This window comes from Pseudomonas sp. BN606, assembly GCF_029873115.1.
GTDB lineage: Bacteria > Pseudomonadota > Gammaproteobacteria > Pseudomonadales > Pseudomonadaceae > Metapseudomonas.
This window is the reverse complement of the sequence record NZ_SSOF01000079.1, coordinates 278,445-325,007: the sequence shown is the minus strand read 5'-3', so window position 1 is coordinate 325,007 and position 46,563 is coordinate 278,445. Positions and strand designations below refer to the sequence as shown.

At 63.0% G+C, this 46,563-nt stretch carries 43 protein-coding genes (1 of these 43 cut by a window edge); 20 read left to right on the top strand and 23 right to left on the bottom strand.

What is annotated here, in order from left to right; genetic code table 11:
- The coding region (locus E8E75_RS22685) for a retention module-containing protein (protein ID WP_280359807.1) at positions 1–3,005 on the bottom strand (3,005 nt) is incomplete at its 3' end.
- Between the two features lie 337 nt (positions 3,006–3,342).
- Between E8E75_RS22685 and E8E75_RS22680 the strand changes: the two genes are divergently transcribed.
- The 3 genes from E8E75_RS22680 (at position 3,343) to E8E75_RS22670 (ending at position 8,310) form a co-directional block, all read left to right on the top strand.
- Positions 3,343–4,695 carry a TolC family outer membrane protein gene (locus E8E75_RS22680; RefSeq protein ID WP_153922041.1) on the top strand — a complete coding sequence of 451 codons (1,353 nt, stop codon included), beginning with the start codon at positions 3,343–3,345 and terminating at the stop codon, positions 4,693–4,695.
- 110 nt (positions 4,696–4,805) lie between these two features.
- Positions 4,806–6,962 carry a type I secretion system permease/ATPase gene (locus tag E8E75_RS22675; RefSeq protein ID WP_280359806.1) on the top strand — a complete coding sequence of 719 codons (2,157 nt, stop codon included), beginning with the start codon at positions 4,806–4,808 and terminating at the stop codon, positions 6,960–6,962.
- Positions 6,952–8,310 carry an HlyD family type I secretion periplasmic adaptor subunit gene (locus E8E75_RS22670; RefSeq protein ID WP_280359805.1) on the top strand — a complete coding sequence of 453 codons (1,359 nt, stop codon included), beginning with the start codon at positions 6,952–6,954 and terminating at the stop codon, positions 8,308–8,310. Before E8E75_RS22675 ends, E8E75_RS22670 begins: the two co-directional genes overlap by 11 nt.
- Positions 8,311–8,373: 63 nt before the next feature.
- On the opposite strand, the gene mmsB is transcribed toward E8E75_RS22670, so the two are convergent.
- The 5 genes from mmsB to E8E75_RS22645 all read right to left on the bottom strand — a co-directional run bounded on the left by mmsB (position 8,374) and on the right by E8E75_RS22645 (position 13,978).
- Positions 8,374–9,258 carry a 3-hydroxyisobutyrate dehydrogenase gene (gene mmsB, locus E8E75_RS22665; protein ID WP_153922047.1) on the bottom strand — a complete coding sequence of 295 codons (885 nt, stop codon included), beginning with the start codon at positions 9,256–9,258 and terminating at the stop codon, positions 8,374–8,376.
- Positions 9,259–9,301: 43 nt separating this feature from the next.
- A complete protein-coding gene (locus E8E75_RS22660) occupies positions 9,302–10,405 on the bottom strand; it encodes an enoyl-CoA hydratase/isomerase family protein (RefSeq protein WP_153922050.1) in 1,104 nt (367 codons plus the stop codon).
- 23 nt (positions 10,406–10,428) lie between these two features.
- Positions 10,429–11,247 carry an enoyl-CoA hydratase gene (locus tag E8E75_RS22655; protein WP_153922053.1) on the bottom strand — a complete coding sequence of 273 codons (819 nt, stop codon included), beginning with the start codon at positions 11,245–11,247 and terminating at the stop codon, positions 10,429–10,431.
- Positions 11,248–11,257: 10 nt separating this feature from the next.
- A complete protein-coding gene (locus tag E8E75_RS22650) occupies positions 11,258–12,421 on the bottom strand; it encodes an isobutyryl-CoA dehydrogenase (protein WP_153922056.1) in 1,164 nt (387 codons plus the stop codon).
- Between the two features lie 63 nt (positions 12,422–12,484).
- On the bottom strand, positions 12,485–13,978 hold the full coding sequence (locus E8E75_RS22645) for a CoA-acylating methylmalonate-semialdehyde dehydrogenase (RefSeq protein WP_120652518.1): 1,494 nt from the start codon (positions 13,976–13,978) through the stop codon (positions 12,485–12,487).
- Between the two features lie 131 nt (positions 13,979–14,109).
- Here E8E75_RS22645 and E8E75_RS22640 point away from each other — a divergent pair, with 131 nt between their 5' ends.
- On the top strand, positions 14,110–14,991 hold the full coding sequence (locus tag E8E75_RS22640; RefSeq protein ID WP_120652517.1) for an AraC family transcriptional regulator: 882 nt from the start codon (positions 14,110–14,112) through the stop codon (positions 14,989–14,991).
- A gap of 144 nt (positions 14,992–15,135) precedes the next feature.
- Here the strand turns inward: E8E75_RS22640 and E8E75_RS22635 are convergent, their stop codons facing one another.
- Positions 15,136–15,978, bottom strand: coding sequence for an HDOD domain-containing protein (locus tag E8E75_RS22635; RefSeq protein ID WP_120652516.1), 843 nt, complete (start codon positions 15,976–15,978; stop codon positions 15,136–15,138).
- A 109-nt stretch (positions 15,979–16,087) separates the two neighbouring features.
- On the opposite strand from E8E75_RS22635, the gene ung reads away from it, so the two are divergent.
- Positions 16,088–16,783, top strand: coding sequence for a uracil-DNA glycosylase (ung, locus tag E8E75_RS22630; RefSeq protein ID WP_120652515.1), 696 nt, complete (start codon positions 16,088–16,090; stop codon positions 16,781–16,783).
- A 10-nt stretch (positions 16,784–16,793) separates the two neighbouring features.
- On the opposite strand, the gene E8E75_RS22625 is transcribed toward ung, so the two are convergent.
- The 6 genes from E8E75_RS22625 to E8E75_RS22600 form a co-directional block, all read right to left on the bottom strand.
- Positions 16,794–17,657: a DUF6279 family lipoprotein gene (locus E8E75_RS22625; RefSeq protein ID WP_120652514.1), complete on the bottom strand. Its 864-nt coding sequence runs from the start codon at positions 17,655–17,657 to the stop codon at positions 16,794–16,796.
- A 120-nt stretch (positions 17,658–17,777) separates the two neighbouring features.
- Positions 17,778–18,800: an AbrB family transcriptional regulator gene (locus tag E8E75_RS22620; RefSeq protein ID WP_120652513.1), complete on the bottom strand. Its 1,023-nt coding sequence runs from the start codon at positions 18,798–18,800 to the stop codon at positions 17,778–17,780.
- On the bottom strand, positions 18,793–20,304 hold the full coding sequence (locus E8E75_RS22615; RefSeq protein WP_120652512.1) for a tripartite tricarboxylate transporter permease: 1,512 nt from the start codon (positions 20,302–20,304) through the stop codon (positions 18,793–18,795). The genes E8E75_RS22620 and E8E75_RS22615 overlap by 8 nt, the downstream gene beginning before the upstream one ends.
- A 1-nt stretch (position 20,305) precedes the next feature.
- The gene (locus E8E75_RS22610) at positions 20,306–20,749 is read right to left on the bottom strand and encodes a tripartite tricarboxylate transporter TctB family protein (protein ID WP_120652511.1); all 444 of its coding nucleotides are present in this window, start codon (positions 20,747–20,749) and stop codon (positions 20,306–20,308) included.
- Positions 20,750–20,845: 96 nt separating this feature from the next.
- Positions 20,846–21,820 (bottom strand): tripartite tricarboxylate transporter substrate binding protein, encoded by a 975-nt coding sequence (locus tag E8E75_RS22605; protein WP_120652510.1) that lies wholly within the window; start codon positions 21,818–21,820, stop codon positions 20,846–20,848.
- Positions 21,821–21,851: 31 nt separating this feature from the next.
- Complete coding sequence (locus E8E75_RS22600) at positions 21,852–23,117, bottom strand: OprD family porin (protein WP_120652509.1); 1,266 nt, start codon at positions 23,115–23,117, stop codon at positions 21,852–21,854.
- A gap of 201 nt (positions 23,118–23,318) precedes the next feature.
- Here E8E75_RS22600 and E8E75_RS22595 point away from each other — a divergent pair, with 201 nt between their 5' ends.
- Both E8E75_RS22595 and E8E75_RS22590 read left to right on the top strand, forming a co-directional pair.
- Positions 23,319–23,990, top strand: coding sequence for a response regulator (locus tag E8E75_RS22595; protein WP_120652508.1), 672 nt, complete (start codon positions 23,319–23,321; stop codon positions 23,988–23,990).
- A complete protein-coding gene (locus E8E75_RS22590; RefSeq protein WP_120652507.1) occupies positions 23,983–25,368 on the top strand; it encodes a sensor histidine kinase in 1,386 nt (461 codons plus the stop codon). The genes E8E75_RS22595 and E8E75_RS22590 overlap by 8 nt, the downstream gene beginning before the upstream one ends.
- 121 nt (positions 25,369–25,489) lie before the next feature.
- Here the strand turns inward: E8E75_RS22590 and E8E75_RS22585 are convergent, their stop codons facing one another.
- The 3 genes from E8E75_RS22585 to E8E75_RS22575 all read right to left on the bottom strand — a co-directional run bounded on the left by E8E75_RS22585 (position 25,490) and on the right by E8E75_RS22575 (position 28,259).
- Positions 25,490–26,245, bottom strand: a complete 756-nt coding sequence (locus E8E75_RS22585; RefSeq protein ID WP_120652506.1) for a transporter substrate-binding domain-containing protein — start codon at positions 26,243–26,245, stop codon at positions 25,490–25,492.
- Between the two features lie 68 nt (positions 26,246–26,313).
- Positions 26,314–27,150: an HDOD domain-containing protein gene (locus E8E75_RS22580; protein WP_120652505.1), complete on the bottom strand. Its 837-nt coding sequence runs from the start codon at positions 27,148–27,150 to the stop codon at positions 26,314–26,316.
- Between the two features lie 167 nt (positions 27,151–27,317).
- Positions 27,318–28,259, bottom strand: coding sequence for a folate-binding protein YgfZ (locus tag E8E75_RS22575; RefSeq protein WP_153917036.1), 942 nt, complete (start codon positions 28,257–28,259; stop codon positions 27,318–27,320).
- Between the two features lie 119 nt (positions 28,260–28,378).
- On the opposite strand from E8E75_RS22575, the gene E8E75_RS22570 reads away from it, so the two are divergent.
- Together E8E75_RS22570 and E8E75_RS22565 are read left to right on the top strand one after the other, a co-directional pair.
- On the top strand, positions 28,379–28,633 hold the full coding sequence (locus E8E75_RS22570; protein ID WP_028626345.1) for a succinate dehydrogenase assembly factor 2: 255 nt from the start codon (positions 28,379–28,381) through the stop codon (positions 28,631–28,633).
- The gene (locus tag E8E75_RS22565; RefSeq protein ID WP_120652503.1) at positions 28,617–29,069 is read left to right on the top strand and encodes a protein YgfX; all 453 of its coding nucleotides are present in this window, start codon (positions 28,617–28,619) and stop codon (positions 29,067–29,069) included. Before E8E75_RS22570 ends, E8E75_RS22565 begins: the two co-directional genes overlap by 17 nt.
- Here the strand turns inward: E8E75_RS22565 and nadB are convergent.
- Positions 29,038–30,654 (bottom strand): L-aspartate oxidase, encoded by a 1,617-nt coding sequence (nadB, locus tag E8E75_RS22560; protein WP_120652502.1) that lies wholly within the window; start codon positions 30,652–30,654, stop codon positions 29,038–29,040. The genes E8E75_RS22565 and nadB overlap by 32 nt on opposite strands.
- Before the next feature lie 381 nt (positions 30,655–31,035).
- Here nadB and rpoE point away from each other — a divergent pair, with 381 nt between their 5' ends.
- From rpoE to pdxJ, 11 genes are all read left to right on the top strand, one after another.
- Positions 31,036–31,617 carry an RNA polymerase sigma factor RpoE gene (rpoE, locus tag E8E75_RS22555; protein WP_077527424.1) on the top strand — a complete coding sequence of 194 codons (582 nt, stop codon included), beginning with the start codon at positions 31,036–31,038 and terminating at the stop codon, positions 31,615–31,617.
- Positions 31,618–31,648: 31 nt separating this feature from the next.
- Positions 31,649–32,242, top strand: coding sequence for an RseA family anti-sigma factor (locus E8E75_RS22550; RefSeq protein WP_120652501.1), 594 nt, complete (start codon positions 31,649–31,651; stop codon positions 32,240–32,242).
- Positions 32,243–32,250: 8 nt separating this feature from the next.
- Positions 32,251–33,201 (top strand): MucB/RseB C-terminal domain-containing protein, encoded by a 951-nt coding sequence (locus tag E8E75_RS22545; protein WP_120652500.1) that lies wholly within the window; start codon positions 32,251–32,253, stop codon positions 33,199–33,201.
- A gap of 192 nt (positions 33,202–33,393) precedes the next feature.
- Entirely contained in the window at positions 33,394–34,818 is a 1,425-nt protein-coding gene (locus E8E75_RS22540) for a DegQ family serine endoprotease (protein WP_120652499.1), read from the top strand.
- A 152-nt stretch (positions 34,819–34,970) separates the two neighbouring features.
- Positions 34,971–36,770, top strand: a complete 1,800-nt coding sequence (lepA, locus tag E8E75_RS22535; RefSeq protein ID WP_120652498.1) for a translation elongation factor 4 — start codon at positions 34,971–34,973, stop codon at positions 36,768–36,770.
- A 5-nt stretch (positions 36,771–36,775) separates the two neighbouring features.
- Entirely contained in the window at positions 36,776–37,630 is an 855-nt protein-coding gene (lepB, locus tag E8E75_RS22530; RefSeq protein WP_120652497.1) for a signal peptidase I, read from the top strand.
- 116 nt (positions 37,631–37,746) lie between these two features.
- Positions 37,747–38,124, top strand: coding sequence for a DUF4845 domain-containing protein (locus E8E75_RS22525; RefSeq protein ID WP_120652496.1), 378 nt, complete (start codon positions 37,747–37,749; stop codon positions 38,122–38,124).
- A complete protein-coding gene (rnc, locus tag E8E75_RS22520; RefSeq protein WP_077527417.1) occupies positions 38,121–38,810 on the top strand; it encodes a ribonuclease III in 690 nt (229 codons plus the stop codon). The genes E8E75_RS22525 and rnc overlap by 4 nt, the downstream gene beginning before the upstream one ends.
- On the top strand, positions 38,803–39,705 hold the full coding sequence (gene era / locus E8E75_RS22515; RefSeq protein ID WP_153917032.1) for a GTPase Era: 903 nt from the start codon (positions 38,803–38,805) through the stop codon (positions 39,703–39,705). The genes rnc and era overlap by 8 nt, the downstream gene beginning before the upstream one ends.
- Before the next feature lie 8 nt (positions 39,706–39,713).
- Positions 39,714–40,412 (top strand): DNA repair protein RecO, encoded by a 699-nt coding sequence (gene recO, locus E8E75_RS22510; RefSeq protein WP_120652494.1) that lies wholly within the window; start codon positions 39,714–39,716, stop codon positions 40,410–40,412.
- Complete coding sequence (gene pdxJ / locus E8E75_RS22505; protein WP_120652493.1) at positions 40,405–41,151, top strand: pyridoxine 5'-phosphate synthase; 747 nt, start codon at positions 40,405–40,407, stop codon at positions 41,149–41,151. Before recO ends, pdxJ begins: the two co-directional genes overlap by 8 nt.
- A 149-nt stretch (positions 41,152–41,300) precedes the next feature.
- Here pdxJ and cmoB read toward each other — a convergent pair whose 3' ends face one another.
- From cmoB to lon, 6 genes are all read right to left on the bottom strand, one after another.
- On the bottom strand, positions 41,301–42,269 hold the full coding sequence (gene cmoB / locus E8E75_RS22500; protein ID WP_120652492.1) for a tRNA 5-methoxyuridine(34)/uridine 5-oxyacetic acid(34) synthase CmoB: 969 nt from the start codon (positions 42,267–42,269) through the stop codon (positions 41,301–41,303).
- On the bottom strand, positions 42,266–43,009 hold the full coding sequence (gene cmoA, locus E8E75_RS22495; protein WP_120652490.1) for a carboxy-S-adenosyl-L-methionine synthase CmoA: 744 nt from the start codon (positions 43,007–43,009) through the stop codon (positions 42,266–42,268). Before cmoA ends, cmoB begins: the two co-directional genes overlap by 4 nt.
- Before the next feature lie 65 nt (positions 43,010–43,074).
- Positions 43,075–43,647 (bottom strand): hypothetical protein, encoded by a 573-nt coding sequence (locus E8E75_RS22490; RefSeq protein ID WP_120652489.1) that lies wholly within the window; start codon positions 43,645–43,647, stop codon positions 43,075–43,077.
- Between the two features lie 26 nt (positions 43,648–43,673).
- Entirely contained in the window at positions 43,674–44,363 is a 690-nt protein-coding gene (locus E8E75_RS22485; RefSeq protein ID WP_120652487.1) for a lysoplasmalogenase, read from the bottom strand.
- Positions 44,364–44,454: 91 nt separating this feature from the next.
- Positions 44,455–44,859, bottom strand: a complete 405-nt coding sequence (locus E8E75_RS22480) for a protease inhibitor I42 family protein (protein WP_120652485.1) — start codon at positions 44,857–44,859, stop codon at positions 44,455–44,457.
- Between the two features lie 170 nt (positions 44,860–45,029).
- Positions 45,030–46,563, bottom strand: partial view of an endopeptidase La gene (lon, locus tag E8E75_RS22475; protein WP_153917030.1) — the 3' portion only. The gene runs 866 nt beyond the window's last position; the window shows 1,534 of its 2,400 coding nt (coding positions 867–2,400); the start codon falls outside the window, past its right edge; the stop codon is at positions 45,030–45,032.

Below are 46,563 nucleotides of genomic sequence, written 5' to 3'. Positions count from 1 at the left end.
TACTGGAAGGTGGTGGTGCCGTTCCAGTTGGCGTTGGGCACGAAGGTGACACTGGCGCCATTGGCGTTGGCTGGCACGACCGAACCGATCACCAACGGCACGCCGTCGAACATCAGGGTGCCGTCGGTGGGCAGGGTCTTGATGACGAAGTGGTCGACACTGCCATCGATATCCGAGCCGCTGAGGTTGACGGTGATCGGGCTGTCTTCATTGCCCGAGCCGCTGGCGGCGTTGGTTTCCGGCGCGTCGTTCACAGGCGTGACGCTGATGTTCAGCGTCGAGCTGCTGCCGGTATTGGTGGTGTAGCTGACTTCCGGCACCGCACCGTTCCAGTTCTGCACCGGGGTGAAGGTGTAGTTGCCGCTAGCGGCGATGGTCAGGGTGCCGACACCGGCGATGACGGCGCTGGAGCCTGCGGTGAAGGTGCCGGGCACGCCATTGATGCTGAAGGTGGCGACGGTGAGGGTGTTATCCACATCGCTGTCGTTACCCAGAACGTTGCCAGTAGCCGGGTTGTCTTCGGCCACGGTGTTGCTGTCGGCGACCAGGACCGACGCGTCGTCGACCGGGATGACGTTGCCGAAGCTCAGCTCGGCGGTATCGGTGGCAGTGCCGTCGGTGACGGTATAGGTCGCGGTCGGCACCGGGCCGTTGTAGTTCGGCGCCGGGGTGAAGGTGAAGCTGCCGTTGGCGTTGATCACCAGGGTGCCGACGCCCGCGAGGGTGGCAGTCTGGCCGGCCAGATACGTGCTGCCGCTCACTTCGAACTGAGTGACGGTCAGGGTGTCGTTGTCGACGTCGCTGTCGTTGGTCAGGACATTGCCAACCGCCGCGAGGTCCTCGATGACCGGGACCGGGCCGTCGTTGCTGGCGAGCGGTGCGTTGTTCACCGGGCTGACGTTGCCGAAGCTCAGCTCGGCGGTATCAGTGGCCGTGCCGTCGGTGACGGTATAGGTCGCGGTCGGCACCGGGCCGTTGTAGTTCTGCGACGGAGTAAAGGTGAAGCTGCCGTTGGCATTGATGACCAGGGTGCCGACGCCATTGATGGTCGCGGTCTGGCCGGCCAGGTAACTGGCACCGCCGAAGCTGAAGCCGGTAACTGTCAGGGTATCGCCGTCGGCGTCGCTGTCATTGGTCAGCACGTTGCCGGTGGCCGGGGTGTCTTCGGTCACGGCAATCGGGCCGTCATTGCTGGCGACCGGTGCGTCATTGACCGGGCTGACGTTGCCGAAGCTCAGCTCAGCGGTATCGGTGGCGGTACCGTCGGTGACGGTATAGGTCGCGGTCGGCACCGGGCCGTTGTAGTTCGGTGTCGGAGTGAAGGTGAAGCTGCCGTCACTGTTGATCACCAGGGTGCCAGCGCCGCTGAGGGTGGCGGTCTGGCCGGCGGTGTAGGTGGTCCCGCCCACGGTGAATTGGGTGACGGTGAGGGTATCGCCTTCCACATCGCTGTCGTTGGTCAGCACATTGCCGATGGCCGGGGTGTCCTCGGTGACCGGGACGGGGCCATCGTTAGCGGCGACCGGAGCATCGTTCACCGGCGTGACGCTGATGTTCAGTGTCGAGCTGCTGCCGGTGTTGGTGGTGTAGCTGACCTGCGGTACCGCGCCGTTCCAGTTGGCATTCGGCGTGAAGGTGTAGGTGCCGTCGGCATTGATCACCAGGCTGCCGATGCCATTGATAGTGGCGGTGGTGCCGGCGGTGAAGGTGCCATTGACGCCGGCCACGCTGAAGCTGGCGACGGTGAGGGTGTTATCCACATCGCTGTCGTTGCCCAGCACGTTGCCGGTGGCCGGGTTGTCCTCGGCCACGGTGTTGCTGTCGGCGACCAGGGCGGAGGCATCGTCTACCGGGCTCACGTTGCCGAAGCTCAGTTCGCCGGTATCGGTGGCGGTACCGTCGGTGACGGTGTAGGTCGCGGTCGGCACCGGGCCGTTGTAGTTCGGTGCCGGGGTGAAGGTGTAGGAGCCATTGGCATTGATGACCAGGGTGCCAACGCCGGTGAGGGTGGCAGTCTGGCCGGCGGTGTAGGTGGTTCCGCCAACGGTGAACTGGGTGACGGTCAGGCTATCGCCGTCGGCGTCGCTGTCGTTGGTCAGGACATTGCCGGTGGCAGGAGTGTCCTCGGTCACTGCAGCCGGGCCGTCGTTGGCCGCAACGGGAGCGTCGTTCACCGGATTCACGCCGATAGTGACGACGATTGTGTCGGTGCCGCCTTTGCCGTCATCGACAATTACGGTGAAGGTATCGGTGCCGTTGAAGTTCGGGTTGGGTGTGTAGGTGTAGGAACCGTCCGGGTTGATCACAACGGTGCCGTTGCGCGGAACGTCGCCGGGCGTGTAGGTGAGCGGGTCGCCGTCGGGGTCGGTGGCGCCCAGTTGCCCCTTCACTGGGGTGTCTTCGTCGGTGGTCAGGCTGGCGTCCTGGCCTTGCGGGGACGCGTTGGGGCTGTCCGGCAGTTCAGGGGTGGGCTGTTGGCCGTCATTCGACGGAAGCGTGGCATCTACAGTCGGTGTGTTGTCTTCTTCCGCCAGCACTTCTCCGGCCAGTGGCTCGATTCCCGTGGAGAATCCAATGGTCGGGTCGACGCGGTCGGCCGTCGCATCCAGCATCACGAAACTGTGGCCGCCACCAGCGGCACCACCGCCAGCGCCACCAGCGCCCGGGCCTGCCGCAGTGGCTTCGAGTTCCTTGGTCGGGTCGACGCCTGCCTCGATGGCCTTCTGCAGTTGAGCAACGTCATCGGCGGGCGTCGGGGAAGCAGCCTGGGCAGGCAGTGTTTCGACGCTGGCGACGGCGTCGGACTCGCTCCATTGCGTGTCGCGGCCCAGATCGACGGTGCGGCCGTCAGTGAGCTCGAGAGTCACCATCCCCTCGATGCCCGTCTGTAACTGGTCACCCTTGAATAGGCGGTCACCTTCTACGAGCAGGCGCTGGAACCCTTCCGGGGACATTGCGAAAACCTGGCCAACAATGCTTTTGACGATCGCAATAACACTGCTCATGGGGTGACTCTCCTGAATTGGCTTTCAGCTGGCTTGTCGTCACTGGAGTCGAATAACGAGGACTTTGCGCAGGACTGACATTCCCTATCTATATTTAATGCATGGCGAAAAGGTGGCGCCAATATATTGGCTTATTACAATTGGCTATTGCATATATGCCAAAGTATTGACCAATTGACTTCCATCCTAAACAATCAATTCCATGCTGTCACTTTGATATTTGCTTCCTCATCTGGCAGCTTCTGATGTGATGTGATTCACGAAACCTGGCCTGGGCAGGAAGCAAGCTCCGGTGAAGTTTCAGGACCTCCAATTCAACGAAAAGGATGCCAAGAACATGCGTCTGAGACTCTCCACCTTCCTCCCATTTGCCCTGGCGGCGAGCCTTCCCGTACAAGCACAGAGCCTTTCTGAAGCCATGCAGCGTGCCATGGATGTGCATCCGGAAATCCAGGCAGGGGTCAACAGTCGTCTTTCGGCTGACAAACAACTGAAGGCGGCCAAGGGCGGCTACCTACCGTCCGTCGACCTGCTGGGCGGTTATGGCCGTGAAAGCACCGACAACACCACCACCCGTGCCACGGGCAATGACCACTGGAAGACCATGACCCGTGGTGAGTCCAGCCTGCGCCTGCAACAAATGGTGTTCGACGGCTTTGCCACGCAGAACGAAGTCGGCCGCCAGCAGGCCACCGTGAATTCCCGTGCCTACTCGCTGCTCGGGACCTCCGAGCGCACCGCGCTGGACGTGGCCCAGGTCTACATAGATGTGCTGCGCCGTGAAGAAATGGTGCGACTGGCCCAGGCCAACCTGCGCAGCCACGAGAGAATCTTCGATCAGATCAGCCTGCGCAGCGAGCGCGGGGTAGGGCGTCTGGCCGACCAGGACCAGGCGGAAGCACGTCTGGCCCAAGCCCGTAACAACCTGATCACAGAGCAGACCAACCTCAGCGACGCCCGCACCAACTACTACAGCGTCGTGGGCATGGACCCGGTGGACCTGAGCGAGCCGGCCGGCCTGCCGGGGCAATTGCCGGAATCCCTCGAGGGCGCCCGCCAGACCCTGCTGGCCAATAGCCCGATCCTGCGTTCCGCCGAGTCCGACGTCGCTGCTGCCGAGAAACAGTACGATGCCGCCAAGTCCTTCTTCTACCCGCGCTTCGACGCGGAATTGTCCCGCGGAGCGGACAATGATCTGGACGGTGAGAACGGCCACGTCAACGAGTGGCAGGCGATGTTGCGCATGCGTTACAACCTGTTCGCTGGCGGTAGCAACAAAGCGGACCTGGAGTCCAAGGCCTACCAGGTCAACGAAGCGCTGGATATCCGCAACAACGCCCTGCGCGTGTTGAACGAAGAGCTGGGCCTGTCCTGGAACGCTCTCGGCAATGCTCGCGAGCAACTGCCGATCGCCCAGCAATACGTCGACTACAGCACCCGTGTGCGTGAGTCCTACCAGCAGCAATTCAGCATCGGCGAACGTACCCTGCTCGACCTCCTGGACAGCGAAAACGAGCTGTTCACCGCCTCGCGTCGCCTGGTGGACCTGCGTTACACCGAGCTGTTTACTCAGTACCGCATCAAGGCGACCATAGGCGAGTTGCTGAAGAGCCAGGGAGTGGTGGCACCTATGGCCACGGTCGTGCAGACCGAACTCAAGCCAGAAGCAACACTCCCCGGCCTGAACTAGGTACCTGATTCGGATCCGCATGGCGCAGCGGGGAGTTCACCTCCCTCCTGCGCCGCCGGCATCCGGCCTGGGACCTGATACCCGTAGAACCCAGAGCAGAGAATCCAGGCGTGGATCCAGAAGTCAGTCGAGTTCACATCAATACCGATCCCCGCGGTCAGCATGACGATCCTTTGCTCGACTCGTTGCTGTCCCTTTGTGTCCTGCACAGAAAACCTGCCAATCGGGCCATGCTCACCAGTGGCCTGCCGCTGCCCAAGCAACGCCTGACCGCCGAACTGCTGCCTCGCGCCGCAGCCCGCGTCGGCCTGCAGGGCCGCTTGCTGCAGCGTCGTCTGGAGCAGATTCCGAAGATCGCCATGCCGGCCTTGCTGCTGCTCAAGGAAGGCCGTTGCGCGGTGATGCTCGGTTGGGACGACGACGGCAGTGCACGCCTGCTGCTCAGCGAGAGCGACGGTGGCGAGGTGAAGGTCACTCGCGAGCTGCTGCAGGAGGACTACAGCGGCCAGGTGTTCTTTGCCCAGCCGCAGCACAAGTACGACCTCAACCAGGGCAGCCTCATCCCGCGCACCAAATCCTGGTTCCGCGACACTCTCAAGCGCTCGCGCTGGCTCTACACCGATGCGGTTGCCGCCAGCCTGCTGATCAACCTGATCGGCCTTGGCGCTCCGCTCTTCGTGATGAACGTCTATGACCGCGTGGTGCCCAACCAGGCCGTCGCCACTCTTTGGGTGCTGGCCATCGGTATCTCCGGCGCCTACCTGTTCGACCTTTTGCTCAAGACCATGCGCGGCCTGTGCCTGGATCTGGCCGGGAAGAAGACCGACCTGATCATTTCCGCGACCCTGTTCGAGCGCATCGTCGGTATGGCGATGAAGTACCGACCGGCGCGGGTCGGCAGCTTCGCCCAGAACATCCACGAGTTCCAGACGCTTCGGGACTTCCTGGCCTCACTGACGATGACCAGTGTCATCGACCTGCCGTTTACCCTGTTGATCCTGCTGGTGATCGGCTTGCTCGGCGGTCACCTGGTGTGGGTGCCGATCCTGGCGTTCCCGCTCGCCATGGCTATCAGCTGGCTGTTGCAGAAGCCGCTGGTGGCGACCATGGATCGCACCATGGCGCTGGCCGCCGAGCGCCAGTCGAGCCTGATCGAAACCCTCGCCGGCCTCGATGCGGTGAAGGTCAACAACGCTGAAAGCGACCGCCAGTACCTCTGGGAACAGACCATCGGCACCCTGGGCCGCCTCGAGCTACGGGTAAAGATGCTCTCCAGCCTGGCAATGAACCTGACGCTGATGATCCAGCAGCTGGCGGGCGTGGTGATGATCGTCGCCGGCGTCTACCTGATCATGGCCGGCGACCTCAGCATGGGCGGCCTGATCGCGTGCTACATGCTCAACGGTCGTGCCCTCGGTCCGCTGACCCAGCTTTCCGGCCTGCTGACCCGCTACCAGCAGGCACGCCTGACCATGAAGTCCGTGGACCAGATGATGGACCTGCCCCAGGAACGCCAGGAAAGCGAACAGCCCCTGGTACGTTCAAAGCTGCAGGGCAGCCTCGAACTGCGGCAGATCAACTTCACCTACCCGCATCAGCAGACGCCTGCGCTCAGCGAGGTCAACCTGATCATCCGCCCGGGGGAGAAGATCGGCATCATTGGCCGCAGCGGCTCGGGCAAGAGTTCCCTGGCCAAGTTGATCGTAGGCCTCTACCAGGCCGACTCGGGCAGCCTGCTGGTGGACGGCACCGACATCCGCCAGCTGGACGTCAGCGAGCTGCGCCACAACGTCGGCTATGTACCCCAGGACATCCAGCTGTTCAGCGGCACCCTGCGCGACAACCTCATGTCCGGCGCCCGCTATGTGGAAGACGAGCTGGTATTGCAGGCAGCCGAGTTGTCCGGCGTGCACGAGTTCGCCCGGATGCACCCGCAGGGCTATGAGTTGCAGGTCGGCGAGCGTGGTCAGAACCTCTCCGGCGGCCAGCGGCAGAACGTCGCCCTGTCCCGCGCACTGCTGCTGGATCCGCCAATCCTGCTGCTCGACGAACCAACCAGCTCCATGGACAACCCTGGCGAAGAACGTCTCAAGGAACGTCTATCCGCGGTAATCGCCAACAAGACCCTGCTGCTGGTCACGCACCGTGCCTCGATGCTTTCGCTGGTGGACCGTCTGTTGATCATCGACCGTGGCCGGGTCATCGCCGACGGTCCGAAGGAAGCGGTCATGGAAGCACTGAAGAAGGGGCAGATCAGTGTCGCATAAGGGTTTCGGTGCACTGCGCCAGTACTTCAAGGGTGGCGATTCGCTTTCCGATCAGCCGCTGCCGGAGGTCAACAAAGCCCTGGTGGAGGATGCGCCGCGCGTGGTGCGCCTGACCATCTGGACGCTCATCGGCTTCACCCTGTTCATGCTGCTCTGGGCGCACTTCGCCCAGGTGGACGAGGTCACTCGTGGCGAAGGCAAGGCGATTCCATCTTCCAAGTTGCAGAAGGTGCAGAACCTGGAAGGCGGCATCGTTTCCGAACTGTTCATTCACGAGGGCCAGGTGGTGGAGGTTGGTGACCCGCTGCTGCGTCTGGACCCGACCCGCTTCGAGTCCAACGTCGGTGAAACCGAAGCTGACCGCAACGCCATGCAGCTGCGGGTGGAGCGCCTGAGCGCCGAGGTGGACGACCGCCCGCTGCAGATTTCCGAAGAGCTGCGTAAGCTCGCGCCCGAGCAGGCGAACAGTGAAGACGCCCTTTACCGCAGCCGCCAGCAGCAACTGCAGGAGGAGGTGGCCGGACTCGAAGAGCAACTGGTGCAGCGCTGCCAGGAGCTGCAGGAGTTCATCTCCAAGCAGGGCCAGTACCGCAACAGCTTGCAGCTCCTGCGTCAGGAAATCGCCATTTCCGAGCCACTCGTGGCCCAGGGGGCGATTTCCAAGGTGGAGGTCCTGCGCCTGCGCCGCGCCGAAGTGGAGAATCGCGGCGAGCTGGAAGCTACCAGCCTGGCCATTCCCCGTGCGGAATCGGCGATCAAGGAAGCCGAGCGCAAGATCGCCGAGACCCGCTCGCGCTTCCGCAGCGAGGCGCTGGCCCAGCTCAACGAGGCACGCACCGAGCTGAACAAGGCCAATGCCACCGGCAAGGCCCTGGAGGACCGTGTCAAGCGCACGCTGGTCACGTCGCCAGTGCGGGGTATCGTCAAGCAGTTGCTGGTCAACACCATCGGTGGTGTGATCCAGCCGGGCAGCGACCTTGTGGAAATCGTCCCGCTGGACGACACGCTGCTGGTGGAAGCGCGCATCCGCCCGCAGGACATCGCCTTCCTGCACCCCGGGCAGAGCGCCATGGTCAAGTTCACCGCCTATGACTTCACCATCTACGGTGGGTTGACTGCGGACCTCGAGCAGATCGGCGCGGACACCATTACCGACGATGAAGGCAACAGCTTCTACCTGATCAAGTTGCGCACCCAGAAAAGCCATCTGGGAAGCGAACAGAACCCGCTGTTGATCATCCCTGGCATGGTGGCCTCGGTCGACATCATGACCGGTAAGAAGAGCATCCTGAGTTATCTGCTCAAGCCCATCATCAAGGCCCGCGCCGAAGCGTTGCGGGAGCGGTGATCGACCTGTAGGAGCGAATTTGTTCGCGAATGAATTCGCTCCTACAAGGAAGGTATCGCTGACTCACTCCGCGAACAGCTTCTGCACCACCGAGAAGTCCTTCTTGCCCTTGCCCTGCTTGAGCAGCAGGCGATAGAGCTGCAGCGCCAGAGCGCCCATCGGAGTGCTGGAGAGGCTGACCTGTGCCGTCTCCTGGGCCAGCCCAAGGTCCTTGGCCATCAGTTCGGCCATGAAGCCGCCATCGTAGTCCTTGCTCGCCGGCGCGTTGGGCATCACCCCCGGCCAGGGGTTGTAGCGTTCAAGCACCCAGTTGCCGCCCGAACTCTGGCGCATGATCTCGGCCAGCACGGCCGGGTCCAGGCCATTGGCCACGCCCAGGGCCATGGACTCCGCAGTGCCGATCATCTGCACTGCCAGCAGCTGGTTGTTGCAGACTTTGGCCACCTGGCCGGCGCCGTCGGGACCCGCGTGAAAAATGTTCTTGCCCATGGCCTGGAACACCGGTCGTGCTTTCTCCAGCGTTGCCGCCTCGCCGCCCACCATGAACGTCAGGGTGCCAGCGGCGGCGCCTGCGGTGCCTCCTGACACCGGAGCATCCAGCAGTTCGATACCCTTGGCCTTGGCGGCTGCGTGTACCTTGCGTGCGGATTCCGGGGCAATGGTCGAGCATTCCAGCACTACGCTGCCGGGGGCAATGGACTCCAGCAACCCCCCGCTACCCAGCAGCAGACCTTCCACATGTTTGCTCGCCGGCAACATCGTGATGACGACTTGGGCGTCGCTGACCGCGTCACGAGCGTCTCGGGCCGACTTGGCGCCCTCGGCCGCCAGCTCGTCGACGGCGGCCTGAACCAGGTCGTAGACGCTTAGCTCGTGTCCAGCCTTGAGCAGGTTGCGGGCCATGGGCAGGCCCATGTGGCCAAGTCCGATAAAGGCGATCTTGCTCATCGTGTTTCTCCTTGGCCCGACGCGTGTGGCGTCGGGCGAGTTGTCAGAGATCGTCCAGCGGATGCCGGCCTTCCCACACCGGCTCGAAATGGGCCTCGATCACGGCACGGGGAATGGCCGTCACATCCGGCCAGTGCCAGCGCGGGGCGTTGTCCTTGTCGATGAGTCGGGCACGCACCCCCTCGGGAAACTCCGGATGACGGCAGCAATTCAGGCTCATGGCGTATTCCATGCGGAACACTTCAGCCAGGGAGAGGTGCTTCGCCCGGCGTATCTGTTCCCACACCAGGTGTGCGGTGAGCGGGCAGCCGCCAACAAGGGTCTTGGCGGCACGTGCCAGTGGCACGTCGCTGTCATGCTGTAGAGCGGCAATGGCCTTCCAGGCAGCAGGCAGGTCGGGCACATCCAGCAGCTCGTCGATACGCTGGCGCCGTGGCAGCCACTGGGCCTCCGGCAGGTGGCCGCGGGCTTCGTGCTCCAGCGCCTTGAGCAGGCTGTTGAGCTGGGCTTCGGGGTGGTCGCGCCAATTGAGCTGGATCAGCCCTGCAACCAGGGCATCCTGCTGATCTTCCAGCAGGAAGCGGTCGGCAAGGTCGAGGTCCAGGGCATCGCGGGCGTTGATTGTGCCGGCACCGAGGCCGAGGAACAGGCCGAGCTTGCCCGGCAGGCGGGCGAGGAACCAACTGCCGCCCACATCGGGATAGAGACCGATGTTGATCTCCGGCATGCCCAGGCGACTGGAGGGCGTGACGATGCGGATGGATGCACCCTGCATCAGCCCCATGCCACCGCCCAGCACATGGCCGTGTGCCCAGCAGATCAGCGGTTTGGGGTAGGTGTGGATGCGATGGTCGAGCCGGTATTCATCAGAGAAGAAGCGGCCCGCCAGTGGCGGCACCACGCCGGGATGCTCGCGGCACGCATCCACCAGCTTACGGACATCGCCACCAGCGCAGAACGCCTTGGGGCCGTTGCCGCGTAGCAGTACGCAGACGATTTCCGGGTCATCGGCCCAGGCGCGCAGTTTCGCGTCCAGAGCCTCGATCATCGGCAGGGAAAGGGCGTTGAGGCTGGTTTCGGCGTCCAGGCTGGCGATGCCGATGCGCGCACCGTGGAGGCCGCTGCGTTCTTCGAAACTCACATTCATGATCGTTCTCGTCGGGCTCGAGGTCATTTATTGCGCCAGTGCGGGTCGCGCTTTTCCAGGAAGGCGTTGACGCCTTCGCGGGTGTCCTCGGCATCGAACAGGTCGACGAAGCGCTCGCGTTCTTCCGACAGCCAGCTGTTCGGCCCACGCTCCCGCGCGCCCTGGATCAGCGGCTTGATGGTGCGTACCGCGACAGGGCTCTGGCGCGCCACCTTGGCGGCGAGCAGCAAGGCAGTGCCACGGGCTTCGCCGCTGTCCACGACCTGCTCCACCAGGCCGATGCGCAGGGCGGTTTCGGCATCCACGCGCTCGCCGCAGAGGATCATGCGCTTGGCCCAGCCTTCACCCACCGTCCAGGACAGCGCCTGGGTGCCGCCCGCGCAAGGCAGCAGGCCAACAGCGGCCTCCGGCAACGCCATCTGCGCCTGGCGTTCGGCAATGCGGATATCGCAGGCCAAGGCACATTCCAGGCCGCCACCCATGGCATAGCCGTTGATTGCAGCGATGGACACGCCACGAAAATCCCGCAGGGCTTCGAACGCCTCGCCGAAGCGTCGGGCCATTTCGCGGGCACGGGCCTTGTCGCCATCGGCGAAGAGATTGAGGTCTGCCCCGGCACTGAAGAACTTCGGCCCCTGGCCGGTTACCACCAGCGCGTAGATCTGGTCGTCGTGGTTGAGGTGCGCGATCAGTTGCTTGAGACCGATCAGCGACTCACGATCCCAGGTGTTGGCCGGCGGATGGTTGATGGTGATGAGTGCGGTGTGGCCGTGTTTTTCCACCGTCAACTTGTGGGTCAGGTCGAAGATTCCGGGCTGGTAGGGTTCAACGGCAGTAGACATGTGCATCTCCTTACAGCAGGCGGTCGATGGCTCCGCCTTGTTCCAGTAAACGGCGCGCCACAATGACGCGCATGATCTCATTGGTGCCTTCGAGTATCTGGTGCACCCGGGTATCCCGTACCCAGCGCTCCAGAGGATAGTCGTTCAGATAACCGTAGCCGCCATGCAGTTGCAGGGCCTCGTTGCACAGCTCGAAGCACTGGTCGGTGGCAAAGCGCTTGGCCATCGCGCAATAGAGGCTGGCCTCGGCGTGGCGCTGGTCCAGGCGGTAGGCGGCCAGGCGCACCATCTGCCGACTGGCGGTGAGTGCCGTGAGCATGTCGGCCAGCTTGAACTGCAATGCCTGGAAGTCGGCCAGAGGCTTGCCGAACTGCTTGCGTTCCTCCACGTAGCGCAAGCTCTGTTCCAGTGCCGCCTGGGCGGCACCGAGTGAGCAGCTGGCGATATTCAGACGACCGCCGTCCAGGCCTTTCATGGCATAGACGAAGCCCTGGCCTTCCGGGCCTATGCGATTTGCGGCAGGAATGCGCACGCCTTCGAAGGTGATGGTGCGGGTGGGCTGGGCACGCCAGCCCATCTTGTCTTCGTTGCGGCCGTAGCGGATACCTTCGGCATCGGCCGGCACCAGGAAGCACGAAATGCCCTTGGCGCCATCTTGCCCGGTGCGCGCCATGACAATCAGCACCTGTGTACTGCCAGCGCCGGAAATGAAGCATTTGCTGCCGTCCAGCACATAGTGGTCGCCATCGCGGCGAGCGCGGGTACGCAGGTTGGCTGCATCGGAGCCTGCGTCCGGCTCCGTCAGGCAGTACGAGGCGAGCAGTTCGCCGCCGATCAGCCCTGGCAGCCAGCGTGCCTTCAGCTCGGCATCACCGAAGGACGCGAGCATCCAGGTGGCCATGTTATGGATGGTCAGGTAGGCGGTGGTGGCTACGCAGCCTGCCGCGAGCTGTTCAAAGATCAGCGAGGCACTGAGCCGGGAAAGGCCCAGGCCGCCATCTTCTTCAGCGATATAGAGCGCCAGGAAACCCTGTTCCGCAGCGCGCCGTATCTCCTCCAGCGGGAAGTGGTGGTTGCGGTCCCAGTCTGCGGCAAAGGGCATCAATTCGTGGCGGGCGAAGGCGCGGGCGCTATCCACCAGCAGGCGTTGTTCTTCTGTGAGGTCGAAATCCATATGTCGTCTGCCTTTGCTCGGTCCCGGGCGATGCTGGGCACCGCTTGGCGAATGAGTTTGCCGCTACTTCAGCTGGATGGTCAGGTTCGGGCCGGTGACCGGACTGTCATCGAACCAGCGGGAGGTGACCGTCTTGGTTTCGGTGTAGAAGCGCACCGCCTGCTTGCCGTAGGCGTGCAGGTCGCCATAGAAAGAGCCTTTCCAACCAGTGAAGGAAAAGAACGGAAGGGGCACGGGGATGGGGACGTTGATCCCCACCTGTCCCACTTCAACCGCATGCTGGAAGTGCCGCGCGGCGCCGCCGGAACGGGTGAACAGACTGGTGCCGTTGCCGTAGGGATTGGCATTCACCAGGGTGATGGCGTCTTCCAGGTTGTCCACTTCCATGCACACCAGCACCGGGCCGAATATTTCCTCACGGTACAGACCCATCTTCGCGGTTACGCCACGGAAGAGGGTGGGGCCAAGCCAGTTGCCGTTTGGATAGCCGGGCACCTCGCACTGCGAACCGTCTAGCAGGCATTGCGCACCTTCCGCCTTGCCTTCGGCGATCAAGCGCAGGACGCGTTGGCGAGCCTGCTGGCTGATCAAGGGGCCGAAGGCGGAATGGGCGTCCTTCCAGTGGCCGGGACGCAGTTCAGCCATCTGCGCGGCCAATTCCGAGATCCACTCACGCGCCTCGCCAACGAAAATGGCCACGCTGATGGCCATGCAGCGCTGGCCAGCGGCGCCACAGCTCGCACCTATCAGATTGCTGAGCACCTGGTCCTTGTTGGCGTCGGGCAGCACCACCATGTGGTTCTTGGCGCCGGCAAAGGCTTGCACCCGCTTCAGGTGCGCAGTGCCGGTTCGGTAGATGTGCTGGCCCACTGGAACCGAGCCGACGAAGGAAATCGCGCGCACATCGGGATGGGTGAGCAGGGCGTCCACCTGTTCGCGTCCGCCATGGAGCACTTGCAGCACACCTTTGGGGGCGCCGGCTTCGATGAACAGCTCGGCGAGGCGGTTGGGCGTCAGCGGGTCCTGTTCCGAGGGCTTGAGGACGAAGGTATTGCCGCAGGCGATGGCAAGCGGAAACATCCATAGCGGGATCATCGCCGGGAAGTTGAAGGGGGTGATGCCAACGCACACGCCCAAGGGTTGCACCCAGCTGGCCGTATCGATTTCGCGGGCGACGTTCTCCACCGTCTCGCCCATCATCAGGCTGGCCACGTTGGCGGCGTGCTCGGCCACCTCGATGCCCCGCCAGACATCGCCCTTGGCATCGGCGAAGGTCTTGCCGGTCTCGCTGGCCAGCAGCTCGGCCAATTCGTCGTGATGCTCCTTGAGCAGTTGCTGGTAGCGCAGCATCAACCGGGCGCGCTCGGGGACCGGCACTTCGCGCCAGGTTAGAAAGGCCGCCTTGGCACTGGCGACAGCGGCCTCGATTTCCTCCGCGGTGGCCTTGGGGGCCAGGGCAAGGACTTCCTGGGTCGCCGGGTCGGTGATTTCGATCAGTTCGCGGGCGCGGCTGTCGCGCCACTCACCGTCGATCAACTGCGGAATTGTCCGGGGCATCTGGTCCTCCACCCGTGAGACGGGACCTTGTTGTTTCTTGCCCTTATAGCGGCCGCCGATACAGATGTGGATTGACGATCTTGGTGGTTGGATGGACGATCTTGGCATTGCAGGCCACTACAAGAACCAACATGAGCCGCACCGTCGAAACCTCCAACTGGCCTTTGCCGGCAAACGGCGTGCGCTTCACCACGCCGCCGCGCTTGCGTCGCCTGCTGGCCCGCCACCCGCTGACTTCCGCCTGCTACCCGCTGGCCCTGGGCTATTACCCAGAGGCGCTGGGACACCGCATGGAACGCCATCAACCTGAAGACAATCTGCTGATCTACTGCCGATCCGGGCAGGGCTGGCTGGACTGCCGGGATGGACGATTCGAGGTGGGCGGTGGAGACCTGTTGCTGCTGCCCAAGGGGCAGGTCCATGCCTACGGCGCGGATGCGCAGCGGCCCTGGAGCATCTACTGGGTGCATTTCGAAGGCGAATTGGTAGAGGACTACCTGCGCCCGCTGGGCAAGTCAGTGTTGCGTCGGATTGGTGTGCAACCGCGGCTGCTGGCGGATTTCGACGCCTTGCTGGGATTACGCAAGCAGGGTCTGAACCTGCCGCACTTCATCCATGCAGCGCACCAGTTGCAGACCCTCCTGACTTCACTCGCGGTGCTGCCGGTGCGGGGGTATCTCAAGTCAGGCCGGGTATTGGACGTGGACGCGGTGCAGGCGGTAATGCGCGCCCATCTGCACGACAGCCTCAATCTCGATCAGCTGGCGGCGCAGTTCAAGCTGTCGCGCTTCCATTTCGCCAAGACCTACCGCGCCCTGACTGGCCATGCGCCGATCCAGGACTTCATCCAGCTGAAGATGGCCCACGCCTGTCGTCTGCTTGATGAGGGTGACCGAGGCGTGAAACAGATCGCTGAGCAACTGGGTTACGAGGACGTTTACTACTTCTCGCGGCTGTTTCGGAAGGTTGTGGGCATGGCGCCCAGTCACTACCGTGTGTTGCACCGGGGCTAAACCGCGATGGACTCCTGTAGGGGCGATTTCAATCGCCAAGCGGACCACCGGTTCGCCCTTGGTGCTTGACGGGGGGCAGCTCAGATTGGTTCCGATGGTGGAAAAAGAGCGCCAGGCGCCCTACGTGCGCACCCTGCAAACGCCTCAATCCGCTTCCGGTGGCCGACCACCCAACAACTTGAGCCATAGCGCCACCACCTCGGCCAGCTCAGCGCGCAGCACCTGGGGCGTCGGCAGGTCCATGCGCTGGTATGCCGGTAACCGCGCCAGGCGGTCGTCGTTACGAGGTTCTTCCAGCAACTGGCTGGCGACCTGCACCACATCGGCCAGGTCGACTGCTCCCTTGTGCTGGCGACACCAGTCGCGGCGCAGGCGTGCACAGTCCTGAAGACTGGCGGGCAGTTTCCAGGCAATGAGCAGCAGCACGCCCACTTCGGCTGAGAGTTGTTCGCAGAGCCGCTGCAGGTCGACTTCCAGGCGCGATACCTGAGGCCATCGGTGCAGCTCCTCGAGGAGCGGCAGGCTGCCGATGTCCTGCAGCAGGCCCGCCAGCAGGGCATCTTCTTCTTCCAGGTGGGGCAGGTGCTGGGCCAGGCCGGCGCTGACGGCGGCTCGTTGCAGGTTGAGGTGCCAGCGCTTGTTGAAGACTTTGCGCAGGCTGGGTTCCTTGCCATCGAACAGCTGATGCAACTCGAAGGCCAGTACCAGGTTGGAGAGGCGCTTGCCATCCAGTTGCCTGACCACGTCCAGGAGCCGCGCTCCAGGTTGGATATGGCCGAGCAGTGGCAGAGACGCGAACTCCATCAGGCGTTCGGCCAGGGAGGGATAAGTCTCCAGCAGGGCACTGGCCTGCTCGTGGGAAGGGGCGTCACCGGTCAGCAATTGGCGCAGGCGCAGGGAGGCCTCAGGCATCGACGGCAGCGCGCCGGCGTCCTTGAGAAAGCGCTCGTAGAGCGCAAGTTTCACCGTGTCGTGGCGATTGTCCATGTGGGCTTGCTCCGGGCGTCCTTGATTGACAAGGGTAGTGGGCATTTCTTAGGGTGCCCGACCATCGGGCGGGAAGCGCCCCGGCAACCGCCACGGAACTGATAGAGCAATGACTGAAAGCGACGACCGGATCAAGCTCGAAGAGAGCTGGAAAGAAGCCCTGCGGGATGAGTTCGAAAAGCCCTACATGAAGGCCCTGGGCGACTTCCTGCGCCAGGAAAAGAATGCCGGCAAGGTGATCTTCCCGCCGGGGCCGCTGATCTTCAATGCGCTGAACTCCACGCCGCTGGAACAGGTGAAGGTGGTCGTCATCGGCCAGGACCCATACCACGGCCCCGGCCAGGCTCACGGCCTGTGCTTCTCGGTACAACCGGGCGTGCCTACGCCGCCGTCCTTGCAGAACATCTACAAGGAACTCAAGCGCGATCTGAACATCGAGATTCCCTCCCACGGCTACCTGCAGTCCTGGGCGGAGCAGGGCGTGTTGCTGCTCAACACTTCCCTCACCGTCGAGCAGGCTCGTGCCGGCTCCCACGCCGGTGCCGGTTGGCAGCCCTTCACCGACAAGGTCATCGAAGTCGTGAGCCAGAGCCGTCCGCGCCTGGTGTTCCTGCTCTGGGGTTCCCATGCACAGAGCAAGGAGCGGCTGATCGACCCCACCAAGCACCTGATCCTTAAGTCGGCTCATCCGTCGCCGCTGTCGGCCTACCGGGGCTTCCTCGGCAATGGCCATTTCAGTCGCTGCAACAAGTTCCTTGCCCAACACGGACTGGAACCGATCGACTGGCGCCTGCCCGACCTCTGAGATCGGGCGTTCATCGCGGGTAGCACTCCAGCCCCTTGAGGTCGGAAATCATTCCGCCAATGTATTCGCGCAGGGCATTGCGTTGGCGCTCGTCGGCGCTGTTGAACAGGTCGGCGAGCAGCTGCGCAAGGGATGTCTCCGCTGCCGGATACGCCTTGCGGTAATCCGGCGTCCAGAAGTCATCCGGCTCCTGCAGCAATGCGGTCAGACGTGCCGGGAAGTTCGAGGCGTGTCGACCGTACAGGGCGTTGCGCAGCTCCTTCTGCCAACTCTCGCGGTTCTCCGCCCAGATGCGGTTGTAGTCGCCCTGGCGCCTTGCCCAGGTGTCGATTCGCGCTTGCTGGCTCGCCCGTAGCGGCCCCATCCATTCTTCGACGCGCTCTCGCATCCGTAGCGACCTTGCCGTCACCTGATCCTTAAGGGACGGCGCGACATGTTCTTCGCGGAGTTCCGCATTGCGTTCGTCCATCGCCACGTAAAGTTCGCCCATCTGCTTGGGTGAGAGGCCCTTCGCCAGGCCCAGCACCGTGGGGGTGACCTGCACGGCGATGTTGTTTACGGATTCGCGCACCTGCGCGAATTGGCCTTGCAGGTCAGTGACGGTCAGTTGCGGACGCTGACTCAGCTGGTCCAGTTGTTCCAGCCAGGCGACGTATTCCGGCAGTTGAGTGCTGCAGTGCCAGGCGAGGTGCTTTTCCAGGCGCGGCGTCATCCAGGCTTGCTGGCTGTCGTCGAGGGTGAGGTAGTTGCTGATCCACCAGGGGATGACCAGGTCGAGATTGCGGTAGGCCAGGTCGAGGCGGCTGCAGGCGGCCAGCAGCCCGATGGCTACGGCGAGCAGCAGATAGCGAAATGGGTCGGTACGTCCGGACATGAATGGCAGCCTTGGCGACCAGCGAATAATAGAGGAGAGCATAGGCGCGCCCCATTTCCAGTGGACCGGTGCCTGCAATCGAATGTTGCAGAAGAATAAAAAAGGCCCGCACAAGGCGGGCTAAGCGTGGGTCTCTTGCTTCTGCCAGTGACGGAATACCGGCTCGGCGAGGAACAGGACCAATAGCAAGCGCAGCACCTGCAGGGCGGTGACCAGCGGCACCGAAAGCTGCAGGGCCTCTGCGGTCAGGCTGAGCTCGGCGATACCACCCGGCATCATACCCAGCATCAGCGAGCGATGATCGAGCCCATCCAGCCAGCCGAGCAGTTCGGCCGCCAGGGCGGCAAAGGCCATGCCCAGGGACGTGGCGAGTAGCGTTCGGGCTATGAAGGAGGGCGCGCGGCGGAAGAATGCGCGGTCGAAGTGGCAACCCAGGGCACTGCCGATCAGCCATTGGCCGAGCTGACTGGCGCCCTCCGGTAGGCCCAGTTGCAGGTCGAAGCCGATGCTCATCGCTGCGCTGACCAGCAGTGGGCCGATCAGCCAGGGATTGGGCTGGTGAAAGCGTTGCATCAGCATCGCCAGCAACGCCCCGCCAGCCAGCAGAAGGGCCAGCCAACCCCAGTCGACCTGTGCAACCGGATGCTGCACGGCCGGGACGCCAACGAACAGCTGGAACAGCGCTGGCACGCTCAGCACCACCAGAAGCAGACGCAGGCTCTGGCCAGCGGCGACTCGACTGAGTACTGCACCGTTACGCTGGCCGAGGTTGACCATCTCGCTGGCACCGCCCGGCATGCTGGCGAAGAACGCAGTCGCGCGGTCCTCGCCACTGCGCAGCATGAGGCTGATGCCGATGACGCTGGAGAGGGTGGTGGCCACGGCACCGACCAGGATGATCGCGCTATTGGCCAGCACCTGCTCGATGACCGCCGGGGTGAAATGCAGGCCGATGCCGACGCCGACGATCCACTGCCCGCATTTGCGGCCGCCGGGTACTTCTGTCAGCGGCAGGTTGCCAATACAGCGCGCAGCGATCACCGCCAGCAGTGAGCCCACCATCCATGGCAACGGCCAGCCAATCAGGCTGGCCAGCCATCCGCCGGCGGCGCCCACCAGCGGCGTCAGCAACCACTTAGGCATGGGCCAGCTTCGCCCTGGCGCGGCGTGCGCGCATCCAGCGGATGCCCGGCAGGGCCAGCATGATCGCAGTCAGCACCCAGAGGGCGATGGTGATCGGGCTGCTCCAGAGGATGCTCAGGTCGCCATCGGTGATGGAAAGTGCGCGGCGCAGGTTGGATTCCATCAGTTCACCGAGGACGAAGCCGAGAATCAGCGACGACAGCGGGAAGTCCATCTTGCGCAGTAGATAGCCGAACACCCCGAGGGCGGCCATCAGCACCAGGTCGAAGGTGGTGCTGTGCACGGCGTAGACGCCGACCACGCTGACGATGGTGATCGCCGGCACCAGGATCCAGGTCGGCACGCTGAGCATGCGTGCGAACAGGCCCACCAACGGGATGTTCATCACCAGCAGGATGACGTTGCCGATGAACAATGAGGCGATCAGGCCCCAGACAACATCGGGCTGCTGCTCGAACAGCAGCGGGCCGGGCGTGATGTTGTACAGGGTCAGCGCGCCGATCATCACGGCGGTGGTGCCCGAACCCGGTACGCCGAGGGTCAGCATCGGGATCAGCGAGCCGCAGGCGGAAGCATTGTTGGCCGCTTCCGGAGCTGCGACACCACGCAGGTCGCCTTCGCCGAAGCGGCCGGAGCTACCTGCCATGCGCTTCTCGCTCATGTAGGTGATGGCGCTGGCGATGGTTGCGCCGGCGCCAGGCAGCACGCCGATGACGAAGCCAGCCAGGGAGCTGCGCACGCTGCTCCACCAGGTGAAGGTGAACTCCTTGAAGTTGAACAGCATGCGTCCGCTGGCCTTGACCGCCTGTTGGCCGGTGGTGGTGTGTTCGAGCATCAGCAGCACTTCACTGACGCTGAACAGGCCGATGACCACGATCACGAACTGGATACCGTCAGAGAGACCGACGCTGTCGAAGGTGAAGCGGTACACGCCGGTGGTGGCGTCCACGCCGACCGTGGCCAAGCCGAGGCCGATCAGCGCCGAGAGCAGAGTCTTGACCGGCTTGTCGCCGACCATGCCGCCCAGGCAGGCGATGGCGAAGACCATCAGCACGAAGTACTCCGCCGGGCCGAAGGCTACCGCCCAGTTGGCCAGGATCGGCGCGAAGAGCACCACGCCCATGGTGGCAATGGTGCTGCCGATGAAGGAGCTCATGGCCGACAGCGACAGGGCAATGCCGCCCTTGCCCTGGCGCGCCAGGGGGTAGCCGTCGAGGGTGGTCATGATGGCGGCGGCGTCGCCCGGTACGTTGAGCAGGATGGCCGAAATGCGCCCGCCGTACTCGCAGCCCAGGTACACGGCGGCCAGCAGGATCAGCGCGGTTTCCGGCGGCAGGCCGAGGGCGAAGGCCAGTGGCAGCAGGATCGCCACGCCGTTGATCGGCCCCAGCCCTGGAAGCAGGCCGACGACGGTACCGACGAAGGCGCCGAACAGCGCCACCAGCAGGTTGATCGGGCGCAGGGCGACATCGAAGCCCTGGGCCAGGAAGTTCAGGGTTTCCATCTCAGTTCTCCAGGAATGCCAGCAGGCCCAAGGGCAGCGGGACATCCAGCAGGTAGTCGAACAGGCCGTAGAGCAGCAAGCCCATCAGCACACCGCTGACCAGGCTGGCCAGTGGTCGCCCCATGAACAGCAGGCCGAGGCCGAAACCGACCAGGGACGTGCTGACGACGAAGCCCAGGGGTTCGAAGAGCAGGGCGTAGGCGAACAGGGCGAGTACACAGAGGGCCACCTTGCGCGCCAGTGGCCAGGAAATCGGCAGACTGTCGGCATCGCCCGGCTTGTAGATCAGCCATAGCGCGGCCGTGGCCATCAGGAACAGCAGCAGCAGGGGGTAGGCACGCGGGCCGACCGGGTCATAGCTGAAGGGGGCCTGGAAGCCCCAGGCGACCACGGCGAGCACGGCGCAGACGAGCAGCCAGACCGCAGCGAAGATTCGTACGTACATGGCGGTTTACCTAGGAGTCATTGATCTCCCCTCTCCCAATGGAAGAGGGGCCGTGGGTGAGGGGATCGACCGCATCACCCGATCTTCAGGGGAGGGCTACTGCGCCAGGCCGAATTCGCCTGCGAGTTGCTTGTACTGCTTCACCTGGTCGAGGACGTAGGCCTTCAACTGTTCGCCGGTGAGGCTCAGGGGGAACAAGTCGCGCTGTTCACGCAGCTTGCCGAACTCCTCGCTGGCCAGGAGGGTGTCGAACTGCTGCTTCCACCAGTTGAAGTCCTCGTCGCTCACTTCCGGGCCCATGTAGAAGCCGCGGATCACCGGCCAGACGATGTCGAACCCCTGTTCCTTGGCAGTGGGAATCTCCGCCAACTTGCCTGGCAGGCGCTGATCGGACAGTACCGCGAGGATTCGGATCTTGCCGGCGGCGAGCTGCGGTGTGATTTCGCCCAGGCCGCTGCTGGTGACCTGTACGTGGCCACCGAGCATGGCGGTAAGGGTCTCGCCACCGCCCTCAAAGGCCACGTAGCGCAGCTTCTGCGGGTCGATACCGGCAGCGCGGGCGATCAGCGCCGTCTGCATCCAGTCCTGGCCGCCAATGGTGGCGCCAGCGCCGAAGACGATGGCGGCCGGGTCTTTCTTCACCGCTTCGACCAGCTCGGCCAGGGTCTTGTAGGGTGAGTCGGCGCGTACGGAGATTGCGCCGTAATCGGTGCCGATGCCTGCCAGCCAACGCACCGCGTTCTCGTCATAGCGGCCGAACTTGCCTTGGGCGAGGTTCAGCAGGGAACCGGATGAGAATGCGGTGATGGTGCCGGCGTCCTTCGGTCGCTGGGCTACCACTGCGTTGTAGGCCACGGCGCCGACGCCGCCTGGCATGTAGGTCACTCGCATGGGGGCCTTGAGCAGGCCTTCATCCTTCAGACCACTCTGTGCCAGCTTGCAGGTGAGGTCGAAGCCACCGCCGGGTTTGGCCGGGGCGATGCATTCGGGACGCTTGGGCTCGGCCATCAACTGGGTGGACAGCAACAGGCCGGAGGTGATCAGGGCGATGCGGGAGAGGGCGGTTTTCATCGGGGGTTCTCCTGTGGAGTTTTATTGTGGTTCACCAGATCGGCAGTGCGTAACTGACGATCAGGCGCAGTTCATCCGCATCGCGGGCGAAGGTGGAGCGGAATCCTGCGTGGCGGGCGCGGAAGGTGAGGTTCTTAAGGCTGCCGCTCGGCACCACGTACTTGAACTCGACATCGCGTTCCCACTCGCGGCCTTCTTCAAGGCTGTTGGTGACCTCGGCGTTGTCGCTGGTGATGTAGCGGGTCATGAAGCTCAGGCCCGGCACGCCCATGGCGGCAAAGTCCAGGTCATAGCGGGCTTGCCAGGAGCGTTGGTCGGCATTGGCGAAGTCGTTGATCTGCACGAAGTTGATGAGGAACGGGTCGCTGCCGTCGATGTAGGCGAAGCCGGTGTCGCCGCTCATGCGCTGGTAGCCCAGGCCGAACTTGTGGCTGCCCTGGCCGTAGCTGACCATGCCGTTGAGGGCGCGGTTGTCCACCTTGCCGGCCTCGGCTCGGCCGACGTCAGCGCTGATGGCATAGCGCAGGTCGGCACTCAGGGTGCCCGCGCCGAGGGGCTGGATGGCCAGCAGGCCAAAGAAGTTCTGGCGGTAGACGTCGTCCAGTTCGGCGAAGTAATAGCGGCCGGTGAACTGCTTGTTGAAGGCGTAATCGGCGCCGGCCAGATCGAAGTGATCCCCAGTGGCGGCTGCGGCGAAGCGCTTGTTCTTGTTGCTGATGGCCAGGTCTTCGGAGTTGGTGGAAGCGCGATCCTTGACCTCCGACAGGCGCCCGCCGGTGAAGGTCAGGTTGCTGATCTCCTTCGAAGTGAGCAGCCCACCCTCGAATACCTGGGGCAGAATGCGGCTGTCGCTGGCTTTAACAACCGGCAGCTCGGGAATGTGCGTTCCCAGCCGCAGCTCGCTCTTTGAAGCGCGGATTTTCGCGGTCAGGCCGAGCTTGCTGTACTCGTCCGGGGTGCCGCCGTCGTCCTGCACCGGAAGCAGGTCCGTGCCGCTGCGGCCGGGGCCTGAGTCGAGCTTGATACCGAGCATGCCAAGGGCGTCGAGGCCCACGCCGACCGTGCCTTCGGTGTAGCCGGATTCAAGATTGAGGATGAAGCCTTGCGCCCATTCTTCGCGCTTGGACTGGCCACTGCCATCGCGAAAGTCGCGATTCAGGTAGATGTTGCGGGCTTCGAGGGTCGCCGAGCTGTCCTTGAAAAACTCGGCATGGGCCTGGGTGGCCAGGGTGCAGCCAGCGATGGCGAGACTGAGGGTGCGAACAGGCGCATGCGCCTGCCGTGCGGCAGTGAGCATCGAGTGGTCTCCATTGTTGTTCTTGTAAGCCGGCGCAACCACGGGCCGACTTTTATTGGGTGGTACTTGCCACCCTGTCGCGATGCTATGCAGTGAAACTTTCGCCAGCCTTTCAGCGTGAAAGAAAGTCGTCATGTCGTTCACATAGGCCGGAGCACCGTTAAACTTCTGAGCGATCGCTGCCATTTCGGAGAATTTGTCGTGCGCATCCTGTTGGTCGAAGACCATCCACAGTTGGCTGAGAGCGTTGCCCAAGTGCTCAAGGGCGCGGGTTGGACGGTGGACGTATTGCACGACGGCGTCGCCGCCGACCTGGCACTTGCCAGCGAGGAATACGCGCTGGCGGTGCTGGACGTTGGCTTGCCGCGCATGGACGGTTTCGAGGTGCTGGCGCGTTTGCGCGGACGCGGCAAGACGCTGCCGGTGCTGATGCTGACCGCCCGGGGAGAGGTGAAGGACCGGGTCCATGGCCTGAATCTCGGTGCCGACGATTACCTGGCCAAGCCTTTCGAACTGACCGAGCTGGAAGCGCGGGTGAAAGCGCTGCTGCGCCGTAGCGTTCTCGGTGGCGAGCAACAACAGCGCTGCGGCGTCCTGGTGTATGACCTGGGCACGCGGCGCTTCAGCCTGGCGGACGAAATCCTCAGCCTGACCTCACGGGAGCAGTCTGTGCTGGAAGCGTTGATTGCCCGGCCGGGGCGAGTGATGAGCAAGGAGCAACTGGCTTCCCAGGTATTCGGCCTCGACGAGGAGGCCAGTCCCGACGCAATCGAGATCTACATCCATCGCCTGCGCAAGAAGCTGGAGGGCAGCGCAGTGCGTATCGTGACTTTCCGTGGCCTGGGCTACCTGCTGGAGAGCCAGGATGCGTGAAGCCGGCAGCCTGCGCGGACGGCTGCTGCGGCGCTTGGCGTTGATGCTGGGTGCGTTGCTGCTGATCGCCAGCCTGAGTTCCTACTGGAATGCCCGCGAAGCCGCCGATACTGCCTACGACCGCACTCTGCTGGCTTCGGCGCGAGCCATCGCCGATGGCCTCTACGAGACCGATGGTCGCCTCAAGGCCGACGTGCCCTATGTGGCGCTCGATGTCTTCGCGTACGACAGCGCCGGCCGCATTTTCTACCAGGTGATCGACCCGGACGGGAAGCTGGTTTCCGGCTACGACCACCTGCCGGCACCGCCGCCGGGTACGCCTCGTACGGACGATTACCCGGCGCTGGCGCGCTTCTATGATGCCGAGTACGAAGGCACGGGCGTGCGGGTGGTAAGCCTGCTGCAGCCGGTGAGCGAGCCCAGGCTGAATGGCATCGCGGAGATCCGCGTGGCCGAAACCGAAAGCGCACGGGAGCGCCTGGCGAGGGGGCTGCTGGTGGATAGTCTGTGGCGCCTGGTGTTGCTGGTAGTGGCGGCGCTGGTGCTGGTCTGGCTGGCGGTTAGCGCTGCGCTCCGGCCGCTGAACAAGTTGCGCCTGGCGGTGGAAGAGCGTCAGGTGGATGATCTTCGCCCGTTGCCGGAAGTGGCGGTACAGCGCGAATTGCGTCCACTGGTGGATGCGCTGAATCAGTTCACCGAACGTCTGCGCGGGCTGTTCCAGCGCCAGGCGGACTTCATTGCCGACGCTTCCCACGAGTTGCGTACGCCGCTGGCCGCCCTCAAGGCCCGGGTGGAGTTAGGCTTGCGTGAGCACGAACCGGCGGTTTGGCGCTCGACCCTTGAGGAGGCGGCGCAGAACACCGACCGCCTGACCCACCTGGCCAATCAGTTGTTGTCCCTGGCACGTATCGAAAGCGGTGCGCGGGCCATTGCCGAAGGCGGTGCTGAGCGCATCGAACTGGGCCAACTGGCCCGGGAACTGGGCATGGCGCTGGCGCCCCTGGCTCACGCACGTGGTATCGCACTCGCCCTGGAGGCGGAAGATCAGGTCTGGGTAATGGGCGAGCCGACCTTGCTCAATGAACTGCTCTGCAACCTGGTGGACAACGCACTGGCCCATACGCCCAAGGGCGGCAATGTGATCCTTCGGGTGCGTTCTCCTGCTTTGCTGGAAGTCGAAGACGACGGCAGCGGTATTCCACCGGAGGAGCGCGACAAGGTGTTCCAGCGCTTCTATCGCCGCAATGCCCAGAGTGGCGGCGCAGGGCTGGGTCTGGCCATCGTCGGTGAGATCTGCCGCGCCCATCAGGCGGAGATCAGCCTGCACGATGGCGACAGCGGCGGATTGAAGGTACGGGTGAGTTTCCCTCCGGCCTGATTTGGTATCGAGGCTGAACCCCTGTGGGGGGGAACTCATTCGCCAAGGGCGGTGTAGCTGCCCCCCTTTAGTTTGCTGGGCGAACCTGCGGATTGCTTGGCGATTGAAATCGCCCCTACATTCAAGGCGCCAGGCTCAGCGGCTGCTGGACTTCCATCAGGTACTGGGCAACCTTGCCGCTTTCGCGCAATCGGGCCAGACCCTGGTTGAAGCGGACGATCAGCTCGGCATTGCCGGGCACCTCGCGGGAGAGCATCAGGTGCAGGCTGTCGCTGCGCAGCGGCAGCGGATGGAAGCTCATTTGCTTGCGATCGGTGGAGCTGAACCTGTCATTGAGCAGGGCGAAGGCGACCACCTTGTCCATGGGAAATGCGTCGAGCCGTCCGGCAAGCACCATGCGCAGGCCCTGTTCCTCGCCGCTCAGGCGCTTGACCTGGATCTGGCCGCTGCGCTCGGCCTGCTGGAAGGTCGTCCCGTAGTCATAGCCAATTGCGCCGCCCAGGCGTACTCCCTTGAGGTCGGCGATGTGTGTCCAGTCGAGGGGGCGATCCTTACGGTGGAAGAGGTAGTAGCTGCTTTCCACGACCGGGTCACTGATGAAAAAGCGTTGCTCCCGTTCCGGGCTGCGCAGCCAGACGGCGGTGCCGGCGCGCTCGCCGCGTTCGGCCAGGTGCATCGAGCGGGCCCAGGGATAGAACTCCCACTGCACCTTGACGCCCTCCAGGGCGAACGCTTCTTCGACTATGCGCGATGCCACGCCCTGGTGAGGTAGCTTGGCCCCAAGGTAGGGCGCCCATTCGCCGTTGGTCAGGCGAAGCTCTTCCGCGGCGGCGAAGCAGTGGCACAGCAGGCAGAGGGCGAGAAGGAGTACGCGCATCCGGATCCATCCAGCGACGTCAGAAGAAGGCTGAGTCTAGCGCCGGATGGATGAATGCGCGTGGGTGTTTACTGGAGCATGCCCATGGCCGCTTCCATGGCGGCAGAGAGGTCTTCGTCAGCCTGCATGTCGACGTTCGGGTCGAGGCCGAGCTTGGCGAAGGCGGGCACATTGGCCCAGTCCAGCTGGGTGTAGGGATGCTCGCTGCCGAGGTAGCTCTGCAGGGTGGCGACCTGGACGATGTCGATGTAGTCGACGCGGGCCGAGTTGCGGCTGAAGTCCAGGTATTGGCTGGGAACCGCGGCGATCGGCTCGGGGAATTCCCAGGCGCGCAGGATGCGGTCGCCGATGAGCGGGTGAATACGCTCGATCACGTGGTTGAGGCTGATGGAGTCCGCCAGCAACTCGTTGTGCTCTTCGGCATAGGTGAGGATTGGCAGTACGCCAATCTGGTGCACCAGACCGGCCAGGGTGGCCTGGTCGGGCATCAGGCGGGTGTAGTGGCGGCAGAGCACGTGGCAGATTCCAGCGATTTCAGTGCTCTTGTTCCAGACCTCGCGCATCTTGCGGTCGACCACATCGGTGGTGGCCTGGAACATCTGCTCCATGGCCAGGCCTGTGGCGAGGTTGCTGGTGTAGTTGATGCCGAGACGGCTGATAGCCATCTGCAGGTCGGTGATTTCCTTGCTGGTACGCAGCAGCGGGCTATTCACCACCTTGATGATTCGGGCGGTCAGCGCGGCGTCGTTGCCGATGACCTTGGCCAGGTCCTGGATGCCGGAGTTCGGGTCTTCGGCAGTTTCGCGCACCTTCAGCGCCACTTCCGGCAGGGTCGGCAGCACCAGTTCATCGCATTCGATGGCTTTGGTGAGGTCTTGTAGGACTTTGTCGGCAAGCTTGCTCATTGAATGTCTCGTCAGTGGCCGGAAGGGGGAGTGATGTACGAAAAGTGCCTGCGCTCAGTGATGCTGCGTTGAAGTCGGTCTCAGAAGGCTCATTTACAACATGCAAACCGTGCTTCTTCGGCCGACTTCGCCTTGCCTGACCTCGCTCGGCGGCCTTTCGTACAAACCTAGCGTTGAATTTCGCGGTCGGCGTCCAGGGTATAGGGCAGGTCGAGCAGGTTTAGTGCCGGGCCATCGGCGGTGCCGAGGTGGATGCGGCCATCGCTCACGGCGTCTTCCTGAAGCACGGCGAGCAGTTCGCAGCCGTTCGGCGCCGGGGCTGCCAGCACCACTTCGCCCACGGAGCTCTGGTGTACCGGGGAATAAAGTTCGGCGCCGGCCTGGGGCAGCTCGCCCGCGGCCAGAGCCAGTCGGTAGAGGCGGCGCTTGAGTTTGCCCAGGTACTGCATGCGGGCAACGATTTCCTGGCCCGTATAGCAGCCTTTCTTGAAGCTGACGCCGCCCAGGGCCTGGAGATTGATCATCTGCGGAATGAACTGCTCGCGGGTGGCGCCGAACACTTGGCCAATGCCAGCGCGCACCTGGGCCAGCAGCCAGGCATCCAGCGGCGCTTGCGGCAGCTGCGCAGCCAGGCGGGCTTCCAGAGTGGCGGCTTCGGCTTTGGGCGCCCAGAGCTCAGCGCGGCCGTCGGCCAGGCGCACGGCAATCAGCTTGCCCTCACGGGCGACGCTGTCGGAGGTCTGTGGCAGGTCGAGACCCAGGGCAAGTAGCACCCCATCCCCCTGGCTGAGCCCAAACCGTACCCAGTCAGCGCTTTCGTCGGTCAAGGTGGACTTGGAGAAGACGGCATATTTCTTCAGGTCGGCCAGTTGGGTTTCGACCAGCTCGTTGGCCATGGCCAGGAGAAGACCCTCGCCTTCGATGAGGATGCGGAAGCTGGACGTCATCCGGCCCTTTGGCGTGCAACGGGCGCCCAGGCTGCTGGTGGCCTGGTCCAGGTAGTTGAGGTTGCAGGTAACCTGGCCCTGGAGGAATTTCGCGGCATCCACGCCGCGGACGGCGAGCAGGCCTTCATGGGTGAGCGGACAGAAGAATGCTGAGTCGGCCATTGCGGATCGCTGGATAAAAGTCTGGGGCGCCATCATAGAGTCCCGCCGGTGGCTTGTCAGCGGGTGCCCGGGGCGGCGGCTGTGGTTATAATGCGCGCCTCATTCCTGGAGGCGCTGTGATGGCCGACTCAATTGAACTGAACCGACTCTTCTGGCACAGCCGTCGCGGCATGCTTGAACTGGACGTGCTCCTCGTCCCCTTCGTGAAGGAGGTCTATCCGAGTCTCGACGCCGAAGACCAGGCCCGCTACCGCAAACTGCTGGAATGCGAAGACCAGGACATGTTCGGCTGGTTCATGCAGCGCGGTGAGCCGGAAGATGCGGATTTGCGCCGCATGGTTCGCATGATTCTGGACCGTGTCCAGCCCAAGTAACGCCTTCGAATGCCACTGGCGCCCGTCGCGGCGCCTGCTGGTGCTCTACCTGATCCTGTCATTCCTGGCCGTTCTGGCCTTGTCGCTTGCCGACATACCGCATTGGGCGCGGATGGGCGGCCTTCTTGCCTGCGTGGCTCACGCAGCCTGGTGCCTGCCCAGGCAGATTCTCCTGACGTCCCCCAAGGCTTTTACCGGATTACGCCTGAACGACGATGGCTGGCAGTTATGGCGAGCTGTGGATGGCTGGACGCCGGTGCGCTTGCGCCCTGACAGCATGGCGTTACCGCTGGCGGTGATCCTGCGCTTTCGGGTTCCAGGAACGCTCCGGAGCGGTGGTTTATGCATTCCGGCGGATGCGCTCGATCGGGAGCAGCACCGCCGGTTGCGGGTGAGGCTGGGATTCAGTCGCCGAAGGTGGACGGAGCCAGGATAGTGTCCCTGGCTTCCGGAAGCAGGTCCGGATAATCCAGTGTGTAGTGCAGGCCACGGCTCTCGTGGCGTTGCATGGCAGAGCGGATGATCAGTTCCGCCACCTGCGCCAGGTTGCGCAGTTCGATCAGGTCGCGGCTGACTTTGTAGTTGCTGTAGAACTCGTCGATTTCACTGAGCAGCAGGCGTACCCGGTGCTGGGCGCGCTGCAGGCGCTTGTTGGTACGCACGATGCCCACGTAGTCCCACATGAAGCGCCGCAGTTCGTCCCAGTTGTGGGCGATGATCACGTCCTCGTCCGAGTCGGTTACCTGGCTGGCGTCCCAGGTCGGCAGGTTGGTGGGCATTTGTACAGCCTCCAACTGGCCGAGCATGTCTTCCGCTGCCGAGCGGCCGTAGACGAAGCACTCCAGCAGGGAGTTGCTGGCCATGCGGTTGGCACCGTGCAGGCCGGTGAAGCTGGTCTCGCCAATGGCGTAGAGACCGGGAATGTCAGTGCGCCCGAACTTGTCCACCACCACGCCGCCGCAAGTGTAGTGGGCCGCGGGAACTACCGGGATGGGCTCGCGGGTGATGTCGATGCCGAAGTCCAGGCAGCGTTCGTAGACAGTGGGGAAGTGGCTCTTCACGAACTCGGCTGGTTTGTGGCTGATGTCCAGATAGACGCAGTCCACGCCGAGGCGCTTCATCTCATGGTCGATGGCCCGGGCCACGACATCGCGCGGGGCCAGTTCGGCACGCGGATGGAAGCGCTGCATGAAGCGCTCGCCGTTGGGCAGCTTGAGCAGTCCACCCTCGCCCCGTACCGCTTCTGTGATCAGGAAACTCTTGGCTTGCGGGTGATAGAGGCAGGTGGGGTGGAACTGGTTGAACTCCAGGTTGCCTACCCGGCAGCCGGCGCGCCAGGCCATGGCGATACCGTCGCCGCACGCACCATCGGGATTGCTCGTATAGAGGTAGACCTTGGCGGCGCCTCCGGAGGCGAGCACCGTGAAGCGGGCGTGAAAGGTATCCACTTCACCATTGTTGCGGTTCAGTACATACGCGCCCAGGCAGCGCTGGCCCTCGCGGCCGAGCTTGCGCTCGGTGATCAGGTCGACGGCCACCCGTTGCTCCAGCAACTGGATGTTGGGCCGTTTCTTGGCCTGTTCCAGCAGCGTATTGAAGATGGCGGCGCCGGTGGCGTCGGCGGCATGGATGATGCGCCGATGGCTGTGACCGCCTTCTCGGGTCAGGTGGAACTCGAAGCCGCCGTCTTCGCGGGCGCTTTCGTCGTCGCGGGTGAACGGCACGCCCTGGTCGATCAGCCATTGGATGGCCGCGCGGCTGTGTTCTACCGTGAAGCGCACGGCGTCTTCGCGACACAGGCCGGCACCGGCCACGAGGGTGTCCTCGACGTGGGAGTCAACGGTGTCGGTATCATCCAGCACGGCGGCGACACCACCTTGGGCCCAATAGGTCGAACCATTGCTGAGATCGGCCTTGCTCAGGACCACGATGTTCAGGTGCGAGGGCAGGGTAAGGGCCAGGGTCAGGCCGGCGGCGCCGCTGCCGATGACCAGTACGTCATGCTGGAAATGTTGGCTCATGTCGGTTCCCGCGAAAAAAGCGGCGGCTAGTATATAGCTGGGGTGGACGGCACAATAGCGCGCTTATGACCATGCATGGTGCTACGGAACTTTTTTAGTCGTTCGGGTTCCATTCAGGGTCACCATTTTGAAGAGACGGTGCTTGCTTACACTCATGCAACGAATGCACTTGAACTGTGCAACCCGGATGCCTGTAGATCAAGCGACTTATATTCGGCGCAGCACGGCCGCGAGCCCTGCTGCGTCATTCCGTGCAGATGAAAAAACAATCTGCAGGAAGCTTGCTTGGAGGGGAGAACTTTTGCGCAACGCCCGAGTCTATTTTGGCAAGCCGATCCACTGGCTGGCGCAACACCCCTTCGAGATCGATGAGGAGTGTTCATGCTAACCCAGGAAGAGGATCAGCAACTGGTCGAACGGGTGCAGCGAGGCGACAAGCGGGCTTTCGATCTGCTGGTGCTGAAATACCAGCACAAGATTCTCGGGTTGATCGTGCGGTTCGTGCACGACGCCCAGGAAGCCCAGGACGTAGCCCAGGAAGCCTTCATCAAGGCTTATCGTGCGCTCGGAAACTTCCGCGGCGACAGTGCGTTTTATACGTGGCTGTACCGTATCGCCATCAACACGGCGAAGAACCATCTGGTAGCGCGTGGCAGACGCCCGCCAGATAGCGATGTAAGTGCTGAGGACGCCGAGTTTTATGACGGCGACCACGCCCTCAAGGATATCGAGTCGCCAGAGCGAGCCCTGCTCCGCGACGAGATCGAGGCCACAGTGCACCGGAGCATCCAGCAACTGCCAGAAGACTTGCGTACGGCGTTGACCTTGCGTGAGTTCGACGGACTTAGTTACGAAGACATTGCGAGTGTCATGCAGTGTCCGGTCGGTACTGTGCGATCCCGCATCTTCAGGGCGCGGGAAGCCATCGATAAAGCCTTGCAACCTCTGTTGCATGGAACCTGAGACAGCGGCGACAGCCAAGAGGGGAACCGCCATGAGTCGTGAAGCTTTGCAGGAATCGCTGTCCGCGGTGATGGATAACGAGGCGGACGAACTGGAGCTGCGTCGAGTTCTCGCCGCCAGCGAAGATCAAGAGTTGCGGGCAACCTGGTCGCGTTACCAGATTGCTCGGGCCGTGATGCACAAGGAGTTACTGGAGCCGCGCCTGGACATCGCAGCTGCCGTATCGGCTGCCCTGGCCGAGGACGCCGCGCCGCCGGTCAAGGTGGTTCGGGGGCCATGGCGTAGTCTGGGTCGCCTTGCTGTTGCCGCATCGGTGACTGTGGCCGTGTTGGCAGGTGTGCGCCTGTACAACCAGGACGAAGCCGCAGGTACCCAGCAACTGGCGCAGCAGCAAGCTGGCCAACCCGCCATGGTCATGCCGCAGGCCCAGCAAGGTGCCGTGCTGGCTGGCTATAGTGAGGATGCCCAGCAGGTACAGCAGCCCATCGGCGCGACCCAGTCGTCTTCTGGTTGGCATGAGAAGCGCTTGCCGGCTTACCTGCGGCAACACGCGCAGCAGGCGGCCATGAGCGGTAGCGATAGTGCTCTGCCATACGCCCGCGCTGCCAGTCTGGAGAGCCGCTGAGGAGGAACATGCGCGCACTACCGGTAATCATCTTGCTTGGCGGCTGGTTGGCTCAACCAGCTCTGGCCGCCGACGCTCAGGACTGGCTGCAGCGCCTCGCTGACGCGGAGCAGCGCCAGAGTTTCCAGGGAACGTTCGTCTACGAGCGAAATGGGAGCTTCTCCACCCATAAAGTCTGGCATCAGGTCCAGCAGGGTGGGGAGGTGCGCGAGCGTCTTCTACAGCTCGATGGCCCGGCCCAGGAAGTGGTGCGGGTTAATGGCCGCACCCAGTGCATGGGTGGTTCCCTTTCCGATCAGTTGTCCGATGGCCAAGTCTGGCCTGCCAGGGCGCTCGACGCCAAGCAGCTTTCCGAATGGTATGACCTGCGCCTGGCGGGTGAGTCACGTGTAGCCGGGCGGCCGGCCACGGTGCTGACCCTGACCCCGCGTGATCAGCATCGTTATGGCTTCGAGTTGCATCTGGACCGGGATACCGGCCTGCCGCTCAAGTCCCTGCTCCTCAGCGACAAGGGGCAGCTTCTGGAACGCTTCCAGTTTACCAACATCGATACCGCTGGGACTCCGGCTGATGCCGATGTGCAGCCCAGCTCCGCTTGCAAGGCTGTACGGCTCACCGAGGCGCCGGGCGATAAGCCGGCCCACTGGCGTTCCGAATGGCTGCCGCCGGGATTCAGCCTCTCCAGTGCCCAGGAGCGTCGTAGTCCGGTGTCCTCCGACTCTGTGTCCAGCCTGCTCTACAGTGACGGGCTGGCGCGCTTCTCGGTATTCCTCGAGCCGCTGCATGGAGCCGTCGTCGAAGATGCGCGCAGTCAGCTAGGGCCGACAGTCATGGTGTCCAAACGGGTCAGTACGCCAGATGGCGACGTTATGGTGACCGTAGTCGGTGAGATTCCATTGGGAACGGCCGAACGGGTTGCCCTGTCCATGCGGGCAGCGGAGGCCACTGCGACACAATGATCCCTGCTACAGGATCTGCGTCCGAATTGCAGTGCGGGAGCCCAGGCTCCCGCCTTGTCTTTTTCACGATGTTCCACCGGGCCTGGAGCTGATGCTCCCGGCCTGTTTTGCTTTTGTGTTTCTGTTTTGCTCGCAGGGCCGGGCGGCCCGGTGAGTTCATACCACTCGTTATGCGACGGGAGCTGTATGTCGATGCTTAACCTCAAATCCTGCATGACCGCCGTGGCAGCCTTGCTGCTGCTCGGTCAAACCCTCGTGGCCCGTGCCGAACTGCCGGACTTTACGCCTCTGGTCGAAGAGGCGTCCCCGGCAGTCGTCAACATCAGTACCCGGCAGAAACTGCCCCAGCGCGGTGCGGCCGGTGCCCAGGTAATGCCTGACCTGGAAGGCCTGCCGCCCATGCTGCGCGAGTTCTTCGAGCGCAACATGCCGCAAGTGCCGCGCAATCCCCAGGGTGGCCGCCAGCGCGAGGCGCAGTCCCTCGGTTCCGGATTCATTATTTCCAAGGACGGCTATGTCCTGACCAATAACCATGTGGTGGCTGATGCCGACGAGATCATCGTGCGTCTGTCTGATCGTAGTGAGTTGGAAGCCAAGCTGATCGGTGCTGATCCGCGTACCGACGTGGCGCTGCTGAAGGTCGAGGGCAAGGATCTGCCAATCGTGAAGATCGGCAAATCCGACGAGCTCAAGGTGGGAAGCTGGGTGCTGGCCATTGGTTCGCCCTTCGGCTTCGATCATTCGGTGACCGCCGGTATCGTCAGTGCCAAGGGGCGCAGCCTGCCGAACGAGAACTATGTACCGTTCATCCAGACCGACGTAGCCATCAACCCGGGTAACTCCGGTGGTCCGCTGTTCAACCTGGATGGCGAAGTGGTCGGCATCAACTCCCAGATATTCACCCGCTCCGGTGGCTTCATGGGGTTGTCGTTCGCCATCCCGATCGACGTGGCCATGAGCGTGGCCGACCAGCTCAAGTCCGAAGGCAAGGTCAGCCGCGGTTGGCTGGGCGTCGTGATTCAGGAAGTGAACAAGGACCTGGCCGAATCCTTCGGCCTGGACAAGCCGGCCGGTGCCCTGGTTGCCCAGGTCCAGGAAGGTGGTCCGGCGGCCAAGGGCGGTCTGCAGGTTGGTGACGTCATTCTCAGCATGAACGGCCAGCCCATCGTGGTTTCCGCCGACCTGCCGCATCTGGTGGGTAACCTCAAGCCGGGTAGCAAGATCAAGCTCGATGTAGTGCGTGGCGGTAGCCGCAAGTCGCTCGACATGGCCATTGGCGCGCTTCCGGAGGATGGCGATGGAATGGCGGCCGCGACCGGCGACGGCGTCGAGCGCAGCAGTAATCGCCTCGGTGTGAGCGTGGTCGAGTTGACCGATGAGCAGAAAAAGTCCCTGGATATCCAGGGCGGCGTAGTGATCAAGGAAGTCCAGGATGGTCCGGCTGCCATGATGGGGCTGCGTCCGGGTGATGTGATTACCCACCTGAACAATCAGGCCATCACTTCTGCCAAGGCGTTCACCCAGGTTGCCAAGGACCTGCCGAAGAATCGTTCGGTGTCCATGCGTGTCCTGCGTCAGGGGCGCGCCAGCTTCATTACCTTCAAGCTGGCCGAGTAAAGCAGTTGCAGTAGGAGAGGGCGGCCATTGGCCGCCCTTTTTCGTTTCTGCCTTCCGCCGCATGGGCGTGACGGGTAGGTCGCCGATCAGGTAAACTCCCCCGCTATTTTTCGGCGAGCAACCTGCTTGCGGCTTCTTTTGAGTGTTGACCTGTGAGTGACCTGAGTCATATCCGCAATTTCTCCATCATCGCCCACATCGACCATGGCAAGTCGACCCTGGCTGACCGCTTCATCCAGATGTGCGGCGGCCTGTCCGATCGCGAGATGGAGGCCCAGGTACTGGACTCCATGGACCTGGAACGCGAGCGCGGCATCACCATCAAGGCCCACAGCGTCACCCTGCACTACAAGGCACAGAACGGTAAGACCTACCAACTGAACTTCATCGACACCCCCGGCCACGTGGACTTCACCTATGAAGTCAGCCGTTCCCTGGCTGCCTGCGAGGGCGCGCTGCTGGTGGTGGATGCCGGCCAGGGTGTTGAAGCCCAGTCCGTGGCCAACTGCTACACCGCCATCGAGCAGGGCCTGGAAGTGATGCCCGTGCTGAACAAGATGGACCTGCCCCAGGCCGAGCCGGAGCGGGTGAAGGAAGAAATCGAACACATCATCGGCATCGACGCCACCGACGCCGTTCCCTGCAGCGCCAAGAGCGGCATGGGTGTGATCGACGTGCTGGAGCGCCTGGTGGAAGTGATCCCGGCTCCGGAAGGCGAGATCGACGCACCGTTGCAGGCCCTGATCATCGACTCCTGGTTCGACAACTACCTGGGCGTAGTCTCTCTGGTACGCGTCAAGCATGGCCGTGTGAAGAAGGGCGACAAGATTCTGGTGAAGTCCACCGGCAAGATCCACCAGGTGGACAGCGTGGGCGTATTCACCCCGAAACACACCGAAATGGCTGACCTCAAGGCCGGTGAAGTAGGTTTTATCATTGCCGGTATCAAGGACATCCTGGGTGCACCGGTAGGCGATACCCTGACCCTGTCCAACACTCCGGACGTGGACGTTTTACCTGGCTTCCAGCGCATCAAGCCGCAGGTTTACGCCGGTCTGTTCCCGGTCAGTTCCGACGACTTCGAGGACTTCCGTGAAGCTCTGCAGAAGCTGACCCTGAACGACGCGGCCCTGCAGTACGAGCCGGAAAGCTCCGAGGCCCTCGGCTTCGGTTTCCGCATCGGCTTCCTCGGCATGCTGCACATGGAGATCATCCAGGAGCGCCTGGAGCGCGAATACGACCTGGACTTGATCACCACCGCGCCGACCGTGGTCTTCGAGATCGTGCAGAAGAACGGCGAAACGATATACGTCGACAACCCGTCCAAGCTGCCCGACCTCGCCTCTATCGCCGAAATGCGCGAACCCATCGTCCGCGCCAACATCCTGGTACCTCAGGAGCACCTCGGCAACGTCATCACCCTGTGCATCGAGAAGCGTGGCGTCCAGCGCGACATGCAATTCCTCAGTTCGCAGGTCCAGGTCTGCTACGACCTGCCGATGAACGAGGTGGTACTCGACTTCTTCGATCGCCTGAAGTCGGTAAGTCGTGGCTATGCGTCGCTGGACTACAGCTTCGATCGTTTCGAACCGGCTAATCTGGTGAAGCTGGATGTGCTGATCAATGGCGAGAAGGTCGATGCCCTGGCACTCATCGTGCACCGCGACCAGGCCCACTACAAAGGCCGCGCGCTGACCGAGAAAATGAAGGAACTGATTCCGCGGCAGATGTTCGACGTCGCGATTCAGGCAGCGATCGGTGGACAGATCGTTGCACGGACTACCGTAAAGGCGCTCAGGAAGAACGTTCTGGCCAAATGCTACGGCGGTGACGTAAGTCGCAAGAAAAAGCTGCTGGAAAAGCAGAAGGCCGGTAAGAAACGGATGAAGCAGGTCGGCAGCGTGGAAATCCCGCAGGAAGCCTTCCTTGCTGTGCTCAAAGTGGATAGTTAGGGTCTATGTCGATCAATTTCCCGCTGTTGTTGGTTATTGCCGTGGCAGTTAGCGGCGTCCTCGCGCTTGTCGACCTTGTTTTGCTGGCTCCGCGCCGGCGCTCAGCGATTGCCGCCTACGAGGGGCAGGTCAACGAGCCCGATCCGGACGTCCTCGACAGGCTGAACAAGGAGCCGCTGCTGGTGGAGTATGGGAAGTCGTTCTTCCCGGTGCTGGCCATCGTGCTGGTGCTGCGCTCTTTCCTGGTCGAACCTTTCCAGATCCCATCAGGCTCGATGAAGCCGACTCTGGAAGTGGGCGATTTCATCCTGGTCAACAAGTTCGCCTATGGCATCCGCCTGCCCGTGCTGGATAACAAGGTGATCGAAGTGGGTGACCCACAGCGCGGGGATGTCATGGTGTTCCGTTACCCCAGCGACCCGAACATCAACTACATCAAGCGTGTTATCGGCCTGCCGGGTGACCGCATCGCCTACAGCAGCGACAAGCGCCTGACCATCAACGGTCAACCGGTCGCCGAGAAGCTGCTGGGCGAAGAGCCGGGCACCCTGGGTAGCGCCATGCTCTACCAGGAGAAGTTGGGCGAAGCCGAACACCTGATCCGCAAGGAAATGAAGCGCTACCGCATGGAGCCGGGCCGCGAATGGGTGGTGCCCCAGGGGCATTACTTCATGATGGGCGACAACCGGGACAACTCCAACGACAGCCGCTACTGGAACGATCCCCGCATTCCGAAAGACCTGCTCGGCATGGTTCCGGACCGTAATATCGTCGGCAAGGCGTTCGCCGTGTGGATGAGCTGGCCCGATCCGAAACTGCGAAACTTGCCAAACTTCTCTCGAGTAGGCCTGATTCACTGACACAGGCCCCTCGCCATCGCGGTTTTGCGGCGTTGTTCATGACAGCGCCGCAGTCGCTATATAGTCTTGCTTGCGGGCCAACCGGCCTCCAATAAAAACAGACATTGAGGTCGATCATGACGTTCGCGCGTAAGCAGAAGGGTATGTCGGTTATGGGCTGGCTGCTGGTCCTGGCCGTAGTGGCTTTCCTGGCCAGCACCGCTTTCAAGGTCATCCCGCATTACCTGGATTTCTTCTCCCTGGAGAAGATCATCACCTCGGTGGAAACCGAGAAAGCCCTGGAAATCAGGACTATTCCCGACTTCTATAGCCATGTGTCCAAAGGCATGCAGGTCAACGGCATCCGAGACCTGGACCTGGACAAGGCGTTGAAGGTGACCCTGGAAAACAACGAGTTCCAGGCACACCTGAAGTATGAAAAACGCGAACCCCTGGTCGAGAACCTCGATCTGGTGGTGCGCTTCGACAAAGAATTCCGTGTGCGAGCCCAGTGAGCGTATCCCTCAGTCGTCTCGAGCGTAAGCTCGGCTATACCTTCAAGGACCAGAGTCTGATGACTCTGGCCCTGACCCACCGCAGTTTTGCGGGGCGCAACAACGAACGCCTCGAATTCCTCGGCGACGCCATTCTCAATTTCGTCGCTGGCGAGGCGCTGTTCGAACGCTTCCCCCAGGCCCGCGAGGGCCAGCTGTCGCGTTTGCGCGCACGGTTGGTGAAGGGCGAGACCCTGGCGCTTCTTGCTCGTGGTTTCGAACTGGGCGAGTACCTGCGCTTGGGTTCGGGCGAACTGAAGAGCGGCGGATTTCGCCGTGAGTCGATCCTCGCCGATGCACTGGAAGCACTGATCGGCGCCATCTACCTGGATTCCGGAATGGAGGCCGCGCGTGAGCGCGTACTCGCCTGGCTGACCAATGAACTGGAAGGCCTGACCCTGGTAGATACCAACAAGGATCCCAAGACCCGCCTGCAGGAATTCCTGCAATCGCGAGCCTGCGAACTGCCACGTTATGAAGTGGTGGATATCCAGGGTGAACCGCACTGCCGAACCTTTTTCGTCGAGTGCCAGGTCACCCTGCTGAATGACAAGACCCAGGGCCAGGGCGCCAGCCGCCGTATCGCCGAACAGGTGGCTGCGGCCGCCGCCCTGGTCGCCCTCGGCGTGGAGAATGGCAATGACTGATATCGATCCCCCCCGCTGCGGCTATGTCGCCATCGTCGGCCGCCCCAATGTGGGCAAGTCCACGCTGCTCAACCACATCCTCGGGCAGAAGTTGGCGATCACTTCGCGCAAGCCCCAGACCACCCGCCACAACATGCTGGGTATCAAGACCGAGGGTAGTGTCCAGGCGATCTACGTCGACACCCCCGGCCTGCACAAGAAGAGCGACAAGGCGCTGAACCGCTACATGAACCGCAGCGCCTCGGCGGCGTTGAAGGACGTGGACGTGGTCGTCTTCGTTGTCGACCGTGACCGCTGGACCGAAGAGGACCAGTTGGTACTGGAACGAGTGCAGTATGTGCAGGGCCCGGTTCTGCTCGCCGTGAACAAGACCGACCGCATGGACGAGAAGGGTGACCTGATCCCGCACCTGTCCTGGCTCCAGGAACAGCTGCCGAATGCCGAACTGGTGCCGATCTCTGCTCTCCAGGGCCACAACCTGGATACCCTGGAGCGTCTGGTGGCCGAGCGTCTGCCGGAGGGCGACCACTTCTTCCCGGAAGACCAGATCACTGATCGCAGCAGTCGCTTCCTTGCCGCAGAGCTCGTTCGCGAGAAGATCATGCGCCAGCTGGGCGCCGAGCTGCCCTACCAGATCACCGTGGAAATCGAAGAGTTCAAGCAGGAAGGCCATGTCCTGCATATCCACGCCCTGATTCTCGTCGAGCGCGATGGCCAGAAAAAGATCATCATCGGCGACGGTGGTGAGCGCATCAAACGCATCGGCCAGGATGCCCGCAAGGACATGGAAACCATGTTCGACTCCAAGGTCATGCTCAACCTCTGGGTGAAAGTGAAGGGCGGCTGGTCCGACGACGAGCGTGCCCTGCGTTCCCTGGGCTACAACGACCTCTGAGCCTCTCCATGATCAGTGCGGCGCTACCGGCATTCGTCCTGCACAGCAGGGCCTATCGGGAAAGCAGCGCGCTGGTCGACTTCTTTACGCCCGAAGGCCGTCTGCGCGCCGTACTTCGCGGTGCCCGCGGCAAGGCCGGTACCTTGGCGAGGCCATTCTTGCCGCTGGAAGCCGAGTTTCGTGGTCGGGGCGAGCTGAAGAACGTTGGCCGACTGGAGAGCGCCGGCATCCCTAACCTGCTGGCCGGCGAGGCGCTGTTCAGTGGCCTCTACCTCAACGAGCTGCTGGTTCGCCTGTTGCCGGCCGAAGACCCGCAGCCGGCGCTTTTCGAGCACTACGCCGTTACCGTCCAGGCGCTGGCCGCCAACCGTCCGCTGGAACCTCTATTGCGCGCATTCGAATGGCGTCTGCTGGACGAGCTGGGCTATGGTTTTGCCCTGGATTCGGACCTCGCCGGGCAACCCATCGCGCCAGAAGGCATCTACCGCCTACTGCCGGATGCCGGACTGGAACCGGTGGGGCAGTTGCAACCCGGCCTGTTCCAGGGCCGCGAACTCCTTGCGCTGGCTGAAGCCGACTGGAGCGCCCCAGGCGCCCTCGGTGCGGCCAAGCGCTTGATGCGCCAGGCCCTGGCACCTCATCTGGGCGGCCGGCCGCTGGTCAGCCGCGAGCTATTCATGACGATCAAGGAACCTCCCCGTGACTGAAGCCAACCGCGTACTTCTGGGCGTAAACATCGACCACGTCGCAACCCTTCGCCAGGCCCGTGGTACCCGTTACCCGGACCCGGTGAAGGCAGCGCTGGACGCTGAAGAGGCTGGCGCCGACGGCATCACCGTGCACCTGCGTGAAGACCGCCGTCACATCCAGGAGCGCGATGTGCGCCTGCTCAAGGAAGTTCTGCAGACCCGCATGAACTTCGAGATGGGGGTGACCGAAGAAATGATGGCCTTCGCCGAAGAGATTCGTCCCGAGCATGTCTGCCTGGTGCCGGAGACGCGTCAGGAACTGACCACTGAAGGTGGCCTCGACGTTGCAGGCCAGGAGGCACGCATCAAGGCTGCGGTAGAGCGCCTGGCCAAAATTGGCAGTGAGGTTTCGCTGTTCATCGACGCCGATCCGCAGCAGATCGAGGCGGCCCACCGTGTTGGCGCCCCGGCCATCGAGTTGCATACCGGCCGCTATGCCGACGCCCATAATCCGGAAGAAGCCGCTCGCGAACTGCAGCGCATCCAGGAAGGCGTGGCGCTGGGCCTCAGGCTCGGTCTTATCGTCAATGCTGGCCACGGCCTGCATTACCACAATGTCGAGCCGGTTGCGGCCATTCCTGGAATCAACGAATTGAACATCGGCCACGCCCTAGTGGCCCACGCGCTGTTCGTTGGCTTCAAGCAGGCGGTGGTCGAGATGAAGCAACTGATCGTTTCGGCCGCCCCCAAACGATAAAAGGCGTCTCCGGAAGCCGGGCCGGCGGTCTGCTCGGCGCATGAACTCGCCCCCACAGGATTGCGTTTCTGTGGGGGCGAATTGTTTCAGCCGCATCGTTTGGGAGAGGCTTCAATCGCAAACGATTTCTTTCCCACACATCGAGAGCGTCAAGGCTTGCGCGCGATCAGTACGGCGCGTGCGGGTGCCGGCAGGCCTTCGATGGTGCGGCTATGGTCAGCAGGGTCGAGGAACTCGGGCAGCGACTGGAAACGCATCCAGTCGGTACTGCGCTGTTCTTCCACGCTGGTGTAGCTGACATCCACGCAGCGGACATCCACGTAGCCCGCGCGGCGCAGCCACAATTCCAGCGCCGGTACCGACGGCAGGAACCAGACGTTGCGCATCTGCGCGTAGCGGTCCTCGGGCACCAGCACTTGCTGGGCGTCACCTTCCACCACCAGGGTTTCCAGCACCAGCTCGCCATTCCTGCGCAAGCAGTCCTTGAGGTCGAACAAGTGGTCGATGGGCGAGCGGCGATGGTAGAGCACGCCCATGGAAAACACGGTGTCGAAACCTTCCAGCTTCGGCGGCAGGTCTTCGAGCGCCAGGGGCAGGTGCCAGGCAGGGAGCTCTGGGAGAAAGCGCTTCATGGCGAGGAATTGGCAGAAGAACAACCAGTTCGGATCGATACCCACTACGCTGTCGGCGCCGGCACCCAACATGCGCCACTGGTAGTAGCCGTTGCCACAGCCGACATCCAGCACGCGGCGCCCGCGCAGGTCCAGATGGGGCGCTACCCGTGACCACTTCCAGTCTGAACGCCACTCGGTATCGACGTGTACGCCGAATAGTTCGAACGGGCCTTTACGCCATGGAATCAGTCCCTGCAACGCGGACTTCAGTGCGGCGCGAGTCGCTTCGTCACAGGGGCCGTCGAGCAGGAAGCGCTGCGCCAGCTCCACCTGCTGTGGCTGTAGTGGCGGTAGTGCGTTGACCGCAGCGCCCCAGCGTTCAAGGTCGCCGTGGCCAACCGCCAGCCTGGCATCGAGTTGTGCGGGCAGGTCGGCTGCCCAATCCTGCAGGGGAGTGCCCGCCAGCTTTTGCTGCAGGGCATCGAGGTCCAGCGTACGAATCATGGCAGGGCGATCAGCGAGGCGAAGTTGAGGCACTGGAACCAGGGCACGACCTTGGAAAACCCGGCGGCCAGCAGGCGCTCGCGGTGTTCTTCCAGGCTGTCCGGGTGCATGACATTTTCCAGCGCGCTGCGCTTCTGGGCGATTTCCAGCTCGCTGTAGCCGTTGGCACGTTTGAAGGCGATATGCAGTTCGGTGAGCAGTTGGTGCTCTTCGGTGTCTTCGAAGCGCAGCTTCTCGGAGAGGATCAACGCACCACCCGGAAGCAGCGCCTTGCGGATGCGGCTGAGGAGTTCGATGCGGTGCTCGCGGGGTACGAACTGCAGGGTGAAGTTCATCGCCACCAGTGAACAGGGCTGGAAATCCAGGGCAAGGATATCGGCCTCGACCACATCGACCGGCAGCAACTCCTGGAACATGGCGTCCTGGGCGTGCAGGTATTCGCGGCAGCGTTCCACCATGGCGCTGGAGTTATCCACAGCGATGACCTTGCACCCGTCGGTCTTCACGTGGCGGCGCAGCGCCTGGGTCACTGCACCGAGGGAACTGCCCAGGTCATAGAGCGGAGTGCCGGGCTTGGCGAACTGCGCCGCCAGCACACCAATGTTCTCGACGATGGTGGGGTAACCCGGTACCGAGCGCTTGATCATGTCCGGGAAGACCCGGACCACGTCCTCGTTAAAGGCGAAGTCGGCGACTTGGGCCTGGGGATTGGCGTAGATGCGATCGGGACGTTCGGTCACGGGCCGGTACCAGCAATGGAAAAGGCCGGCATTCTAACGAACTGTGCGGCGCGGCCAAACCACCCTCACTTCAGCTGATCGGAAAAGAACTCGCCCGCGCCTTGCAAGGGGCCCAGCGGATTGCGCTTGACTTCATGCCGGCGGATGTTCGGCTCGCCATTGCTCACCTTGTGCACCAGCGTGTCATCCACCAGCACGAACACCGCACGGAAGATCCAGCCCTGCAACTCCCGATTCTTGCGGAAGTTGAATACGTCTGCCCAGAAGCTGCCGACTCGCTGGGTATCCGTCTTGGTGAACTCGAACGCGTAGCCGATGCAGCGATCCTTGGCTTCCAGGCACTTCATCAGGCCTTCAGGCAAGTAGTCGATGGGCACGTTCGGCTGGACGAACATCAGGCGCACATCGATGAAGGAAAGCATCTTGCCATTGCCCTGGATCAGCGGATCGAAGCCCAGGGAAAACAGCTCGGGGCGTGTTGTCTTGCCCGGTACGGCCTGCGAATAACGGATCTCTGCATCGGTGTAGTCCCTGAATGGCGACAGGACTTCGGCTCGCTCGCTGGGCAGCAGGCTACCGCAGCCTGCGAGAAGAACCGCACAGCAAAGCAGGCTCCACAGTCGTACCAGGCTGCCCATCACACGCTCCCTATTTGAGTGTCCGCCTATTTGCTATAGCCGATTTCCGGGGAGGGTGCCGATGGAATTTTCGAGGATGGTATCTCGTTGGAAAATGCCGCAGCGGAGGCCGCGATTCCGAGCTGGCCCAGCCAGTAGCTGAGAATGATGAAGTAGCTCGCGCCGTCGAATGGCGAGACGAAACGGTTGATGCCGATGAGGCTGTCGGAGAGTACGAATAGTGCTGCGCCACCTGCCGCCAGCACTGCCGACCTGCGGTCGAGTTCTGCACCCAGGCGGGCCAGGGCACGCCAGAGCATGGCGCTGATGGCGATGGCGTAGCAGGCCACCGGAAGGAGCAGGGCGCCCAGGCCGCCAGAGGCGAGCAGTGCGAAGATGCCGCCTCCGCAGCCTGCCGCTACCAGCAGGGCGAGGGGCGCCAGTCGGCGGCTTTGCTGTAGGTAGGCGCACAGGTAGGCGAGGTGGGCGAGCAGGAAGGCGCCAAGACCGAAGACGAACAGGTCGGCGGGCCATTCCAGCAACATGTCACCGAGAAGGGACAGGAGCAGGCCGATACTGATCCAGCGGCGATACGGCCCGGCCGGAGCACGGCGCAACCAAAGCAGCAGAGCGACGATAGGGACCGGTTTGCTGACCAGGCACAACCAGTCCAGTTCAAGTGCTACACCGACGAGGAAGGACAGCGCCCCGGCCAGTCCGAAGATCAAGGTTCCCATGAATGCTCCTGCGAATCCGTCAGAGCAGCACTATGGAAAGGCAGCACGGCGCTCGCCAGGCGGCGGACGCCATTGGTGCAGTCATTTGGCGCTATTTGACGCTGATCTGGCAGTCGAAGGATTCGGCCGGCGCCACGTCGGTCTCCCAGGGGCGCTGGTAATCCAGGCGGAGGCGGCCCTCGCCGGGCTGGCTGGCCTTGAATCGCCAGGTGGATTGCCCGGCGCTTCCAACCAGGCCCGCGTCTTCGGGTGTCGAATAGACCTCCGGGCCGAGGCTTTGCAGCACGTTGGCGGCTGCGTCGCGGACTACCCAGCGAAAGCCGGTGGTGGGATTGCTGGGCAGGGTCAACACCAGCGGTTGGCCCTGGCTGAGTGACAGTGGGCAATCATCCTGCTGGTCCTGGAGTACTACCGGGCCGGTCTTCTGTTGGGCGCAGGCGGTGAGCAGGAGGAGTCCCAGGGGTAACAGCAGGCGAGGGGAGGGAACGAAGGACATCGGCGGCTCCGTCGGTCAAGGGCGGGGCCAGCATAACGGCTGACTTCGCCCTTGCGTAGGCTCCGAGAAGAAATCTTGGGGAAGGGACGCGGCTTCCCCTGGCTTGGAGAAGCCTGCGGGAGCGAATTCAATCGCGAATGAATTCGCTCCCGCGGACCGGACGCACAGCCTCAGTCGAACAGCACCTTCGCCACGTCCCCGAAGCGTCTGGCGAAGTGCACCGTCAGGCCGTCCTTTAGGTAATCCGGCAGCTCTTCGAAGGCACCGCGGTTGGCTTCGGGCAGGATCAGCTCGAAGATCTTCTGCCGGCGCGCGGCAATGACTTTCTCGCGGACTCCGCCGATGGGCAGCACCTGGCCGGTGAGCGTCAGCTCGCCGGTCATGGCCACGCCTTTCTTCGGCGCCTGGTTGCGCGCCAGAGAGAGCAGGGCGCTGGCCATGGTGATACCGGCGCTGGGGCCATCCTTGGGTGTGGCGCCTTCCGGCACGTGGAGGTGGACGAACGCCTGGTCGAAGAACGTCGGGTCGCCGCCATAGCGTTTCAGGTGCGAGCTGATGTAGCTGTGGGCGATCTCGGCCGATTCCTTCATGACGTCGCCTAACTGGCCGGTGAGCTTGAAGCCCCGGTTCAGCGTGTGAATGCGCGTCGCTTCGATGGGCAGGGTGGCACCGCCCAGGCTCGTCCAGGCCAGGCCGGTGATCACGCCGATACCCGTCAGCAGCTGTTCCCTGCGGAACGGCGGCAGGCCGAGGAAGCTTTCCAGATCCTTTTGCCCGACCTTGATCCTCGCCTCGGGCTCCTCCAGCAGTCGCACCACGGATTTGCGAATGATCTTGCCCAGCTGCTTCTCCAACTGGCGTACGCCGGCCTCTCGCGCATAGCCGTCGATCACGGAGGTCAGGGCGCCGTCAGTGATCGACAGGCGATCCTTCGGCACGCCGGTACGTTCCAGCAGGCGTGGCCAGAGATGGCGCTTGGCGATGGCATGCTTCTCTTCGGTGATGTAGCCGGAGAGGCGAATAGTCTCCATACGGTCCAGCAGCGGGCCGGGGATGGAGTCCATGGTGTTGGCCGTGCAGACGAACAACACTTTGGACAGGTCCAGGCGCAGGTCCAGGTAGTGGTCGAGGAATTCGACGTTCTGCTCCGGGTCGAGTGTCTCCAGCAGCGCTGAAGCCGGGTCGCCCTGGTAGCTGGCACCGAGCTTGTCGATCTCATCGAGCATGATGACCGGGTTCATCACCTCCACTTCCTTTAGCGCCTGCACCAACTTGCCGGGCAGGGCGCCAATGTAAGTGCGGCGATGGCCCTTGATTTCGGCCTCATCTCGCATGCCGCCGACGCTGAAACGGTAGAAGGGGCGACCCAGCGATTCGGCGATGGACTTGCCAATGCTGGTCTTGCCCACGCCGGGCGGGCCGACCAGCAGCACAATGGAACCCGAGATTTCACCTTTGAAGGCACCTACGGCGAGAAATTCGAGGATGCGGTTTTTCACGTCGTCGAGCCCAGCGTGGTGCTTGTCCAGCACCCTGCGGGCGTGCTTGAGATCGAGCCTGTCCGCCCCATAGACGCCCCAGGGCACCGACGTAGACCAGTCCAGGTAGTTGCGGGTGACTGCGTATTCCGGCGATCCGGTTTCCAGGATCGACAGCTTGTTCAGTTCATCGTCGATGCGCTTCTTCGCCTGTTCCGGCAGCACC

Excerpts from the sequence above, each read along its gene's own strand:
- E8E75_RS22480 (WP_120652485.1), bottom strand. The coding sequence starts at position 44,859 with ATGTCCTTCGTTCCCTCCCCTCGCCTGCTGTTACCCCTGGGACTCCTC.
- E8E75_RS22655 (WP_153922053.1), bottom strand. The coding sequence starts at position 11,247 with ATGTCTACTGCCGTTGAACCCTACCAGCCCGGAATCTTCGACCTGACC.
- E8E75_RS22680 (WP_153922041.1), top strand. The coding sequence starts at position 3,343 with ATGCGTCTGAGACTCTCCACCTTCCTCCCATTTGCCCTGGCGGCGAGC.
- E8E75_RS22620 (WP_120652513.1), bottom strand. The coding sequence starts at position 18,800 with ATGCCTAAGTGGTTGCTGACGCCGCTGGTGGGCGCCGCCGGCGGATGG.
- E8E75_RS22605 (WP_120652510.1), bottom strand. The coding sequence starts at position 21,820 with ATGAAAACCGCCCTCTCCCGCATCGCCCTGATCACCTCCGGCCTGTTG.
- E8E75_RS22525 (WP_120652496.1), top strand. The coding sequence starts at position 37,747 with ATGACGTTCGCGCGTAAGCAGAAGGGTATGTCGGTTATGGGCTGGCTG.
- ung (WP_120652515.1), top strand. The coding sequence starts at position 16,088 with ATGACTGAAAGCGACGACCGGATCAAGCTCGAAGAGAGCTGGAAAGAA.
- E8E75_RS22570 (WP_028626345.1), top strand. The coding sequence starts at position 28,379 with ATGGCCGACTCAATTGAACTGAACCGACTCTTCTGGCACAGCCGTCGC.
- E8E75_RS22625 (WP_120652514.1), bottom strand. The coding sequence starts at position 17,657 with ATGTCCGGACGTACCGACCCATTTCGCTATCTGCTGCTCGCCGTAGCC.
- E8E75_RS22545 (WP_120652500.1), top strand. The coding sequence starts at position 32,251 with ATGCGCGCACTACCGGTAATCATCTTGCTTGGCGGCTGGTTGGCTCAA.
- E8E75_RS22645 (WP_120652518.1), bottom strand. The coding sequence starts at position 13,978 with ATGCCCCGGACAATTCCGCAGTTGATCGACGGTGAGTGGCGCGACAGC.
- E8E75_RS22590 (WP_120652507.1), top strand. The coding sequence starts at position 23,983 with ATGCGTGAAGCCGGCAGCCTGCGCGGACGGCTGCTGCGGCGCTTGGCG.
- mmsB (WP_153922047.1), bottom strand. The coding sequence starts at position 9,258 with ATGAGCAAGATCGCCTTTATCGGACTTGGCCACATGGGCCTGCCCATG.
- E8E75_RS22640 (WP_120652517.1), top strand. The coding sequence starts at position 14,110 with ATGAGCCGCACCGTCGAAACCTCCAACTGGCCTTTGCCGGCAAACGGC.
- E8E75_RS22490 (WP_120652489.1), bottom strand. The coding sequence starts at position 43,647 with ATGGGCAGCCTGGTACGACTGTGGAGCCTGCTTTGCTGTGCGGTTCTT.
- E8E75_RS22485 (WP_120652487.1), bottom strand. The coding sequence starts at position 44,363 with ATGGGAACCTTGATCTTCGGACTGGCCGGGGCGCTGTCCTTCCTCGTC.
- E8E75_RS22575 (WP_153917036.1), bottom strand. The coding sequence starts at position 28,259 with ATGGCCGACTCAGCATTCTTCTGTCCGCTCACCCATGAAGGCCTGCTC.
- E8E75_RS22615 (WP_120652512.1), bottom strand. The coding sequence starts at position 20,304 with ATGGAAACCCTGAACTTCCTGGCCCAGGGCTTCGATGTCGCCCTGCGC.
- rpoE (WP_077527424.1), top strand. The coding sequence starts at position 31,036 with ATGCTAACCCAGGAAGAGGATCAGCAACTGGTCGAACGGGTGCAGCGA.
- E8E75_RS22635 (WP_120652516.1), bottom strand. The coding sequence starts at position 15,978 with ATGGACAATCGCCACGACACGGTGAAACTTGCGCTCTACGAGCGCTTT.
- E8E75_RS22600 (WP_120652509.1), bottom strand. The coding sequence starts at position 23,117 with ATGCTCACTGCCGCACGGCAGGCGCATGCGCCTGTTCGCACCCTCAGT.
- E8E75_RS22660 (WP_153922050.1), bottom strand. The coding sequence starts at position 10,405 with ATGAATGTGAGTTTCGAAGAACGCAGCGGCCTCCACGGTGCGCGCATC.
- E8E75_RS22585 (WP_120652506.1), bottom strand. The coding sequence starts at position 26,245 with ATGCGCGTACTCCTTCTCGCCCTCTGCCTGCTGTGCCACTGCTTCGCC.
- E8E75_RS22550 (WP_120652501.1), top strand. The coding sequence starts at position 31,649 with ATGAGTCGTGAAGCTTTGCAGGAATCGCTGTCCGCGGTGATGGATAAC.
- cmoB (WP_120652492.1), bottom strand. The coding sequence starts at position 42,269 with ATGATTCGTACGCTGGACCTCGATGCCCTGCAGCAAAAGCTGGCGGGC.
- E8E75_RS22540 (WP_120652499.1), top strand. The coding sequence starts at position 33,394 with ATGCTTAACCTCAAATCCTGCATGACCGCCGTGGCAGCCTTGCTGCTG.
- era (WP_153917032.1), top strand. The coding sequence starts at position 38,803 with ATGACTGATATCGATCCCCCCCGCTGCGGCTATGTCGCCATCGTCGGC.
- E8E75_RS22580 (WP_120652505.1), bottom strand. The coding sequence starts at position 27,150 with ATGAGCAAGCTTGCCGACAAAGTCCTACAAGACCTCACCAAAGCCATC.
- E8E75_RS22650 (WP_153922056.1), bottom strand. The coding sequence starts at position 12,421 with ATGGATTTCGACCTCACAGAAGAACAACGCCTGCTGGTGGATAGCGCC.
- E8E75_RS22610 (WP_120652511.1), bottom strand. The coding sequence starts at position 20,749 with ATGTACGTACGAATCTTCGCTGCGGTCTGGCTGCTCGTCTGCGCCGTG.
- recO (WP_120652494.1), top strand. The coding sequence starts at position 39,714 with ATGATCAGTGCGGCGCTACCGGCATTCGTCCTGCACAGCAGGGCCTAT.
- lepB (WP_120652497.1), top strand. The coding sequence starts at position 36,776 with ATGTCGATCAATTTCCCGCTGTTGTTGGTTATTGCCGTGGCAGTTAGC.
- nadB (WP_120652502.1), bottom strand. The coding sequence starts at position 30,654 with ATGAGCCAACATTTCCAGCATGACGTACTGGTCATCGGCAGCGGCGCC.